Origin of the sequence: Paenibacillus sp. RC67 (assembly GCF_030020805.1) — a bacterium.
GTDB lineage: Bacteria > Bacillota > Bacilli > Paenibacillales > NBRC-103111 > Paenibacillus_S.
In genome coordinates this window covers 4,206,273-4,263,943 of sequence record NZ_CP125098.1, presented here as the reverse complement: position 1 = coordinate 4,263,943, position 57,671 = coordinate 4,206,273, and the positions used below count along the sequence as shown (strand labels likewise).

The following is a 57,671-nucleotide window of genomic DNA, read 5'->3' as shown; positions in this document are numbered from 1 at the left end:
ACCAGAATCATCCGGGACATCATGAGGGGTCTTTAACGGAACAAAGTACTGGTACCAATTCCACGGCAGCCAACGCTAATGAACCGGCGCCTGCTCCGAAGACGATCGATATCATCAACAGCAAAGGATCAAAAATTGGAACAGCAACGCTAACTCAGGTTCCTGAAGGTGTAAAGTTTCAAGTAGATGTTTCCGGGCTGACTCCTGGTAAGCATGGCATGCACGTTCATCAAACGGGAGTATGCACTCCGCCAGATTTCAAATCGGCTGGGGAGCATTTCAACCCTGAGCACAAGCAGCACGGCTTTGATAATCCGAAAGGCTACCATGCAGGAGATTTGCCGAACCTGGAGGTTGGCTCCGACGGTAGAGGCAGAGCAGAAGTAGTAGCTCCGAAATTAACGTTGGCGAAGGACAAAGCAAATTCTGTCATCAGAACTGGCGGCACTGCGCTTGTGATCCATGAAAAAGAAGACGATTATAAAACGGACCCTGCGGGCAATTCCGGTGATCGGATTGCTTGCGGAGTCATCATGTAATGACATTTTCTAGGCGGTAAAGCATTGCCGCTTCCTTGAACCTGTGTTACGATGTTTAAGCACCCACCTTAAAGGCTGATGAAACAGTCTATGGGGTGGGTTTTTACTTGTTATGGGGGAGCTTTCATACGATGAAATTTGAGGTAGAATATATTTCTTTCTTTGTTATTCAGGTAGATGGAGAGGACAATCAGTCAGGTAAGTACTGCAAGCATTACCAGACGCTGGACGGCGAGGATTATGCTGAGAGCGAACTGAGCTCTTTTCTAGGAAGTGAATTTACCAAGATTGCCAAGCGCAGCGCGGAACGTAATCCCAAAGCTGAACAGGTTCCGACGAAGATCGGGAGGTTTGCCGTCGAGCCTGGGTACGATTTGGAAAGTAATCCGAATTATAATCTGTTTGCACGCTTGCGAATGGCTGAAACGAAGGATGCCTATGTGGAGCACGCTGAGGCTCTGGTTCAAGCCTACATGGATACAAGTGCGATTCGGGGTGGTGCCGTATTCATTGTTCGGGCCAAGCATCATCAATTGTTCGATGAGCCGTTTATTTTTGTATTGAAGTGTGATTTTGAACAAAAAATCGCTCGTATTACGGATGAACGAAGTCTTTTGAATAAAGTTGAAATGGCGATCAATGCGAAAAATATGAAGTCCATCATGTATCCGCACATGCCGGAAGAGGGGATGCTGGAGCCGTGGGAGTTGAAAATACACCAGTCGTCTCACGCCCGGTACTTCGAAGATTTTCTTAAATACGTCGAGTATGAAAAATCGATGCCCGAAATGATGAACGAACAGGTCATGGGCTTTGTTCATCAATACATCGAGCAAGTATATGAAGATAATGAAGAGGCACGTGAGAAGGAAACACAAGAGATGGAGCTGTGGGCCAACAGCGAGAAGCGTGAGCTTCAGGAAAAATGGACACAAGAGCAGGTTGTAGAGGCGTCGTCCTTTCTGATTGAGCAGAAGCCGGATATCGAAATGAAGATGAAGGTTGGCAATATGACGGTTAGGGCGCTTCTGGCTGATTTTGGTGATCGTTTGCATATTGCCAAGCTGGGAAATCGGTATGTCGTCGTCATAGAAGGTGACGGCTTGGAGTTTGATAAAGGTATCTCGCCGGTTGAACTGCTACACCCGGAATCATTGGATCAAATTGTTGATCGCATACAGCGTAAAGCAGAGGAAGAAGTGGACTATTAAGGAGAAAGCACCAAGAGTTTGGAGAGCATTACAAGATCCTTACAGTGAGTCGACGCACGCTTGAGTTCAATTGAGGATATGGGAAAGAAACAATAATGTGGCATAGCAAGGAGAGGTGGGGAAGGTATGGAGCAAGGGAAGTCTGCGTTTAAACAAGTCATTTCCTCCGAACAGGAATTAAGAGATATTCTTGGTTATCCTGGTGAGGTTGTAGCTCGTAAGGTTGTATCAGCAATAGACAGTCACTGTCAGGATTATATATCGAGGTCACCTTTCGTGCTTGTAGCAACAGCAGATCAAGATGGAAAATGCGACGTATCTCCCAGAGGGGATGCCCCTGGCTTTGTCCTCGTTCTTGATGAGCAAAAGCTTGTCATTCCAGAGAGACCAGGAAATCGAAGAATGGACTCCTTGCGCAATATCGTATCCAACCCGAATATCGGCTTAATATTTTTGATCCCTGGTTTGGAGGAAACGCTTCGTGTGAACGGCAGGGCTTATGTGACCCAAGAAGCGAAGCTGCTCGAAAGAATGCAAGCGAACGGCAAAACTCCTCTTCTCGGTATTGGTGTTGAAGTAGAAGAATGTTATATGCACTGCGCAAAAGCATTCAAACGTTCGATGCTGTGGAACCCTGACACATGGCTTGAAAAAGATCAGCTTCCTGTACCTGCCCGCATTCTTGCAAAGCATACGGGGGCAACAGAAGATCATATCGCTAAGTCTCTGGAGGAAAGCTATCGGCTGCGAATGTATTGAAAAGCATCTAAAAACCCGCTAATCCTTAAGATTCGCGGGTTTTTAACTTTAGCGTTTGCGAAACACATCAAGAAGCAGTTCGTCCTTAGCAGGGTCTTGGGAATCCCATGTGGCCGCGAAGCGAACTTGATGGGATACGCCAAGAATATCGTAGGAGTTTGCTAAGTGCTGACGGGCATTGCCGATAATTAGCGTATGGAGGCGCACCTGCTTCTTTTTGCCCAGCTCGCTTAGCTGAGCTCGAACCTGAGCTCCTATGGTTCCGATCCCGTCAGTAACCATAACGAAATCGGCATCCTGAAACCGAGGATGATTCTCCACCAATTCGATGCCGCGCTTGATCGGCGCATCGAAATGCGTACCGCCGCCAAAGGCGAGCTGCGACATGGCATAAAATGCCTGCCAATCAGGCTTAAGCCAATACAGCGGCTTTTCTACAAGCTCGCCTCTAGTGCCGAACAAGAGCAAGATGAAGTCACGGCGTTCGAGAAGACTGAAAGCGGCGAAGGTTGCTGTGAATATTTGCGCGAGACGCAGCTTGCTGCCGCGCATGGAGTGCGATGTATCGAGCATACAAATGACGGGGCCTTTCTGAGGCTCGTCTGTTATGCCGGTTATGTTGTATGTTAGAAGCTTGCGGTCCAGCCACTTTAAGGTAAAATACATCTCAAAGTCCTCATCCGCTAATAAGCTGGCCTCGCTTGGCAGCATATGCGCGATGTTGCCGGATTGACGAAGGTCGTCATAAGCTTCCGGAATATGGGGCGAACGCATTTGTTTGCGGAGCACCTTAAGATGCTGCAGATTGCGGCCCACCTCCTGAAGAAAGGCGACTAGCTCCGGGTGACGCTTCAGTTTGTCCACCCATGACATGTAATTAGCGAACTCTTGTCGGTGAAGCCGACCCAGATCGCTTCCCCAGCGACGATTGGCAATCCGCTGGCTGGCTTGGAGCAAATCATGTACATTCAAGCTTTCTTGATCCTCAAGAGCAAGAGACTCTTTTAATGAACGGTTCAGCCACTGACCGAGCTGCTCCTCCAGCTGCTGAAACAGCTCTTTGTCCCGTTTGGTAAATCGCTCAAGCTGCTTTTCGCGCTGCTCTAATTCAGCTTCCGTTTTCTTCAGCCTTTGTCTTACTTTCTCCCGTTTGGTAAAGTCCGTCCGCATCTGCTCCTGAAGCTTTTCAATGCGATGCTTTAGCTGTATGATTTCAGCCTCTACCAAAGGGCGGGTATCGAGAGCAGCCTGCTTATCTTCAACATTCTTTTTGCCCTGCTGAAGTGTATAACCAACCAGCTTTAACTTCTCGATCTGTTTATCAGACAGACGTTCATTGATTCGGGTTTCGTCTTGGCCTTGCTGCTGCATTCGCTCGTTGAAGCCAATGGATAGCTGTTGTTCGTCTTTTTGTCGCCGTTTGACTTCCTCGGCATAGCTGTTTGTTAACCACATTAAGCTTTTTAATGCTGTTTTAAACGAAGCGTTAACCTCACCGATGGTTCTAGGATGGATCGTTCGGTAAAAAAACTGTCCACGAAGCTGCTGGACCAGCCAACGATGAAACGGAGCCTCGTCCTGTGTGGAGTCATAATGCGTCTTAGGTAAATAAAAGCACATGAAAAAGTCGGCAAATAATTCTATCGAAAACCATGCTGTTGTCGCCTGCGCTTCTCGGATCCATTCCTGGGCTGCTCTAGAGGAGTGGACGTAACCGTCAAAGACGAACCGGTCGATACGCGCACATTGAATGATCATAAGGGTTCACCGCCGGTAACTTGATGTTCGGTCTATAACGTGTAATCGTACTGAACGCCTGGAATTTCACGATCAAACAACGTCCGGTACAATCCTTGGAGCGTCTGCAATATACGTTCTCCTTGTATACGAAGATGGGTATATTTCACCGCGAAGCGGTCCGTTTGTGTTAGTAAAAAGTTCTGATTGCGGATATAGCCGGGCAAATCTTTCTCCCGCTGCTGCCATTGAACAAGCTTGCCGCGCAGAGTTCTGGCCGTTTCCTCTAGTTCAATCCGGCAGTTCTCCAGCTTTTCCCTCATTTGTTCTTGAGCTGCTTTATCCAAGCTGCCTCCTACCTCTTTTTTAAACTGAAAGGCGTGCAGCTCATCTTCCATGCTTAACCAATGCTTGGCAGTTTGATCATAAGTACGGAGCGGCAGTTCACGTTCGGATTCCTGCTTCAGCGCTTCTTGAAATTCTTTCTGAAACAGCTCTTGCAGCACAGCCAAGTCTTCTGGAAAATCCCATAGCATATGCGGCGTAAAGACGGTATCCCAAACGTTAACTGAGGCGCGGCCATTAAGGGCAGCGGAAGTTTTCCAGACTTGACCGATTTTTCTCCATCTGCGATCGGACAAGGCGAACTCTTTGGTTTCCATTTCTGTTTTCAACCGGTACAACATGTAAATGAGCGTTTCCGGAAGGGTTACTTGATCCGCTTTAGAACGCATGGTCTCCACATCCTGTAGAGACAGTAATGACGGGAGCGGCTCCGTAGGGAGCTGGAACATTTTTTCATAGCTGGACATTTGCTTTATAAACGCGACTTCATAACGAATAAGAAATCGGTCGTACAGCGCTGTTAATTGATCGTTGTCCTCAGGAAGCTCGTTTGATGCAGCCATAAGGAAAACGAGAGGCACCTTTTCTTTTTCACGGCCGTTGAAAAAAATACGTTCATTCAAAATAGATAGCAAAGCGTTAAGAATGGCGCTGTTGGCTTTAAAGATTTCATCAAGAAATGCAAAATGGGAAGAAGGCAAATAACCTTCCGTTTGACGTACATAAACATCCTGCTTCAGTTGCTGTAGAGATACCGGGCCGAACATCTCGTCAGGAGTTGTAAAACGGGTTAGTAAGTAATCGAACCAACGTTCGCCCCCGAATAACTGGGATATGGACCTAGCAAGCTGAGATTTCGCAGTCCCGGGCGGTCCAATAAGCAGCACGTTCTCATTACTCATTAATCCGAGAAGGAGCAGACGGATCAATTCTTCTCGCTCCAGGAATCTGCTTTCCAGCAGTTGGATGGCTTGCTCGAGCTTATTCTGGATGATTTGAGTGTCATTCATCAAAGGGTTCCTCCTAGAGCAGCTTGCGATTTTATAACCTTTTTATTGTATCAAAATAGGTCACTTTATACGAATGGCTAGAGGATTTTTATTCCAATCGCTTTCGTGATATGATGATAAAAGCTAAGACAAGGAGGAATGGACAATGGCATCCATCTATACGATATCGGTTCAAACGGCAGAAGGCAGTACGAAATCATTAAGTGACTACAAAGGAAAAGTATTGCTGATCGTCAATGTAGCTTCCAAATGCGGCTTCACGCCCCAATACGCTGGTCTTGAAAAGCTGAATCAGCAGTGGAAGGACAAGGGACTCGTTATACTTGGCTTTCCTTGCAACGATTTTGGTGGACAAGAGCCTGGGACCATGGAAGAAATCCAACAGTTCTGCAGCGTGAACTACGGTGTTAGCTTTGAAGTATTGGGTAAGGTAAATATCCTCGGAGAGGACAAGCATCCATTGTATCAGCTGCTGACAGAAGCAGCAGAGCCGAGTGGTGATGTCAAATGGAATTTTGAAAAATTCTTAATTGATAGAGAAGGCGAGATCCAAGGACGTTTTTCCAGCCGCGTAGCTCCTGAGGACCAAGAGCTGCAAGAAGCTATCGAGAAATTATTATAAATGAAAGTGAAGAATCGCGCGGGAAACCGGCGATTCTTTTTTTTTTTTTTGCAAACTTATAAAAGGCTGTAGTAGTTTAAACCAAGCAGCTTATTTATGTAACCGCAGCTCATTTGATCTAATTGCTTTGTTTTGAAGCAAAATGGCTTATTTTATGAACGAAATGTGTGATTGCATTCATTTATCAACATTTATCAACATTTTTCATCAAATTATTTAAATTCCACCTAGACCTTATGGTATAATAAACCAAAATATCGTACGGCAAGGTGGGAGTGAGTTCAGCATGAATGAATCGGAATCGATAAGCGTTATCACATCGCATCCTCTATTTGATTTGAGTGGGGATGCCATGCTGCTTCTGGATATGAACGGCTGCATTCATCAGGTGAACCCGGAGTACAACAAGCTAACCGGATATGACGATATGACAGTAATCAATCAGCATTTCGTTAATTTTATAGAACCGGATAGCGCAGCTTCTTTTATGACACACCTCACTCGGGCAGATCATGGTGAGGCCTCCCATATGGAGTGTGATTTTCGCCATCGATCCGGGCATGTGCTCACTATGAATTTAAGGTTCATTCCGATCCGAAGTGATGAACAAAGCTACATATTTCTGACAATGAAGGATATTACCGAGCAAAGACTCACTGTTCAATTGATTGAGCATATGGCTTATCACGACACACTGACTGGACTGCCTAACCGAACCTTGTTTCAAATTCAGCTGACGCAGACGATTGCCACAGCAGGGAGCGAACTTCCGCATTCCCCTTTTGCCATTATGTTGATCAATCTGGAACGGTTCCAGATCATCAATGAATCCTTAGGCTTGAATTGGGGCGATATGCTGCTAAAACAAGTCAGCGAACGGCTTCAGCGATGCATTAAAAATGCGGATTTGATCTCCCGTCTTAGCAATTATGAATTCGTTATTTTGTATAGAAGGCTGAATGATTCCATTGATTTAATCGAACAATCAAGAATTATTCATCAGCAGCTGATGGCGCCGTTCGTCGTATATGACCGTGAGTTTGTTATCCCAGGAACGATTGGCATTGCTCTTTATCCGCAAAACGGCACGGACATGAACGGATTGCTGCGTCATGCATCCAAAGTTCTGACGGAAGAGAAGGAAAAGGCTCATGGCTGGAATCGATCGCATCACGATGAGTTAACGTCGAATCCATTGCAGAGACTGGAGTTGGAATACGATCTGCGCAAAGCATTGGAACGTAACGAATTCGAGCTTTATTACCAGCCTCAGTACGACATTCGAGACAATTTGCTGATAGGCATGGAAGCATTGATCCGTTGGCGCCACCCTAAGCACGGAATGATTTCACCTGCCCAATTTATCCCTTTAGCCGAAGAAACGGGACTTATCATACCCATTGGAGATTGGGTCATTAGAACGGCATGTATACAAAATAAACGATGGCAGGATGCCGGCTTGCCGAAGGTTACGGTTTCCGTCAATCTATCGACACGCCAATTTCAGAAAGCCGAGCTCGTGGGTGATATTTTGCAAGCTATCCAAGAAAGTGGTCTCGATCCGCAATGCTTGGAACTGGAAATTACGGAGAGCATGGCGATGGATAATGTGGAACGAGTGATTCAAAAGCTGAATGACCTGAAAAAAGAAGGAATTCGTATTTCTATGGATGATTTCGGAACAGGCTTCAGCTCGCTGCATTACTTGAAAAAAATACCGATTCATAAATTAAAAATCGATCAATCGTTTATTCGTGACATCACTATGGACCCAGACAATGCTGCCATCGTATCCACGATCATAGCCATGGCGAATCATTTAAAACTGGATGTGGTAGCGGAGGGCGTTGAGACGCTAGAGGACCTGCAATTCTTGCTGGAACAAAACTGCGCTCATGCGCAGGGGTATTTTTTTAGCAAACCGTTAACGCCTGCGGAGTTCGAACAGCTTCTATATACAAAAAACGCGCCTAACTAATAAAATTGTATGCCATATCCCTCGAAACCTCTTTTTCTAATTGAGAAAAAAGACTATAATGAATAAATCCAGGTACTCATAATGACTTTTATGCACACGATTGCAAAACAATGAAAGATATACCGGGACTAATAAGAATCGGTTTCCTGATGGAAACCTTCAGGAGGAATAAATATGGAGAGCATGGAACAAAAATATGAAAAGCTTGGTCAAATATTGCGATCCATGGACAAAGTAGTCGTTGCTTTTTCTGGTGGAGTCGACAGCGCCTTCTTGTTGAAAGCGGCACTTGAGTTTCTAGGTCATGACAAAGTATTGGCTATTACGGCTGATTCCGAAACTTATCCTGTCAGGGAGAAGGAAGAAGCTATTGCTTTGGCTAAAGAGCTAGGGGCTGCACACGAAGTTATTCATACTAGTGAGCTGGATATACCAGGTTATGCGGAAAATCCGACGAACCGTTGTTATTTTTGCAAAAATTCGCTTTTCGAGCATTTGATTCCTATTGCAAAAGAACGCGGATATGAACATGTGATTTTTGGTGCAATTGCAGATGACTTGGGTGAGCATCGCCCTGGATTGCAGGCCGCACATGAGAAGGGTGTAATCGCTCCGCTGTTGGAAGCGGGAATCAAGAAAGCCGAGATTCGTCATATGTCTCGACAATTTGGATTGCGTACTTGGGATAAGCCTTCATTTGCTTGTCTATCTTCAAGAATTCCTTACGGGGAAGCTATTACAGCATTGAAGCTGTCTATGATAGACCAAGCGGAGGATTTCTTGATTCAGCTAGGCTTTCGTCAAGTTCGTGTCCGTCAGCATGATAATCTGGCAAGAATCGAAGTCCCGGCATCGGATTTGGCGGAAGTACTCGCCGTTGCCGATACGGTTCATGCAAAGTTGAAGGAAATTGGATATGCCTACATTACTTTGGATCTGAAAGGGTACCGTTCTGGAAGTCTGAACGAGGTACTGAGTCCGGAACAGCAGGCGGTTCATGCGGAATCGGCATCATAACTCAGACAGGTAAAGGAAGGAAGCGACTAGCAGTGTCCCATAAACCCAAAATACTCATAACCCGAAAAATTCCCGCTGAATGTCTATCCTATTTGAAGGAGCATTGCGAGTGTACCCTATGGGAAGAAGAGGGATCGATTCCCAGAAACCAGCTTCTTGAGCAAATTAAGGATTACGAGGGACTTCTATTGAGCGGTACCTCCATAGACGCAGAGCTGCTTGATCGTGCGCCGCGGCTTAAAGCGGTAAGCTCGATCAGTGTTGGCTATAATCATTTTGATATTGATGAAATGAAGGCTAGAGGAGTTATTGGAACTCATACACCATATGTGCTTGATGATACGGTAGCAGATCTGGTGCTTGCATTAATGCTTTCTTCGTCGAGAAGAATAGCTGAGCTGGATGCCTTCGTTAAGAAGGGGAATTGGAGAAGAGGTGCCGTACGCGAAGAGCACTTATTCGGGATGGATGTTCATCATGCTACTTTAGGTATTATCGGCATGGGAAGAATCGGTGAGGCTATCGCGAAGAGAGCAGTGCGTGGCTTCGACATGAACCTGTTGTATTATAACCGCAGCAGAAAACCAGACGTGGAGGAAAGATTTGGCGCTGAATATCGCTCCCTTGAGGATCTTCTCACGGAATCCGATTTTGTAGTACTAATGACTCCTTTAACACCGGAGACAGTGCGTTTTATCCGTAAAGAGCATTTTGAGATGATGAAGCCAAGTGCTTTCTTTATCAATGCTTCACGTGGGCAAACCGTAGATGAGCAGGCATTAATCGAAGCTCTGCGTAATGGAACAATCCGCGGTGCAGGCTTGGACGTGTTCGACAAAGAGCCAATCTCACCGGATAATCCACTGCTGCAGCTGGACAATGTCGTAACCGTTCCCCATATTGGATCAGCTACAGTTAAAACAAGAAACGATATGGCGATGGTGGCTTCGCAAAATTTGGTCGGAGCTTTAACGGGCGGAAAAGCCTATGTTGTTCCGGAACTACAATACTTAGTAAAGTAATTTAGTTAAAGAAAAGCAGGATGCCTTAAATATTGAGGCTCCTGCTTTTTTGTTGATGAAATATGGATAGTTCATTAGTCTCGAACGACGAAATCACCTTGTATGTCGGCAATAAGGGGCGACGGTGTGCCGCTGTACCATAGCTGCAATGCGTGTAATGCACGAGTGCAGCCGACGTAAAGCAGCTTGGCGTCTTGCGGCGTTGCTTGATAATGCTCTGAGTCCGTATCCAGTATAATAACAGCATCGAATTCCAAGCCCTTGGCCATAAAGGACGGTACGACTGATATGCCACCCTCATATCGTTGTTGGCCAGCGGAGATTAGATTCGCAGGAACGCCCTCAGCGTTAAGTTGTTGATGCAGCTTGATGCATCGAGCTTCCGTTCTTCCTAAAATGGCAACTGTCGAAACTTCGCCGGACTGAATTCGTTTGATTTCGCTAATCAGCTTGTGAACGAGCTCTGATTCACTGGTCTGCACTACACGGACCGCATCGCCGCTGCGAAATACAGGAACGGCTAAGGCAGGAGTCTGGTCCCAACCTCGGGTCAGAACTTCATTTGCAAAATAAATAATTTCCATCGTGGAACGATAGCTTCGGTTTAATTGAAAATACGAGGTTTTGTCCTCATCGAACAGAGAACTGAATTCATTCCAGTCATTTATTCCTTGATAGGCATGAATACCCTGCGATAAGTCTCCTAGTATTGTAAATGAATCATTTCGTGTGTGCATTTGAAGCAGAGCTATTTGGAAAGGAGAGAAATCTTGTGCCTCGTCTACAACCGTATGGTCAAAGGTGAGTTCTCCGTGAATGCCATGAAATTTGGAACGGATAAACAGCAAGGGAGCGAGATCTTCTGGCTGCACCCGTTTCTTTTTGACATAGGCTTCGGTATAAGCGAATAAAGCTTCAGGCAGCTCAGCTTGGAGCTCTTTTGACAAGAAAGCAGGTACTGCGGATGATTGGAAAAGCTCCTTATAAAAGGAGAAGGGAGTGTATGAAGTCCAACTCTTCGTATACTCACGAAGCCGTTGAGCGGCTTTCTTCTTATACTCCTTTTTAAGATGAACCTCCCAAACCTTATCCAGCTCCATTTCCATCCATCGCTTCATTCTCGCCAGCACGCGCTCGCGGCGCTTCATCAACGGTTCATGTTTATTTTCAACATCATACCATTGCCGAATGGTCGTTTTGGATAATTTAGCTCCATCCCACGGAATGAAATCCGCTTTGGGAACTGCGGAAGCTTCGTATTGCTGCAAAGCTCGATCCAGCCAGCTCCTGAATGTTAACGATCCTTTGATGCGACCAGGAGCCGTTTCATCCATGGAGGGCCGCTCAGGTCCAACTTGGAACCAGTATTTCAATCGTTCGGCTTGGTCTGCCAATTGCACTTCATGATCGAGTAGTTCCAGAGCCCAATCCGAGAAGGTCGTCTGTTGAATGTGCCCGACTCCAAGCTCGGGAAGTACTCCTGAGATATAGTCGAGAAACATTCGGTTCGGTGCCAGAATGATCATTCGTTCCGCACGAACCTGATCCCGATATTGATATAAGAGGAAAGCGAGGCGATGTAGGGCTACTGTCGTTTTACCACTTCCAGCAACACCTTGAATAATTAACGCGCTATTCTTCACTGCCCGGATTATGGCGTCTTGCTCTGCTTGAATAGTGGAGACGATATCCCGAAGCTTGTTATCTTTATTTTCGCCCAAGCGATAGAGCAAGAATTCGTCGGTTACGGCCATTGTATCGCCTGAACGGTCGTATGTATCGACAACGCGCTGAAGAATTTGCTTGCGGATGACCAAATTTCGCTTCAAATAGACAAGTCCTTCCACAAGCCCATCCGGTGAATCATAGTTGACGGCTTCGGTACCTCCTGTAAATGAGTAAAACAAGCTCGCTACAGGAGCCCGCCAATCAATTACCATTAATTCCAGTGTAGGATCTTTTTCGACCCCAACTTTACCTATATATAATGGCGAGGGCTCGAGGTGGCCACTCTCTTGAAAATCCAATCTGCCGAAGTACGGCTCTGTTTGCGCTACGGCCAGGTTCCGACGTCTGGAATCACGAATCGACTCTAATACTTGCTCCGTATGGTCATCTCCATTATAGGGCGGATATTTTTGCAGCTCCGTTAGTTGCCTATCAATCTCCGCAAAAGTTTCTTCCAATTTATTTAATTCTTCTTGATATGCAATCTGCACACTGGATTCCAAAACAATAAACCTCCATTCGGTCCCAACCATGGATTTTTTAAACAGGGAATATACTATAGCATAGTAGGATTGGGAATTGCAACCATATGAAATACGTAAAAACGTAAAAAAACACAACTCACTACAAAGGAGTCCATTGTAGGACAAGCGGTCCACAAGTACAATCAAAGTACAAAATCATTCAATAACTAGAGGAGGGGTGGCGAATGGCAAGTAAAATTCAATCATCTGACCGCGTTCAAGTCAAATTTGAATCTAAAAACCACAAAATGAATTTTATTAGAAAATATTTCGCTCTTTATCTGATTTCAATTCCTGGTATTTTGTTCTTTTTAGTATTTAAATATGTACCGTTACTCGGCTCGGTCATTGCCTTTCAAGACTACAACATTTTTAAAGGGATCAGCGGAAGTGAATGGGTAGGTCTTGCTCATTTTAAAAGAATGTTTGAATACACTGAATTTATTATTATTCTTAAAAACACTTTGTTAATTGGTTTATACGATCTGGTGTTTGCGTTCCCTGTTCCAATCATACTTGCATTGCTTCTTAACGAGCTGCGCATTCACACGTATAAACGAATTGTACAAACGGTTATCTACATGCCGCACTTTTTATCTTGGGTTATCGTCGGCGGTATCGTAGTAGGTTTGCTTTCTCCGACAACTGGGTTTGTGAATCAAATTCTTTCTACTTTTGGAATTGAGCCAATCTACTTCTTGGGAGACAATTCTTACATCCGTACGATCTTGATCGGATCAGGTATCTGGAAAGATAGTGGATGGGGAACGATTATTTATTTGGCCGCTATCGCTGGTATTAATCCTGACTTGTATGAAGCTGCACAAATTGACGGAGCCAGCAAATGGCGTCAAACTTTCTCTATCACGATTCCAACCATTTTGCCGACCATCACGATATTGCTGCTTCTGCACATGGGGAACTTCTTGGACTTCGGTTTCGAACGCGTGTACATCTTCCTGAACCCACTTAATAGTGAAAATGGGGAAATACTTGATACTTATGTGTACAGAGCCGGTTTGGTAGACCGTCAGTACAGTTATACAACGGCTATCGGATTGTTCAAATCATTGATTGGTCTATTGCTAATCATGATCGGTAATACATTTAGTAAAAAGGCTACCGGTGACGGTCTGTACTAATAAGGAAAAGTACTACGGAGGTGAAACGAAATGGTTATTAGTAAAGGTGTAAAAACGTTTAACGTTATCAATATTATATTTCTGACATTACTTGGTTTAACCATGGTGCTTCCTTTGTTGCACGTAATCGCTCAATCATTCAGTAACAGCGTAGCGATAAATAAAGGTCTCGTGTATTTCTGGCCGGTTAATTTTACAGGCGCCAACTATACCAGTATTTTGAAGGACCAAACGATTTGGCTCGCTTTCAGAAACAGTGTTATCATTACAGTGGGTGGTACGCTGATTAACTTGATGGCTACAGCATCTCTGGCTTATCCATTATCCAGACAAGAGTATTTGGGTCGTAAAATCATTTTGATCATGGTTCTTGTCACTTTAATCTTCCATGCTCCATTAATTCCGAACTATTTGCTTCTGAAAAACATCAAGCTGTTGAACACATTGTGGGTGCTTATGATCCCTACTGCGATCAGTGCGTATAACTTATTCGTTATGAGATCGTTCTTTATGAACTTGCCAAATGAGCTGTTCGACTCCGCTCGTATTGACGGTTGTGGTGAAATGGGCATGCTGTGGAGAATCGTTCTTCCATTGTCCAAACCAGCTATGGCAACCATGGGGATTATGTATGCAGTATCCAACTGGAACACATACTCAGCGGCTATTTACTACATCAACAGTCGTTCCTTAATTCCGCTACAAGTAAGACTTCGTGAAATGATAATTACGGACCAGTTCGGAGCATCCGATTCATCCGCTTTGGATTCCGCAATTAACTTATCTCCTGAAGGTTTGAAAATGGCCGTAATCGTAATCGCAACTATACCTATTATGCTAATTTATCCTTTCCTGCAAAAGCATTTTATTAAAGGAATGCTCGTAGGCTCGATCAAATCATAAAAAAACACAACCTCCCGTAATTTTAACAATATTGATTATTGCTTTAGCAAGTTATAATAGCAATGTAAACGCAACCACAAATCAATCAGATTGTTAGTAATCTAAAGGGAGAAGGGGTAATATGAAAAAAGCAGTAGGTCTAGTTATGGCATCCGTACTAGCAGTTGGCTCCATCGCCGGCTGCTCCAGCGGTGCTGGCACGAAGGAAACAGACAAAGGAAGCGCTCCAGCAGCTTCTAAAGGTCCGTTGAAGTTTTCGATTTCATTTCCTACGACAACTGGCGACGGCTACGGCCAAAAGCAGCCAGACTTGAGCAAAGAGAAATGGGTTCAACGATTGAACAAGTTAACCAACACGGAATTGGACGTTCGTTTAATCCAAAGGGAAAAAATGAGCGTTTTGTTCGCCGGTAATGACATTCCGGATGTACTCGGAAGCTTGGACTTGCCAACGGGTAAAGATATGGCTGGTTCGGTTGAAGCAGGCGTATTCCAACCATTGGATGACTTGATCAAGCAATACGCTCCAACCCTTTACAAAAATGTTCCAAAAGCTGCTTGGGATTCCGTCACTTACAACGGCAAAATTTACGGTATTCCGGATTACTTAACGAATCCATCCCGTCGTGCAACTTATATTCGTACCGATTTGTTGCAGAAGACTGGACTTCAAGCACCGAAGACCATCGATGATTTTTTGAATGTTATGCGTGCCTTTAAGAAACTTGGAGTTGAAAACCCTTACCAAATGCGTGAAAACTTCAAGTATGCGGATACGGTACTCGGAGCATTCGATGTACTTCCATACAAAGATCAATTTGAAAAACAAGGCGATCAAATCGTACCGAAGTTCTTCGATGTAGAGAACATGCAAAAAGCGCTTCAAACCATGAAAACGATGTATGATGAAGGCTTGATTCCTAAAGACTTCGCAACCATTTCTTCTACGGATTACAGCAAAAACATCAACGCAGGTAAAGCGGGTATGTGGTCTGCTAACTTGAGCGGTGGCTTATCCGGTTTCAGAACGAATATCACTGCAGTTGATCCTAATGCGAAGATTGATGCGATTCCTTCGCCTACAGGCCCTGAAGGTAAAGGCGGATACTTCATGTATTCCCCAATGGTTCGTACGTTCTACATTAATAAAAGCGTAGACAAAGAAAAAGCTATTGGCATTATGAAGTACTTCGAATGGATGCAAACCGATGATGCAGCTAAATTCTTCAGCCTTGGTGTTGAAGGTGAGAACTACACGGTAAAAGACGGCAAAATTTCTTACAAAGCTCCAGCGAACAAGGATGAAAAAGACGAAGAAGGCTGGCGCTCAACGTTGTGGGTTGGACAAGATTCGACTTACAACAAATTGCAATTGGAGCAAAGCAAAGACGGTCAAGATACTTTGAAAGCGTTTGAAACGATCTTGTCCAAAGAAGGTCTTGGCGGTATCGGTTACTACCCAGACTTGAAAGCATTCTCCAAATACCCAGACTTGACTCCGCAAGGTGACACAGGTCCTAAATTAATCATTGACCATATGGTAAAAATGGTTTATGGTAAAGAACCAATCACCGATTGGCCTAAAGTCATCGAAGAGTACAAGCAAAAAGGCGGAAACGACATCATCAAAGAAGCAACAGAAAGATATAATAAAAAAGACGGCGTTTCCATCTTCAGCAACCAAAAATAATTGCTAAGCATCTGCCCTAGTGATAGGGTGGATGCTTTTCCCGTTTTTACAAAGAGGGGGGTAACAGCATGCAGCTACTTATCGTGGACGATGAACCCATCAATCGCAAAGGTTTGGCGCGTATGGCGGAGCAATATCCATTGCCTGAATCCCATATTCATACAGCGGCGAACGGCGTGCAAGCACTTGAAATTGTTCGCTCGCAAGTACCTGATATTATATTTACAGATATACGTATGCCGAAGATGGATGGACTGGAGCTATGTAAGCACCTACATGAACATTTCAGCCATATCCCTATTGTGGTGATCTCAGGGTATTCGGACTTTGAATATGCGCAGAAATGTATGTCCTATGGAGTAAAGCATTATTTATTGAAGCCAGTGACAAAAACGGATGTAATAGAAGTATTGGATGCTTTAATAAAGTCGAAAGCGAAGAGCTTCGTGTCATTGACTAAATATGAAGAGTGGATTGAAGAGGTAGAAACAGCGATTTGGATGCTTAATCTGAATGAAGTTAAACAATTGACTGAACATTGGAAGCAGTACTGTCTGGAATCGGAATTAAATGTGATTCAACTGAAGGAATTATTGGAAGAGTGCATCAATATGATTTTGAAAAGAATGGCTCGCAAGTCTATGGTATTGAATATTGAAAAAAACGAAATGCGTCCGCTTACACGGGAGGATGCGCTCGAGTTGTTCGAGAATCAGCTTAAACAATTAACTTCTGATCTTATGATTAAACGAAGCGGTAACTTTAAGGATCCCATGAAGGAAGCTAAGGCTTATATTGATAGCCACTTATCTCAGGAAATCACCTTGGAGGAGGTGGCTGAGATGGTAGGGCTAACACCGACTTATTTTAGCTCATTATTTAAGAAAATGACGAATGAAACGTTCGTGCAATATCGAATTAAGAAGCGTATAGAGCTTGCTCAAAAGTTAATGGCGGTTCCTCATATGAAAATGAGTGACATAGCGGCAGAGGTGGGCTATGAAGACTATCCGCATTTTACAAAAATGTTTAAAAAAATGACGGGCTATTCCCCATCGGAATTCCGAAGTATTTTGGGTATCAAATAATGAAAGGGAATTTGTCTCGCAAGCTTTTCACTTATTTTCTTGTTGTTATTGTTGTATCACTAACCTCGGTAGGGATATTTACCTATACGCGCTCATCGAATGAATTGGATAAGCTTAGCAACAGGCATATGTCACAAATTGTGAATAACGCGATGTATCAGACGGATCTTTATTTGCAAAGTTATGATCGCTCTATGTCGTCATTGCTTTCTAATCAAGATGTTAAGCAGTTCTTGGACATGCCGCCGCTTAATGGATACGATTATTACAGCTTTTACTCATCCATAAAAGAATATGGAATAAAACCGATCTTTATTAGAAGCCCTGAGATGGTGAATATTTATATACTCAGCTATAACGGAAATTCTGTCTTCAGTTTTAACGGTGGCGGCTCCGATCAGCCTCTTAGTTCAACAGAAGCCGCGAAGCGATTGGCGATGTTAAAGGAAAAAACAAAAGACAACGGCCAATTAAGCGCTCTGAACACCACGATACAGCCTGAACGGAAGAATACTGTCATTACTCTTGCGCGCAAGATCAGGGGGTTAAGTTCTCCTGAATTTAGCGGTGTACTAGCTTTTGAGGTACAAATAAGAGACTTGGCAGCTCTCTGGGGAGGCATTGATCTAGGCGAAGATGGTTACTTCTTCATTATGGATCAATCCGGAGAGGTTGTGTACCATCCGCAAAAAGAGATCATAGGAACGCAAGTTTCGGATAAACTGAAGCAGCAGCTTGCTAAATCGGACGCTCAAATGTTCGAAAGCTCTGAAGGAAACAAGAAACGCATGTATGTTAGTCGCAACTCAGAATATTCAGGTTGGACATTAGTAGTATCCATGCCACTAGATGAGTTGAAAAAACCGATTGCCAGCATCCGTACAACAACGATTCTGGTTGGTTTGCTTACATTGGCGTTTGCAATATGGCTCTCCAATCGTTTTGGCCATTCCATTACACGTCCAATACGTGTGCTGAAAAACGGGATGAGGCAAACGGAAAAAGGAAACTGGATTACAATTCCTGTCAGGGCGAATGAACCTAAGGATGAAATAGATGAATTGACTTTCAGCTATAATCTGATGGTTAAACGGCTTTCCGATCTGGTCAAGCAAGTGTACGAAGCGGAGCTGCAAAATCGGGAAACACAACTGGAGCGCCAAAAGGCGGAATTCCAGTCTCTCCAAATGCAGATAAATCCTCACTTCCTGTATAACACTTTGGAGACAATAGCGTGTTATGCTGCGCTCAAGGACTCCGATGAAATATCGGAGATTGTTAAGGCAATGGCTTATATGTTGAGATACTCGGTGCAAACGAACCTGGAAGAAATTACGGTTGCTAATGAGCTGAAACATATTCTCACGTATATGACCATCCTTAAGCACCGGATTGATTATGAATTTGAAATCGATGCGGCTGTTCCTCCGAATTTGCTGCTTCATAAAATGGTACGTTTAACACTTCAGCCTCTAGTGGAAAACATATTCCAGCATGCTTTCCCAGATGGCGTCGAGCCTTATCATTTTATTCGAATTGATGCCGGAATTGATGAAGATATATTCTGGGTTAGTGTTGAAGATAATGGAGTAGGGATACCAGAAGAGAAGCTGGCTCAATTAAACGAAAAGCTCAGCACCTATCGTTTGACAGATACAGTAGGTAATAGTGAGAAGGTTACCAACGGAATTGGAATGATGAATGTACACCGGCGCATACAGATGGTATTCGGTGAAGAGTATGGTTTACGTATTGACAGCAAAGTAAATGAGGGTACCAAAATTGTCATGCTGATGCCAATTTCAAAGGCGAAATAATACAAAAAAAGCACTCGATCGTTCTGAATACTCTCAGTCCGATACGAGTGCTTTTTAATGATGCAGTTCTTGTGAGATAGGCGCGTATAACAGAAAGCATATAGGAACGGATAATGAAGTAAGTCTTGAGACGGTTTACAAAGCACTTTTTTTTCGTTACGATTACGAGGTGTGAAATCATTTTTTACTTTTGAGGAGCGATACAGGAATTGAAGACTCTTATCATTGCGGAGAAACCGGACATGGGCCGAAATATTGCTGCCGCAATAGATTCAAAAGCGAAAAATCACCGGACTTATATAGAGGGTGAGCAGTATATCATTACTTGGGCCATAGGCCATTTGATCGGGTTAGCAGAGCCGGACGCCTATGACGATAAGTATAAAAAATGGAATTTTAACGATTTGCCGATCATTCCGGATCGGTTTAAGCTTGTGCCCAATTATAAAACGAAAGATCAATTAAAGGTCATTGCGGAGCTGGCTAAGCGCAGCGGACAATTGGTGAATGCCTGTGACGCAGGGCGTGAGGGACAGCATATTTTTTCATTAATTCAACGTCATTTGAAGCTAAAGCATCCTGTAAAACGGCTTTGGATTTCGGATTTAACTCCTGAAACGATCCGAAGAGGCTTTGCGGAGCTTAAAGAAGGCTCGGAATATGAGAACTTGACGAGAGCAGCAAAAGCTCGGAGTGAAGCAGATTGGTTGATCGGTATGAACGGTTCGCGAGCTTTTACGACGAAGCATAATGAGCTTTTATCGGTAGGACGCGTGCAAACGCCGGTTCTTGCCATTTTGTACGATCGGCAAAAAGAAATCGAGGCTTTTCAATCGAACAAGTTTTATGATGTAGAGGCGCATTTTAAGCAGTTGGATACCGAGTATAAGGGATTATGGCAGGGAGAGCGATTAACAGACCCTGAGAAGGCCAATGCGTTAGTAGCGAAGGTTAAAGGCAAGCAGGGAAGGGTTGCAAGCTACGAGGTGAAGGATACGAAGGAGTATCCGTTCAAGCTCTATGACCTCACTCTGCTGCAGCGAGAAGCGAATGCGAAGTATGGCTATTCGGCCAAAAAAACACTCGATCTGGCTCAAGCGCTGTACGAAAAGCACAAGGTCATCAGCTATCCACGTACAAATTCTAACTATGTAACGGAGCAGAATATAACGGAGATGCACCGATCACTGGATCAGCTGCGAGGGACTGCCTATAGTCAATTGGCCGAGAATGCGGACAAAAGCAGGGTGCATAAAAACAATAAGGCAGTTTGCAATCCGACAAAGGTTGAAGATCACCATGCTATTCTGCCAACGCATAAGAAAGCAAATGGCTTATCAAGCGATGAACAGAATGTATATGATTTGATTGTACGGCGATTTTTGTCGCATTTCTACCCGCCTGCCGAATACAAAATTCATACGGTTATGACCGAAGTAGAGCAGGAGATGTTCAAAAGCACAATAAAGCAACTGCTCGCAGAGGGCTGGAAGGTCATTTACGCGGATCAGAAAAAAAGATAAGCCTAAAGCTAAAAGCAAAACAGATAAATCGGATGAGGAAGAGCCTGAGGAAGAGATCAATACTGCATTCACACTTCAGCCTGATGTGCCTGTGAAATGCTCCAAAATCGAAGCCAAAGAGAAAGAAACGCAGCCGCCCAAGGCCTATACGGAAGGAACATTGCTTAAAGCAATGGAAGGAGCGGGAAAGCAGGTAGAAGATGAGGAGCTTCGCGATGCTATGAAGGACTCCGGTCTAGGTACTCCTGCTACTAGAGCTTCAGTGATTGAGCGTTTGAAGCAAGTAGGCTATATCGTGATGCAGGGTAAACGAATTGTCATAACACAGAAGGGGCGAATGGCAATAGAGCTCGTCCGTGGAGCGGGAGTTGATCTCCTGACTTCACCGGAAATGACCGGACATTGGGAACGTCGGCTCAATGAAATTGCCCGCGGATTGGCCTCAGACGAAGCGTTCATGGCCAATGTTAAGAAATTCACGAACCTGATCGTGGATAAGGTTCGGGTACAGTCGAAGGCAGCGAAGCAAGCCTTCGAAGGCGATACCCCGTCCGCAGGCGCAGCCAAGCGGACGCGTAAGCGCGGCGCCGCCGAAGAAGCTGCCGGCGGCGGCGACACCGCAGCGCCGGCGGCGAAGCGCACCCGCGCTGCGCGCAGTGGCGACGCCGCCGGCAAAGCGCCCGCCAGCGGCTCTCGCACGCGCCGCAGCGCAGGGCCAGCCGCGGCGGAGCCGGTGCTTGCCGCCGCAAGCGCGCCTGTGCCCGCCGGCGGCAGGGCGGCAGCACCAGCTGCCACGGCGCTGCCGGGCATAGCGGCTTGCCCTAGACCTGGCTGCCGCGGGCGCATCATCATGGGCAAGCGCGGCTATGGCTGCACCGAATACAAATCCGGCTGCGGATTTGTGATCTGGAAGGACAGCTTCGGGGCCGTATTGACCGATACAGCCATACGGTTCCTCGTTGAAAAGGGCCGCACTGCATTGATGACTTTAAATGACGAGAATGGCAGGCCGTTCAAAGGGAGAATCATACTTACGGACACAACTACGGGGAAGCTGGCGGTTGAGGCTGTAACCAACTAAATAGACTATTTTGGGATTCATAAAATGGACGCTCCTTATCGGACAAGCAAGCCGATGGGAGCGTCCATTTTATCTAGGCTAAGCAGCCAACAAAGGCAGCACATATTCGTAGATGGCAATAAAATGACACAAACTGCCAGCTGTAACAAATAGATGCCAGATGGCGTGATGGTAGCGTATTCCCCTCCAAAAGTAAAATATACTTCCGAAGCTGTAAAGAAAGACCCCCATGAGAAGCCATATCATACCTTCCTGCGGAAGCACAAGCTGTAAGGGCTTGATGATGAGTACGATGAGCCAGGCCATCAATAAATACTGACCAATGGAGAAAGTCATGTATCTCCCTGGGAATAGAAACTTCAATGTGACGCCGACACATGCAAGGCCCCAAATCACAAACAGCATCCAAGAGCCTATGGCTCCGTGGCGCAAGACTAAAAGCAATGGGGTGTATGTCCCTGCAATAAGCAAATATATCGCTGCATGATCTAGCATCTCATATCGTGCGACAGCCTGCTCTTGCGTTGCGCTGTGTAGGAGAGTGGAACATACATACAAGATGACAAGCGATACTCCAAAGACCGTACTTCCCAATAAATGCATCATACTTCCGCTTTTCACTGATTCCAGGACCAGCACGACCAGCGCAGCGGCGCTTAAAACGGCTGCAAAGCCATGGCTGAGAGCATTTGCTCTCTCTTCCTTCCAAGAGGTTGCATCCATAGTCATCCCACCCCTGTAACTAATAAGAATAAGCTGCTGCCAGCCTATCCTATCCTTCCCAGGAGAGGATGTTTTTAAGCTATAGTTGTAAGCTTAATTCAATATGAATTCGATCGAATGTCGTTATTGATTCATAGACGCTTCTACTGTGACCAGGCAGGGTGTAGAGGTTTGATTAGCCTTATTGGAAGGAAACAGCCACAGTCCAGGTGTGTCTTTAACGTTTGTAATGGAAATCTGAAATCGCATGCTTGGGAAATTCGTACTATATAACAAAATACGATTTCCGTCGACCTCCTTCGCCGAAATCTGAATATCGTGTTCGGGCTTACCGTCTATGAGGACAGTAAAATGGCTCGACAATACGGACTCAGAATCGATTCTTTTTTGAAAATGGATACGTACCTTGTCATTGGCGATCCTTTCTGCACGGACGGCTCTTGGCGCTTCATCATACATGTATTTGCCAAGATGGTACTCGTAAGCGGTCCATGTCGCGTAACCAAGCTGGTTTGCTGTATTGGCAAATTCCTTCAGCCATTCCCGATCACGCCTCATGTTCTTCAGCGAACCTATATCCGCCTGAATTCCTAATGGGAGTGCGGGATGAAGTGCGCGAATTCGAGCGGCAAAAGGCTCGTATCGTGCGATGTAGTTAGCAGGCAGCCTCCAACGCATCCAATCCGGCCAATGTGTTTGTATGAAATGAACATCCGGTCTTACATAAGAAACCATAGCCGCGGCATCAATACCCTGGTATTCCCGCAGCTTCTGTACTGAATCAGGCCCGGCATCGACACCAAGAGACCATGTGGCAATCCTGATGTCGGGTCGTACCTCTCTAACACCCTCTCTACCATTAATCAATTCGAACAAGAAACGGTTTACTGCCGATACTCTAAACTCGACCCACTGCCGGTAAAGAATAGGATTATTTTTATAATACATGGGTGAGGAGGTGTATTTGAATTCCGGGATGTCCGAACCGTACTGCTGCTTGAAAGCTGCGCGAGCATAGGGCCCTATATCGCCGTATACCCCGCTGGACAAACCATTCCACTCAGGAAAGTAAGGCTCTGCAATCTCCAGTCCGTCAAAAGGGTAAGCCTTCACCAATTCAGCTAATGCTTGTTTTTTCCAAGCTACATAACGGTAGCTAAACGGCGACAGACGGTAGTAACCATCGTTAACAGGCTTCAATAGTGTCATTTGCCAATCCGGCCAGTCATCAGGCAGATGTGCTGTCGTATAAGTACCGTTGCCAAGGACAGTCGCCCAAACGGCAAAGCCTTGCCGATGCAGCTCCTTCAACAGCTGCTCATTCACTTTCGTTTCATCGGTTACAAAATATCGGACAACCCTGTAGCCTGCAATCCAAAGTTCATCGGCAATGCTTTGAGGCGAGCGATTCAAATAATAAGGAAAAGCAGGATCGACTTGAATGGAAGGTCCTAGCATGTTTTTCATTATGTAACCACCTCTCTTGGAGCCACTGTCGATTAATTGCAAATCACAAAAAAGATCTTACAGCTACTTATGTTCAAGGCTTACAAAATAGTCGAATGAAACAAAGCTTACCTACTTAATGACAATTACTTGTCGGTACAAATAATTTATTTAATTTATTAAACACTTGAAGGATAGTGTAGAAATTTGTCGAATGAAATAGGAAAATATACTTATGTAATGGGGGAGGTGGCTTGGAGCGATGAAGCCAAATAAACAGCAAATCTTTTCTCGTTTGTTCGGGAAACCTTCACCGGACGGCGCCGAGCATCAGGTTAGTTGGCTGACCAACCGAGACTCAGAGAATGTATCGATCCGTATCGATACTCAGACAGAAATATTTGCGCAGATGAAGATGATCGGGCTATGTGAAGAGGATTTGACAGTGCTTAAAGCATTGCAGCCATTAATAGAACAGCATATTGATGAAATCACAGATCAATTTTATCAGTCCGTTATTGATGTGGACAAGCTGCGCAGTATCATTGTTGAACATAGCACGGTAGAGCGATTGAAGCAAACGCTGAAAATGCATCTGATTGAAATGTTCAGCGGAACGATTGATGAAGAATTTATCCAGAAACGGCTGAAAATCGCAAGTGTTCACCAGCGAATCGGCCTGGAGCCCAAATGGTATATGGGGGCATTTCAAAACCTGCAAAATTCGCTGCTTACGATGATTCATAAACATAATTCAAGTAATGAAGAGACAGTAGAAATTGGCAGTGTGATTGCGAAGCTCCTCAGCTTCGAGCAGCAAATCGTGCTGGAAGCCTACGAGAAAGAAAATTCGAAGCGTAAGGAGCTTCAATACCAGGAAGTCAAAGAGGAATTGAAGAGCAAGATAGCCGCGTTCAGCCAAGAGCTGGCTTCAATGACGGAGCAGACGAGTACATCCGTTCAAGACCTTGTAACAGGGAGCACACAGCTAAATACTACATTCCTCGAAAGTGTCGCCAAATCGAAAGAGTCGCAGACATTTTCTCAGCAAGGGTTGGAAAAGATAAAACAATTAGAGCAGCGAATTCATCATATCCATGAAAGCACTTTACACATGGAGCAAATGGTCAAAATGTTGAATCAATCATCTGGAAATATTATACATATTATTGGGATTGTACAAGACATTGCGGATCAAACCAAACTGCTTTCTTTAAATGCTTCGATTGAAGCGGCACGTGCTGGCGAGTATGGGAGAGGATTTGCGGTTGTTGCTAGTGAGGTTCAGAAGCTATCTGAGGATACCAAGAAAGCGGTAGGAGAAATATCACAGTTCATCACTCAAACGGGGGAGTATTCCAATAATGTGGTCCTCTCGATTTCAGAAGTTCAGCAGCTAGTGGAAAAAGGACAGCAAGAGTCGACGGATGCTCGAGACGTGTTTAATCATATCACAGATACGATGCAGCGAAGTATTCAAGAGGTTGCCAAGGTTGAACGGGAGCTGGAGCTTCTGGTGTCTGTAATTGAGGACATAGGGGCAGCTACAATAAAAGTGGCGGAATCTGCTGAGTCTTTAAATCAAGCTACAATCAGCTTATAAGCGAACTAAATATAAAGAATTGAAACACACCTTGGATCTGGGATAGATGCAGCAATGCTTCTAAAACGTTTACGAGGTGTTTTTTTGTTTGTTTATAAATAGATAAAATAACGAATGTCTAAAATAATATAGACAAAACATAATAATGTTTGTTAATATTGAGTTGAAAGGAGAGGTTGTCATGGACCGAAGAAAAGAACTTCAGATGCAGTATAAAGAAATAAAAACGGTTGCCGGGGTATATCAAATAAAAAATACGAAAAATCAAAAGGTGTTTATTGCTAGCACACGTAACATGAACTCTTTGAACGGCAAAAGGTTCACCCTTCAGATGGGATCTCATGAGAACAAGCAGCTTCAAGAGGAATGGAAGCAATACGGGGAAGCCGCTTTTGTCTTTGAGCTGTTAGAGCCGTTGAAAATAGAAAAGGATGACCCTTATTTCAATGAGAAAGAAGCTTTAGGGAAGCTTGAGGAGAAATGGCTGGAGGAGCTGCAGCCCTATGGAGAACGAGGATATAATCGACAGCCGTCCAGATAAATTGTATTGATCTTCCATTAGAACCGGGGTATGATTAATTAATCATTGACTATGTGTAACTGGCGGAGCATGGGGAACCATGAGGGAGCACATAGATAATTCAGCCGTACGCCTGGGCAAAGTGCTTGATCTTACTGAGATCAAGTGCTTTTTTGTATATGGAGGAGTTAGCTGATGAATGCATGGGAAAGCTATGAGGCTGCAGTAGAATGGGTGGAGGGAATAGTCCCTTTCGGGATTAAACCAGGCCTCAACAGAATGGAAATGCTCCTGGAGTTATTGGGACATCCGGAGAAAAATCTGCGGATCATTCATGTTGCTGGCACAAATGGCAAAGGCTCTACTTGTGCTTATCTGACTAAGGTTCTGCAGCAAAGCGGTTATCGTGTTGGCACGTTCACCTCACCCTGCTTGGAACGGTTCACCAATCGTATTCATTATAATGGGAGCGACATACCGGAACTAGAAGTGCTGGAGCTGGCTAACCGGTTAAAGCCTATAGTGGACATGGTTGCTGAGAGTGAATGGGGCTCTCCGACGATGTTTGATGTAACAACTTGTATGGCATTGCTCTATTTTGCCAAGGTATGTCCTGATTTCGTCGTGCTGGAGGTTGGTCTTGGGGGGAGGCTGGATTCAACGAATGTTGTAACCCCGCTGGTTTCGGTTATTACTAACATTGGTCATGATCATATGGCATTGCTTGGCAACACCTTGGAGGAAATCGCTGCGGAGAAGGCCGGTATCATTAAGCCTGGTGTTCCAGTCGTCAGTGCTGTGGAGCAAAAGGAAGTCATAGACGTCATAGAGAATCACTGCGAACTGAATAAATCGAAGTTATATCTGTTGAATAGAGAGTATGGTTACGAGGCTGTGAGCTTTGAGTGGAATCTACAGCAGTTTCATTTTACAAGTGACTTGGCTTTTCATGAGAATCTGCAAATAAAGCTTAATGGATTGCATCAACTCAAAAATGCAGCGGCAGCCATTATGACCTTGGAATTATTAAGGGATCAATATGGAGTCTGCTTAAATGGGTTACAGGAGGGGCTAGCAGCAGCGGAATGGCCAGGGAGATTGGAAATGATCGGGGAGAATCCCCGCATTGTGCTTGATGGGGCACATAATCCGGAAGGCGCAGAAGTGTTGGTGCAGGCTCTTAAGGCTGCGTACCCGGCTTCCCCAATCCGACTTCTCATGGGAATGCTGAATACTAAGGAGCATTCGGACTATCTGCTGCATGTACTGCCAATCGTAGATACGTTGATTTTTACAGAACCGGATTTTCGCAGCGCTATGCCTGCTTACGAACTTGCAGAATTGGCTAAGAGGATCATTGTAGAGAAAGGTTTGAAAGTTCAGGTCCTGGTGGAGCCTAATTGGAAAAAGGCGCTTGATACACTGGTTGGAGTGACTTCTGAAGGTGATTTGCCTGTCGTTTCCGGTACGTTGTATCTAATTTCCGATGTCCGAGCATGGATTTTAAATAAGAAGGACTCGTACAAAGGTTGGTAATGAATAGGTACTTAATAGTAATAATTACTTATAATTGACATTGGCTCCCGTACGAGCTACAATTTTCTTATATACTATTTATTTGCTGATGGATGAGGAGAGAGAATCATCATGACAAAAGCCGTACCCGTACACATATTATCCGGATTTTTGGGCAGCGGTAAAACGACTCTGCTATCGCAGGCCATCGAATACTATAAGCAAAGCGGTAAGAAGCCAGCAGTGCTCATGAATGAGCTTGGTGATGTCAATTTGGATGGTATGCTGGTTGAGGACGACGTTCCAATGACAGAGATGCTGAGCGGCTGTATTTGCTGTACGATCCGTGGAGATCTTGGACTAGAGCTGAGGGATTTGATTCGGGATAATAATCCGGATGTCATTTTCGTTGAATGTACGGGCGCAGCGAACCCGATTGAGATTTTGGATGGAGTGACAGATGCTTCACTATTAACGGAGCTTGAGTTGAAATCAGTCATTACGGTTGTTGATGCAGCCCAGTTCCAGAAAAAGCTCGAAGGCGGACAAAGTAAAACCTTTCGTCTTATGCAGGATCAGATCCGCTGTGCAACCCAGCTTATTTTAAATAAAGTGGATTTGGTGCATCCAGATGCGATAGCTTCAATTGAGCAGGGAATTCGTGAGTTGAATCCTGTGGCTCCTATGACAGCTACGGTTCGGTGCCAGGTGGATATGTCTCTGTTCGACAGGCTTACAGAAGCTGCAGGAACTGTAAGCGCCTCAGAGCATGCCCATAGAGAATCAAGTCAAATGGACTGCCATGTACATGAAGAAGGCGGTGTTTGCAGTAATCCGTCACATCATCACGATCATGACGGAGACCATCACGGACATGCGCACCATTCTCACGACCATGTTATGGTCTATACCCATTATTTCACCAATCCTATAGACAGCGAGCAGTTTGAGGAGCTGGTCGGCAGATTGCCGCAGGAAGTGTATCGGGCTAAGGGTATTCTTCGTTTTTCAGATACGGCCAGCTTGTTTTTGTTCCAGTATGCTTATCGTGAGATGGATTTTGTGAAAATTACGCCAAAAGAGGATTTGCCTAACGTTGCTGTTTTTATCGGAGAACACTTCTCCAAAGAGCGATTGGCGGCAGAATTGGCTGCATTGGAGCAAAAGGATTGACTCTATTGCCAAAATCGGGCATTATTAACCTAAGTATGCGTAAATTGAGGGATAAATATGTCAAATCATGAGCATGAACAACATACGCAAGAAACCATTCAGGAAATGGTCCGTGCCATGGCCAATAAAGGCTGGAGAATAACGGATCAGCGTAAAAGCTTGGCTGCCTTATTTGCAGAAGCCGACGGATATTTGTCGCCGAAGGATGTATATGAATCCATGAGGCAAAAATATCCAGGTGTCAGCTTTGATACGGTATACCGGAACCTTCGACTGTTGAGCGAGATGGGCGTACTGGAGCAGTTTTATTTGAATGAAGGCGTTAAATTTCGTGCCCGTTGCCAATCTCACCATCACCATCATATGATCTGTCTTCAATGTGAAAAGACGATTACTTTCGAATTCTGTCCTATGAAGGATGTCCCTAGTCTTCCTGAGGGTTTTCAAATTATGAACCATCGCTTTGAAATTTTCGGTTACTGTAACGAATGTGCAGCTAAAGCTACGAACCAATGATGCATAAGTTATGTCAAAAGAACCTTTGGACTCACGAGTCTGAAGGTTCTTTTATTTTTCATCAAATAAAAAACGATTGACACATTTCACCAGCGGTGCTAATATACTGACTATAAATCATAGTAATCAGATCGGAATAAAAGTTGATCAACCGGACCACCGGAGATTCGTACCGAGATAAGGAATTTACATCCTTATTTAGACAGCAGATTACATATGGTTCGACTTTGTCCTATATGAATGAGGGGAGAAATATAATATGTCGAATATAAGCCTGTTGAATTGGAAAAAGTGGTCCGTTGTTAGCTTGGTCAGTTTATCATTGCTAGGTCTTACCGCATGCGGAGGAGGCTCGGGAACGCCTGCAGCGGGTTCGGCCCCATCAGGAAGTCCTGATAATAAAGCAGCAGCAGCAAAGCCTGTAGAGCTGCTCAATGTATCTTACGATCCGACGCGTGAATTGTATCAGGATTATAACAAAGCGTTTTCTACCTATTGGAAAAATAAAACAGGTCAAACCGTTACATTCAAGCAATCCCATGGGGGGTCCGGTAAACAAGGACGCTCGGTCATAGACGGTCTGGAAGCTGATGTGGTCACTCTGGCTCTAGCTTATGACATCGATGCCATACAAGAAGCGGGATTAATTCAGAAGGATTGGCAGAAGAAGCTCGCGAGCAACAGCTCTCCATACACTTCAACCATCGTGTTCTTAGTTAAGAAGGGAAATCCGAAAGGGATTAAGGACTGGGATGATTTGATCAAGCCAGGCGTTCAAGTCATTACTCCTAATCCGAAAACTTCCGGTGGTGCCCGTTGGAACTATGTAGCCGCTTGGGGCTATGCTTATCAGAAATATGGCAAGGATGAAGCAAAAGCTAAGGACTTCGTGCAAAAGCTGTTCAAAAACGTGCCTGTATTGGATTCCGGAGCTCGTGATTCAACAACAACCTTCGTACAACGCGGCATTGGTGACGTACTGATTGCTTGGGAGAATGAAGCCTACTTGTCTATTAACGAATTCGGTAAAGATAAATACGAGATTATCACTCCATCCATTAGCGTATTGGCAGAACCTCCGGTTGCTGTTGTCGATAAGATCGCTGATAAAAAAGGAACACGTGAAGTAGCGCAAGCGTATCTGGAGTACTTGTACTCCGAAGAAGGTCAGACTATTGCGGCGAAAAACTACTACCGTCCTCGTTTGGAATCGGTAGCCAAGAAATATGAATCTCAGTTCAGCAAAGTCAACCTGTTCACAATTGATGACGAGCCGTTTGGCGGATGGACGAAAACACAGAAGACGCATTTTAACGATGGCGGCGTATTCGATCAAATCTATAAACCTTAAATGATAGATAGAGACGAGTTAAGAGAATGAAAGTCAGAGGAGAGAAATCCATGGCAAAAGGTTGGAAAGAGCGAAGTATTTTACCTGGTTTCGGATTGTCGATGGGCTTCACGGTGTTGTATCTCAGTTTAATCGTCCTCTTTCCGTTATCTGCTATCTTCATTAAAACGTCAGGATTGTCTTGGGTGCAGTTTTGGCACGTGGTTACGGATCCGCGTGTCATTGCATCCTACAAAATCAGCTTTGGTACGGCGATCGGTGCTGCGTTGGTTAACACGGTATTTGGCTTTATCGTAGCTTGGGTGCTGGTGCGCTATTCCTTTCCTGGCAAACGGTTTATAGATGCGTTGGTTGATTTGCCTTTCGCACTGCCCACAGCTGTAGCGGGGATTGCGTTGACAACGATCTATTCGCAGAACGGCTGGATAGGAAGCATACTGGAGCCGCTCGGGATCAAAGTAGCTTTTTCACCCATCGGAATTACCCTGGCTCTTACCTTCATTGGAATCCCGTTTGTAGTTCGAACGCTGCAGCCGGTCATTGAGGAGCTGGAGAAAGAGATCGAAGAAGCGGCAGTTAGCTTGGGAGCTCGCAGATGGAGAACATTCAGGAAAGTGATTTTTCCAGAGCTGCTGCCGGCATTGTTGACGGGATTTACGCTAGCCTTTGCTAGAGCGGTCGGAGAGTACGGTTCCGTCGTCTTCATCTCCGGTAACATGCCAATGAAGACCGAGATTGCACCGCTGCTTATTATGACGAAGCTGGAGCAATACGACTACGCAGGGGCAACTGCTATAGCACTGGTCATGCTGGTTATCTCATTCCTTATGCTGCTAATCATTAACTTTATCCAATGGCGGGCGAACCGCTTAAATGTTTCGAATTAACGAAGTCAGTTTTGCCTAGAAAACTCAGTATCGCTTACGAAGTCAGTTTTTGCTACGCAAAAACTCTTAGGAGGGTCCCCCATGGCCGGATATGTGGCAACCGTGAAATTAGGTTCGGGAGCAACGGATAGACCAAAACACATTACCGAACCGGCGGTCGTTAAATGGATTTTAATTACAATTGCAATATTGTTTCTAGGCTTGCTGCTGGTGCTTCCTCTTATCTCCGTGTTTGTGGAGGCGTTCAGGAAGGGCAGTGAGGTGTACTTTAAAGCTTTCTCTGATCCGGATGCCGCGTCAGCTATACGGTTAACCTTAACGACGGCGGCAGTAGCCGTACCGCTCAATTTGGTATTCGGCTTAACGGCAGCCTGGGCCATCACGAAATTCAAATTTAAAGGAAAAAATCTCCTTATCACACTGATTGATCTTCCTTTTGCGGTGTCGCCTGTTATCTCTGGTCTTATTTATGTATTAATATTTGGAGCTAAAGGCTGGTTTGGTCCATGGCTCGGGGAACATGATATCAAAGTTATTTTCGCACTACCAGGCATTGTTCTGGCTACCGTATTCGTTACATTCCCATTCGTAGCTCGCGAGCTGATTCCATTGATGCAGGCGCAGGGGGTTCAAGAAGAGGAAGCGGCGGTTACGCTTGGTGCTAGAGGCTGGCGCATCTTTTGGAAAGTGACACTGCCGAATATCAAATGGGGGCTGTTATACGGCATCATATTATGTAATGCGCGGGCAATGGGCGAGTTTGGTGCTGTCTCTGTCGTCTCCGGTCACATTCGAGGCTCAACGAACACGGTTCCGCTTCATATCCAAATTTTGTATAACGAATATAATTTTGCTGGTGCATTCGCCATGGCATCCTTACTGGTCATGCTGGCTGTTGTTACGCTTATAGTGAAGTCGGTCATCGAATGGAAATTTAACGGCTCGAGGCAGCTGGAAGGGGAGTAAGGGACCATGCATATTATTGCCAAACACTTGATGAAAAGCTTTGGCCGCTTTCAAGCTACCAAAGACGTTAGTTTCGAGATTGAAAAGGGAAAGCTGATCGGGCTGCTCGGACCGAGCGGCGGCGGCAAAACGACGATTTTGCGTATGCTGGCAGGACTAGAGGAGCCGGATTCCGGGGATATTTTGTTCCATGGAAAAAAGGTTAACCATCTTCCTCCGCAAGAACGTGGCATCGGTTTTGTATTCCAGAACTATGCGCTGTTTCGGCATATGAGTGTGTTTGATAATATCGCTTTTGGCCTGTCGGTGCAAAAGCGTTCAAAGCAAGAAATCAAAGCCCGTGTTAGCGAGCTGGTGGAGCTTACAGGACTGAAGGGCTTAGAGAAACGATTGCCTCACCAGCTGTCAGGCGGTCAACGTCAACGGGTTGCTTTTGCAAGGGCGATCGCCCCTGAGCCTCAGCTGCTGCTTCTAGATGAGCCATTTGCCGCTATTGACGCCAAGGTTCGCAAAGAACTGCGCACATGGTTGAAGGATATGATCAATCGGGTTGGGATTACGACCATCTTCGTGACACATGACCAAGAGGAAGCTGTCGAGGTAGCCGACCAAATCATGATCATTAATCAAGGAACCTTGGAGCAAAAGGGTTCCCCAATTGAAATTTATCAGAATCCTGAGACGCCTTTCGTTGCCGGTTTTATTGGAGAATCGAACAGTCTATCAAACATAAGCACCTTCAAAGGATTTGAAAAAGCTGATTTACAGAATGCTAAAGCCATCATTCGGCCCGAATTTGTGGAGATCGGATTTCCTAATGAAATTTCATTTCCATCCGCCTCTGAGATTGGCACTGTGAGAAATATTTATTTCCGCGGCACCAATTGGCAGGTAGAAGTAGAAGTACACAACCAAATCTTGTACGCCTACAGATCCTTAGAGCAGGAGACGCTCAAGCCGGGCGATCCCGTACATGTTTTAATTCATAGAGTTTATTTGTTTAACGAACAGGAAAATCTAACGGTTGAGAACGGTTTGAAAATCGATCCACTGCCGGTACACATCTAATCGAGAGGAAGAGTTGTCAATGGAACATCACATCACAATACAAAGCGAATATGCGGAGCTGGCGGCAACTCTTCATTATCCGGCATCGACCGGTTCCAAGAATCCCATTATTATTATTGCACACGGATTTATAGGCAATCGGATCGGTGTGGATCGCCTGTTCATCAAAGCGGCGCGCGAATTCAGCGAACAAGGCTATATGGTTCTGCGGTTTGATTATGCCGGATGCGGAGAGAGCACAGGAGACTATGGCTCTGGCGGGCTTGATTCTATGATCGATCAAACTCGATCGGTTATCGATTATGCTTTGAAAATTGATTGCGTAGATCCGACCCGGGTCATTTTGTTAGGCCATAGCTTGGGTGGAGCCGTATCTGTACTGACAGCTGCGAGAGATAAAAGAATAAAATCTTTAGTGCTGTGGTCAGCCGTCGCACATCCTTTTAATGATATCATTAAAATCATCGGTAAAAAAACATATGAAGAAGCGGTACAGCTAGGCTCCTCCGATTACTTAGGGTATTCGTTTAAATCGGGCTATTTTGATTCGCTGGCGGGACATCAGCCTTTAGAACAAACAAGGAAGTTCTCTGGTGATGTTCTCGTGGTGCATGGAACGAACGATGATGTCATTCCTGTTGACTATTGCTTCTTATATCAGAAGCTGTTTTGGTTAAGATCGCAAGGACAGTGTGATAAAGAGGTTATTTTTCAAGCGGATCACACGTATTCTACGGGCCAAGCCTATATTCAGTTGATTACAACTACGAAAAATTGGCTCTTGTCTCTCGATAAACGAAGAAACGATTGGTATGACTGGACGATCTGACCTTTTTTTAGTCTAAAATCCGATAAAAAACATAGGAATAATATTAATGGAGGGATTGCAAATGGCAAAACCGTTGGAAATTGATGAGGTTTGGAGCAGCAGGATTGTGAACTCTGTCAATGGCTTAGAGTATGGAACGGTACAAATCGTTGTACATGACGGCAGAATAGTTCAAATTGAGCGGACAGAGCGCAAAAGATTTGAATCTGAAGTAGCTTTGCGGGAGCAGCAAGTGGTAGAAGCCAGGCATCAAGGGAACCGCCGCAAAGGATAAAATGCTAGTTGTCTACCGGTACACCGGAGGCTGTTCGAGGTACAGGGTTTCGCAGCAATGCTTGCGGAGTCGTGGACAGACTCGAGCGGTCTCTTTGTTTCATTAACAGCAAGACAGCAGCAAGACCCCATTAAAGAGGAGTTGAATTCGATGATAGCCAATGTGGAGCCATGGGCGGAATTGAGTGAATCGGATGTGTTGAATTTGCCGGATATTCAGTTTGTCACGTACTGCTTTCAGACGTTTGGTTTAAATCGAGGGATTTATAATACAATCGACCAGTGGTTGTACAATTTCGGTTACCGGGATGTGCTTCAGCGGCGGAGTGCAACTGTATCATTTTTGAACCTAATTCGAGAAAAAAGCGAGAAGGAACGATTGCCCGGAAGCATCCTGCGTTTCGGCAAAGGCGGGGTAACGAAGCAGCTGTATGATTTTATTCATCTCCCTGTTCCGGTGTTTCTTAATCAAAGCTAATGACCGGAATAAGAGTTTGGAGTGCAATAGAATCGATGAGGAATTAAGAAGACGAAGCTAAATGCTTTGTCTTTTTTTATGAGGAAGCATTACGGTAGATAGCTTAGAGATAGCAGAAGCCGAGTTTAGACCTATCCATGATGCTCTTCATGACCCGGCTGTTGTAGGCTTATCTCAAGAAATTATACGTTCTTATATAAGTGCTTTTCCAAGTTCTGGGCTGAGAAAGGTAGAAAGGAGTATTCCAACCAATCATTCGTTTAGCAGCTATGATGTTTTTACCATGTTCAATACGATTGCTCCGTGACGCCGTAAGGCGTTTTTTTGCCTGTTATTCGATAAATTAATGAGCTTTTTGCGGCTCGTAGCGAACGTGATTGTTTCTCAAAAACACCCACACGCCTAGAATGAGAAGAAGTCCGGCTGCAATCTGAACCCAATTAATGCCTTCCCCAAGCATGATCCACGCCAGAATCGTTGCCCCAATAGGCTCGCCCAATACAGCACTGGATACGGAAGCGGCGTTAACGTACTTTAAAGCCCAGTTAAACAAGATATGTCCGAATACAGTAGGCACCAAAGCTAACAGAATAAATAAACCCCACTCATCGATCGAATAAGAAACGAAGGAATACCCGTTGAACCCGTTGTATAAGGCGAAGCAAACGCCGGCAACGAAAAAAACTACAAAGCTGTACAACAGAGAAGAGATATGTTGACTAAGCTTTTGTCCTAATAACATATGAACGGCTACAGCCGCTGTACCCAAAAGGGAGAGCAAATCTCCCTGTAGAGCGCTTCCTGAAATGGAAAAATCTTTTGCCCCAATCATCATCGCGGCAAGCACAGCCAGACAAATGCCGGCAACAGCCGCTGTGGTTGTTCTTTCTCTATACACAATAAATGCACCGGCGAGCACGAATATAGGCTCCAAAGTTAACAGTACGGTTGAGCTTGCTACGGAAGTATATCTAAGCGATGCCATCCACAGTAGGAAATGCAGACCCAGAGCAATGCCTGAACCGACCATATACATCCAATCCTTACTCGATAACTTCTTTATTTCTGGGATATACTTCCACATAATAGGTAGCATTAGAAGGTTCGTAAAAAAGAGCCTGTACATCCCTGACACGGATATGGGTGCAGCAGAAAGCTTGACGAAGATGGATGAGAACGAGATGGCTATAATTCCTGCCGTAAAAATTATCCATAAAGGGACAGGACTTCTTTTGTTGGTATTCATTGCTATTCCCCCGATAGTAGCTGTTTCAAAACCTTTTCATTATACTAAACTATGAGGGATTAATGCTAGAGCAAATCAGAGATTAGGACTAAATTTATTGTAAATATAACGTTGTTGTCAAACAGAGACATGTGGGATATAATGTTGAAGTTATTTAGAAAGGAGAATTGACCAATGTTTAAATCTAAAGCTCTTATTCTTATGTTATTAAGTCTAGTTCTGGTTCTTTCGGCGTGCGGCCAGAAGCCTGCTGCTGATTCTAGCAAGTCGGGCGCTGCTCAACCGGATGCGGCGAAAGCAACGAAGCTCGAGCAAATTAAAAAGGCGGGCAAAATTGTTGTAGGTACTAGTGCCGATTATCCTCCTTACGAGTTTCATAAAGAAGTGAACGGTAAGGATACGATCGTTGGTTTCGATATTGAAATCGCTAAAACCCTTGCTAAGGATCTGGGTGTGACGCTAGAAATTAAAGATTTGAAGTATGAAGGCCTGCTTGCTGCTTTGGAAGCTGGGAACATCGATTTCATCATCTCCGGGATGACACCGACACCTGAACGTCAGCAAAGCGTAGATTTCACCAAAATTTACTACACTGCGGTTCAAACGGCTGTCATTCGTGCCGAGGACAAGGATAAATTCAAAACGATCGACGATTTAAAAGGCAAGAGAGTCGGAGCGCAAAAAGGCGCAACGCAAGAACAAATCGTAACCAAGCAAATGCCAGGCTCTGAAATGAAGTCTTTAGGCAAAATTTCCGATTTGATGCTGGATTTGAAGAATAAGAAAACGGACGCGCTTGTAGTCGAACTGCCAGTAGCAACCGCTTATTTGTCTAAAAACCCGGACTTGATCATCTCGGATATCAAATTGTCGACAGAAGATAGTGGTTCTGCGATTGCAGTGAAGAAAGGTAACTCCGATTTAGTGGATGCCATGAACACTTCCTTGGACAAGCTGATGAATGATAAAACTGTGGATAAATTTGTAATGGAAGCCAACGATTTGGTGGAATAATAATATCAAGCACGCCAACAAAAACCTGTGCGGATACCCGACGGGTTTTTGTTTGGTTTATCACATTATGGAGAAGGAGCCGATCAGGTGGATTTTTCTTTTTTGCCTAAGTATTATATGTTCTTCTTGAATGGGGCCAAGGTAACCTTGCTGTTATCCTTGTTTACCGTCATCCTCGGTGTTATTCTCGGTGTTATTTTGGCTTTAATGCGCCAATCCCGAATAGCTCCCTTGAAAATGATCGCTACCGCTTACATCGAGTTCATCAGAGGGACTCCGTTGTTGGTCCAGTTATTTTTGTTTTACTATGGTTTACCGAAGCTTGGAATCGAATTTCCGGATTTCCCTGCACTGGGAACGGCTTTTCCTGAATTTATGGCAGGAGTCGTTGCACTTTCGGTGAACAGCGCGGCATATGTTGCCGAAACATTCCGTGCCGGAATTCAAGCTATTGATAAAGGTCAAATGGAAGCCGCTAGATCACTTGGGATGCCACACAGTATGGCCATGCGGTTTATTATTTTGCCTCAAGCGATTCGCAACGTGCTTCCTGCGCTGGGGAATGAGTTTATCGTCATTATTAAGGAATCGTCCATTGTATCTGTCATCGGAATTAGTGAACTGATGTACAATGCAGATACGGTCCGCGGGAATTCATTCCGTCCGTTCGAGCCGCTTATCATTGTTGCGATCATTTACTTCGTCATCACCTTCACGTTATCCAAAATTCTCGGAATTGCCGAAAGGAGGATGAGGACTTCTGATTAAGGTTACGGATTTGCGCAAATCATTTGGGGATAATGTTGTTCTGAACGGAATCGATATTGACATTGCCAAAGGGGAAGTCGTTGTTGTCATTGGTCCGAGCGGCTCCGGTAAAAGTACGTTTCTGCGCTGCTTGAACCTGTTGGAGCAGCCGACAGGGGGCGACGTCGTATTTGAAGGGACCTCGTTGCTGAAAGGAAAAGCGAATATTAATCAGCTTCGTCAAAAGATGGGGATGGTATTTCAACAGTTCAATCTTTTTCCTCATATGACTGTTCTGGAAAATATTACATTAGCTCCTCGTAAGCTTAAAAAAATGAGTGTGGACGAAGCGAACAAAATTGCTCATGGCCTTCTCCGCAGAATCGGACTGACGGACAAAGCAGACCGGTATCCCGGACAGCTGTCCGGTGGTCAGAAACAGAGAATCGCTATCGCCCGTGCGTTAGCCATGTCTCCAGACATGCTGCTGTTCGACGAGCCTACTAGTGCACTGGATCCGGAAATGGTCGGGGAAGTACTCGATGTGATGAAGCAGCTTGCTAAAGACGGAATGACGATGATAGTTGTCACGCATGAGATGGGCTTTGCACGTGAAGTGGGCAGTCGTCTCGTCTTCATGGATGGGGGCAAAATTATCGAGCAGGGGAATCCGACAGAAGTATTCTCGAATCCCCAGCAAGCAAGAACGAAAGAGTTTCTTGGCAAGGTTCTTTAGTCTTAGTGCCAGAACATACTTAATTTCTATAAGCGACAGGAGCGCCGTGATAAATCGCGGTTCCAACCGGCTCTCCTTCGCATATTGCTTTCATGGAACCTGCCTGATCGAAGTTGAAGACGAATACTGGAAGCTTGTAATCTCTAGCCAAGATAAAGGCAGATTGATCCATGACCGTTAGATTTTGATTCAATACTTCATCATAGGACAAGGTAGCATAAGGCTTGGCAGAGGCATTTTTCCTCGGATCGCCGTCCAGCACACCGTCAACCCCTTGCTTAGCGACCAGAATGGCGTCACAGTTCACTTCCAATGCACGCTGTACCGATGGATAGTCTGTAGTAACATAAGGCTGGCCATTGCCCCCGGCAAAAATAACGATATACCCTTTCTCTAAATGGTGGATAGCTCGTAATCGAATGTAGGGCTCAGCAACGGAGTTTACAGGGAAAGACGACATAACACGGACTTCTTTGCCCGTTTTATGCTTCAGAACTCCCCGCAGCATTAAGCTGTTAATTACCGTGGCCAATGTACCGATATTATCCGCTTCTACACGTTCAATGCCCCAATATTCAGCCATATTCCCTCTGAAGATATTTCCGCCTCCAATTACGATGGAAACCTCAATCCCCATTTCGACAACCGCCATAATTTCTTTAGCAATATGCTCCAATCGTTCCGGGTCAAATCCAAATTCGTTACCACCCGCAACAGCTCCGCCACTTAGCTTGATCAAAATGCGTTTGTACTTGGACATAGATAGCACCTCCACAATGAATGAGATCACTTGGGTCTAACGTTGGGCAAAAAAAAGAACTAAAGCACAAGGCCTTAGTTCTTATATTCGAAACCATATGAAATAGAAAAGAGCAGCTTAGATAACCTGAACGACTCAAGAATCGGGTTCATGTCATCGGCTCCTTCCTAATTTAACCATTAAAAGTAGCATAGCAGATGAGGAACTGCTTTTCAATTATTATTTTAAATCGGACTGTAAGCTTTTTTGGAATTCATCGCGGATAGCCTTCAATATATCCGGGTTGGACAACGCATCATAAGCTGTATGGGCCAACACCTTGGCTCCAAGCAGCATTCCATCGAAAGCCCGATCCTTCATAGCGAGGTCGCGAAATTCCTTGGTATGGAGCAGATGCACTTCATCCACAACCTTAATATAAGGGTGAATGGTAGGACAATGTCTTGATACGTTACCGAGGTCAACGGAACCGTGATCCTTGCCATACTGGATTTCTTCCTCATTCACTCCCATTGCAAGCAAATTCTTGGTAAATAGCTCGGATAACGTTTGGTTGGTAATCAGCTCGTCATAGGAGAATTCGTAATTCGAGGTTTTCAGCGCACATCCTGTTTGGAGAGCTGCCCCTTCGGCACAAAGCAATACTTTTTTCACTACTTCGTCTGTATAAGGTCGGTTGGACGAACGTACATAAAACTGGGCGGAAGCATAGTCAGGGATGATATTCGCTGCTTTCCCGCCTTCAGGAATGATTCCGTGGATACGGACGTGGCTTTGGAGCTGCTGTCTTAAAGCATTGATGGATTGAAAAAGAAGCAGCACTGCATCCAACGCATTGACGCCTTCATAAGGACTTGCAGCCGCGTGAGCCGCTTTGCCGAAATATTCGAATTGAATGGCGTCCATAGCCAACGATTCTCCAGATTTCTCATACGTATAATAAGGATGAGCCATTAAAGCAAAATCGACATCATCGAAGAGACCTTCAGCTGACATGGGAACCTTGGCTCCTTTTGTTTCCTCGGCAGGTGTGCCATATACACGAATGGTGCCGCCCAATTCGTCGATTACCGATTTTAACCCAATAGCTGCCGCGATGCCCATCGTTCCTATAATATGATGACCGCAGGCGTGTCCAAGGTCAGCCAGCGCATCGTATTCACATAGAAAAGCGACAATAGGGCCAGGCTTTCCGCTCGAATATGTACCGATAAACGCAGTCGGTAAATCCAAAACCGGATTTTGGATCTCAAAGCCATGCACCTTTAGTTCATCCATCAACCGACGAGAAGCCAGCCATTCTTCATGCCCTAGTTCAGGGTTTTCACCGATAAACCGTGAGATTTGGATGAAGCTGTCTGCATGTTGATCGATAGTTGCTGCGATTGTAGTTTTCATAGTTACTCATACTCCTTTGGTGTACCATCTGGATAGTATAATTATATACAAAAAAGACCTCCTCTGCCCAATATGGATAGGAGAGGAGATCTTTATTCTTATACTAAAAATATTTTATTGAACTGTTCTCCGTTTGGGGTCAAGCAAAATTTGATCTTCCAATGAACGTTTGATTTTACTCATGGCATCTACTTCCAATTGATGATTCTGAGGAAAACGCACACCGGTTAAAGCTAAAGCCTCGTTTAATGTTAATTCAACTGAAATGGTTTGTTTTCCCTGCTGGTTTTGAGCTTCGTAAGCCATATTGTATCGCTCCTTTACATGATCGTTATGCTGCATCAAGATAGGGGATTCCAGCTGCAATGAGAGTGCCATGTCAGCAAAAAACCTTGAGTTTGCTTGATTTCAATATAACACATCATGTAATGTTTATCAAGGGCGACTTCTAAAAAGAGGCACTGTTTTTACGAGTGCTTGTCCTGTGATATTTCATCCTTCTTTGCTGTAAAGTGACAACCAAATAATCAATTTGCTGACTTAATTCGACCACCCGGGGATCAACCAAGCTTCCGGTTTTCTCCACCAACTGATATAATCGGCTTTGCATTTGCTCCATGTTTCGCTTCAGCAATATATCATCCATTTTCCCCTATATCCCCATTCGATAACATTTTTTTCCTCACATCGAGCTATTATAATACGAACCGCATGTAAAATATGTAAAACGCTGTCGAGCGTTATGTTAAAGTTTGATTACAAAAAACATACAAAATACGGAAATGGAAATACTAAATGCGATGTGTAGAGGGGGTGAATTGTCGATGGATAATGCTAAGGCAAATACTAAAAATAATCCGAACTTTAAAGAAAACAAATTTACGGAGGATGAAGCAATCGTCCACGCAGAAAATGCTGCTGATGTTCCTCCGAGTTTAAACGAAATACCTAAAGAGACGAATCCTCAGTAAAAAATACAAAACCGCCGCAGCCTCAATGAGGTTACGGCGGTTTTGGTCTTGAGAAAGAGTTGACATAATCGAAGAATTTAGTAGGGGAGAAGGAACTAGATTACACTTACGAATTCGTACTGCCCTGATAACAGACGAACAACAGAATAACCTGCTTCATGATACAAGAACTCGATATCCTTGGAGTCTCCTAAAGGAATACCTCTTTCCTTAATTGAGGCACCCATTACAGTGGGAATAAACACATCCGCGTTGCAATTTACGGGAATGGTCACTTTTAAAGTGAGTGGAGTCAGCTCATTTGGAACTGGTTCACGCCGCTGCCATTCGACACGAATGCTCCCAACAGGGAGAAGATGTTCGGCTTTAGCTTTATCCAAGCTATAAGGTAAAAATGGTTTGATCGTTATTTGAAAGGAATCGGTCAAGGCTTCATACTGGTAATGAATTCCTGTTAGCCCTTGATAGAGCCATTCTTCCAAATGCCCCAGCATAAAATGGTTTTGTGATTTGCCGACGGTTGGGCCGTCCCACGCTTCGGTTAAGGATGTTGCCCCATGTGCGATCTGATAACCATAGCTTGGGTGATCGGTTGTTCTCGTCATTTCGTATATCACGTCTGACCGACCGTTCATAGCTAGTGCAAGCAGTACATACCGGTGACCTACATCTCCCGCAGTAGTATGATTGCCGTGTAGACGGATGTCCTCTAATAAATGAGTAAGAACAGTTTTCTTATGCTTATCATCGACAAGCCCGATTACAAGCGGCAGCGCGTTGGAAGCTTGGCTCCCTGTAGCGTAACTGGTTGTTTCAGGGTGGAAGAACGCATCATTGAACGCTGTTTTTATGTTCCCCCGTAAAGCCTCGTATTGTTCGGAATCGGTCTGATAATTTAATAAGCCCGCCATTTGTGCAAAAATATCAACCATGTGATAATAAATCGCTGTTTCCGTATGAGAGACAGGCGTGTTCTTAGCAAAACCAGGATCACCCACGCCAACATCGTACCAATCTCCAAGGCCACCTTGAACGATAAAAGAACCCGAGCCTTGAGTCACGTATTCGATATAGGCTTTCATTCCAGGATAATGCTCCTTCATGGTTCGAGTGTTTCCATATATGCGGTAAAGGTTCCAAGCTGTAAGTACATAAGCAGCACCCCAGGATACGGAATCGCGGAAGCAATGCCACGGCTCAGAAAATACGACATATTCCGGTGCTGTTGTCGGTACCATGCCGTTAGGGAGCTGAGCATCACGGATGTCCTCCATTGATTTGACCAGCAAGGATTCGATCTGATAATTATAGGCTACGGATGGACCCATCAGATGAATTTGCTCGAGCCAACAAAGCTTTTCACGGTGAGGGCAATCGGTGAAAATACTTTTCATATTGCTTAAAATGGACCAATTAATCAATTCATGAGTTCGGTTAAGCAGCATGTCCGAGCATGAGAAGCTTCCGGTTACCGGCGTATCTGGATAAATCATTTGGCCTTCGAGTCGGAGCAACATTGCACTGTCGGTGGGCACTCGTTCTGCTGCTAGAGCGGACGGGACTGCACCTTCGATCTGTACATAACGGAAACCGGTATAGGTGAATCGAGGCTGCCACACTTCCTCTCCTGAACCATCGAGGGTATAGTTCAGCTTGGTAGGGGAGCCGGTCCACTTCTGATTGACGGTTCCATCTTCCTTCAACAATTCTGCAGGTGTCAAAGTAACTTTGGTTCCAGCAGGACCTTGTACGGACAGTTCTACCCAGCCGGAGAAGTTTTGTCCTAGATCGGCAACGTACAAGCCAGAAGAAGGCTGACTGAAGCTTACTGGCTGGAAGGTCTTCATCACCTTCAAGGGAGATGTCCCTTGCGATTTCAACCTTCCTGCAGGAGCCTCAACAAGTGCTGCATTCTTCCAAGAAGCATGTCCCTGAAACCCGGGCTGATCCCAACCCCTCTGCATCAGACGGGCATCGAAGTCCTCACCTCCATATATACATGAAAAGGTGATAGGCCCCGAGGAGGTCCGCCATCCCGGGTGGCTAGGAACCGTTAAGGTAGTGCCGTCCGCATAGGTGATTTCCAGCTGAACCAAGCATTTGGGCTTGCCAAACGAGCCTTTGTATTTGCGATATCTGCCTCCTGTCACATTGTAGAAGCCATTGCCAAGCATAACTCCTACTGCATTGGAGCCCTCGTGAACATCGTCAGTCACATCATATACACAATATAGGCAGGTCTTATGATAATTTGTCCAACCAGGCTCCAATACGTTGTCGCTAATCTTGCTTCCATTCAAACGGAGTTCGAAATGTCCTAGGCCGCACACATAAGCACGGGCTCTTGCAACAGGCCTGTCGAGGGTAAATTCATGCCTGAACAAGGGAAGTGAAGTAGGAGCGTCATGCTCTTGATCAGGCTCACCGATCCAGCTTGCAGACCAATCATGAGTGTCCAAAAGACCCATTTCCCACCAAGATACCGGGCTTTCGATCATTTTATCGTTCTGATCCCACACCTGCATCTTCCAATAATAACGCTGGCGAGATAACAGCAGTGTACCTTTGTACTCAATATGAACGTTTTTTCGGCTCTCTATTTTTCCGCTATCCCATATGTCGCTAGATTCACCTTGCAAGCCTTTCGCAGAAGTGGACACAAGGATACGGTATGCGGTCTGAAGCTGAGCACGAATAGGCTCTTTCTTATAGCTCCAGCTGAAGGAGGGAGTAACTGCATCGATTCCGATCGGGCAAATTTTGCTTTCTACCAACATTTCACCAAACTGCATCGTTATCAAGTCTCCTTAATGGAAAAAGTTGTCATTCATTAAAAATAGGATGCGATGCAGCGACCGTAATCGATCGGAATTCCTTGCCATAATTACGGGTGGGATCTCCTTCTGTAAAAGGCCTGCAGGAGCAGTAGAAATGATACAATACCCCGTTATGCGTTATAACGGATGGCTTGTGGGCGAAGATGGAGTCGATGCTTCCTGGCTCACCTATGGTGATGATCGGATCTGGATATTTGTCCCAGTGGATGAGATCCTGCGATAAGGCAATGCCTTCTTGAGCTTGCTTATAATTGTAGCCAAAATAATACATCGCCCACTGATTGCCGTGAAGCAGAACGCAAGGATCACTGGCAAAACCGGAGTCCCAACGTTCAGGAGAGACATGCAGGACAGGATTATGCTCATATCTGTCCCACTGCTTAAGGTCGGAGGAGAAGGCTACTCCTGTTTGTTCGATCCATCTGCCTTTGTTTTTGTTTTTAGCATTATAAAATAAATAGAACTTGTTTTCGTGCTCTACAAGACATTCCTTATAAAGGCCGCCTTTTTCCCAATCTGCGCCTTCCTCAGGAGTGAGGATAGGGTCCGGACACCTGTGCCAGGTCAACAGATCCTCATCATCCGTCCAGGCAATTCCGATTTTGGCGGAGCCTTCCTCATACCCTGTCTCAGGATAGGCGTGATAAACTAGCCAATATTTATCGTTCCATTTTTTGAGCACAGGCGGGGCCTCGATTCGGTTCTCCTTCATTATCCAGGTGCCTGCAATATTGACGGAGTCCCATCCGGAACCTTCATTTCTACGTAAAATGACGCTAAGATGCTGCCAGTTCAGCAGATCTTCGCTTGTCGCCAAAGCCGTTTGATAGCCGGTTCCATCGAAACCGACATACATCATGTAAAACTTATCATTATGCTGAAATACAAAGGGACAATCGACGGCATTTTCATCAAAATGGCCAGAAATACCTGATCCTACCAGGACCGGTTTGCCGTATTTGTAAGGAGTTAAATAGGCTTGAATATCCATAAGAACACACCTTTTTTAGTTTTTTAACTGCTGACCCTATTTGTACGTGACCTCTATCTGAAAGAGTACTACAGGTGATTAACTCGCCAAGAGGGTTATAGTATCTGATCTATAGGTTGATTGGACTTTTCGGTTATTCATCTCCAAGTTAATGGTTTGAATCCCCCATTTGCGGAACGTTCAATTGAGCTTATAGTAGGAGAAAAGGATATTAATAACCTCAACAAGGAGCTGAAGCCGTTGATACATAATATTCCAACCGGAGTCTGGCCGACGATGATTACTCCATTCACGAATTCCAATGAGGTGGATTATATAGCATTGGAACAGCTGATTGAGTGGTACATTAACCAAGGAGTTCATGGATTATTTGCGGTATGTCAATCGAGCGAAATGTTTTACCTTTCCCTGGAGGAACGGGTGCGGATCGCAAGGTACGTTAAGGAAAAGTCTGATGGTCGAGTGCCGGTTATTGCTTCGGGTCATATATCGGATGGATTTGATGATCAGGTGGATGAGCTGCAGCGGATGGCGGACACGGGAGTCGATGCGGTCGTGCTGGTCAGCAACAGACTGGTGTCTTCAGAGGAATCAGACGAAATTTGGCTTCATCGCACCCAGAAGCTGCTTGATCGGATACCGGATGTGTCGTTCGGTATTTATGAATGCCCTTACCCTTACAAAAGATTGCTGACCCCGGCTATGCTCGAATGGTGTGCAGATTCGGGGCGGTTCTTATTTCTTAAGGACACCTCCTGCGATATAAAAAGTATTGCCGACAAACTGGATGCAGTTAGGGGAAGTCAGTTGCAAATATTTAATGCCAACTCAGCGACTTTACTGGAATCCTTGAAGCTGGGAGCGGCTGGGTTTAGCGGTGTGATGGCTAATTTTCACCCTGATTTGTATGTGCGTCTAACGGAGCTGTGGAATGTTGAGCCGGATGCTGCGGAGACGATTCAGTCATTTACAGGAGCGGCCTCCTTAGTGGAGCTGCAGATGTATCCCACTAATGCAAAGTATCACTTGCAGCAAAGGGGACTCCCGATCACATTACATTGCCGTTCCAAAGACACCAGTTCATTTAGAGAAAATCACCGACGAGAAGTGCAACAACTAGATTCATTATACAAGTTAGTAAAGGGAGGGTTTCTTAATGCCGTTTCAAGCAAATGATAGAATTGTATTTATAGGTGACAGTATTACGGACAAGGGAAGGAAAAAAGACCCCTTGAAGCTGGGGTCAGGCTACGTACGGATGCTGAATGATTCTCTCATAGCGCTATATCCAGAGCTTTCCTTGAAAATAATCAACGAAGGCGTGTCTGGTAATCGTGTGATCGATTTGGCCAAACGGTGGACGCTGGATGTCATGGATCACAGGCCGCAATGGATTTCCATTTCGATTGGAATCAACGATGTGTGGAGACAGCTGGATTCGCCGGATGCTGAACAGGTGTACCCTGATCGATTCGAATCGGTATTCCGAGGTTTGTTAGATCAGACCCAATCGCTTCCTAATTGCCGTCTTGTTCTTATGCAGCCAACCATAATAAAGGAATATCCGGATACGACAGGAAATATGCTGTTAAAGCCATATGTCGATATCGTCAATCGGTTAGCAGAAGAATTTCAAGCCGTTCTCGTACCGACACATCAAGCCTTCCTTCATTTTTTACAATGTAATACCGGACTGGATTTAACCACAGACGGAGTTCATATGAACAGTCTCGGAGATACGCTGATGGCCACAACGTGGCTTGAAGCGGTGCGAAGCTTTAAGAATTAGGTCTTGTAGAAGTAAATTGTTGATTACATCAACAAACCGGGAGCTAACGTAGTTCCCGGTTTTCTAATGTTTACCTTCAAAAAGATCACGAATTTCATTTACTAATTCTTCATTATGAATATAATAATTCCCGGCAACATTATTATTAGTAAACCCCAATTTCAATTCTTTGTTCTCGAACAAAGATACCCCGTATAGGAATCCACTTCTGCCTTCTTGATTTGGGTCTGGAACCCAGATTAAATTACGAACTCCATTTATCCAATCCTGTATCTGCTTTTGGTCCGTATACGATTTGAGTTGACCAGTTGATCCACTTCGAATCTCGATATAATCAACTTTCTGAATATCTCCAGGGTATAGCTCAGAAAGTGTTTTTGGGGTTAAACCAGGCCCAGGTACCGTCTTACTACACCCGACAATAATAATCATAAAAACTACTAATAGATGAACTAAAGGTGGAACTGGTGATTTCATACGGCTGCCTCCATTTTCAGATTACGTTCCTTTGTTTTAGCTAACGTAATCTAGCAGGGTAATGTTGCATGCGCAAGATCCTTCGATGGTACATTCTGTGAGGATGGCATTACATCTACTTGAATGAAAAAAGAGTCTGGCCAATAATCAAGGGTCAAAAAACTCATGAATGGTGCAAGCCGTCGCCTATAAATAGGATGAATTCGCCCTATAATGGGTCATCATCATTCCTGTAAACTTTAAATCAAGTTACTTTATCAAAAGAGTCCTCGGGGCTTCTGAGTGAATTGCCGAGAATCTGACAATGGGGGAGAAGAGGATGAGAGTTAGCGATTTAAAGACGGAATACATCGAAAATCCGTTAGGTCTCGATACGTCCGAGCCGAGATTAAGCTGGATTATTGAATCCGAAATCAACGGTCAGTTCCAGACTGCTTATCAAGTGATAGTTGCTAGTTGTCCACAAATGTTGCATGACAATAAAGGCGATGTTTGGGACAGCGGTAAGGTGCTATCCGACCAATCGTTGAACGTGGTTTACAAAGGGAAAATGCTCGAATCAAGACAGGTTTATTATTGGAAAGTCAGAATTTGGGATAAACACAATACCTCTTCTCCATGGAGCAGCGTTGCGCGATGGTCTATGGGAATGCTTAACGGCAATGAATGGCAGGCCAGTTGGATCGGACGGACTAAGCCTGAAACGGCTGACCTTCTGCCGTCTCCGTATTTCAGGAAAACATGGCGCGTGGAGAAGCCAGTCAAGCAAGCCCTTTTATACGCAAGCGCTTTAGGATTGTATGAACTATATGTAAATGGCGAAAGAGTCAGTGATGATTATTTTGCACCGGGGTGGACCGATTATAACATTAGAGTACAGTATCAAACCTATGATGTGACAGCGCATCTTCAATCAGGGGAAACAGCGTTGGCGGCGATTGTTGGAACCGGTTGGTATTGCGGTTATGTAGGAATGTTCGGCCCGAACCGATACGGAGATAACCCTCATTTACTTATCGAGCTGCACATTGAATATGAGGATGGGACTACTCAGGTGGTGGTGACGGATGAATCTTGGAAGACGTTCTCAGGGCCTATTCTCTATTCCGATTTGCTCAAAGGTGAAACGTATGATGCCCGTTTGGAGCCTACAGGATGGAAGCTTCCCGGATTTGATGATTCATCTTGGGATAGACCAGTTGTACTTAGCTCTTATGATGGAGTGATGACCACGCAGGTGGACCCCCCCGTACAAGTAATGAAGGAACTGCTTCCGGTTAGCATGAAAAAAACGGACCGAGGCACCTACATGTTTGACATGGGGCAGAATATGGTCGGTTGGGTTCGACTTCAGATCGAAAGTAGTCAATCAGGTCAAGAAGTAACCGTTTCTTGCGCAGAAATGCTAAATAGCGATAATACTTTGTACAGCATTAATCTTCGGGAAGCGATACAGCAGGAGAAATATATCCTGGATGGGCAAAAGGAAGTAACGCTGGAGCCGCACTTTACTTTTCATGGGTTCCGTTATGTTGAAGTGACGGGGCTAATTCATGCACCAACACTGAATTCGGTTATCGGAAGGGTCATTCATTCGGCAACGCCGCAAACGGGCTGGATAGAAACCTCGAATGTGATGCTCAATAAGCTGCTGAGTAATATCGAGTGGGGGCAACGTGGTAACTTTATTAGCGTTCCGACCGATTGCCCGCAGCGTGATGAGAGGCTGGGATGGACGGGGGATGCGCAGATTTTTGCTCGGACGGCTAGTTATAATATGGATGTAGCACGATTTTTTAATAAATATATGACGGATGTTATCGATGCGCAGCAGCCTTCAGGAGCTTTTCCAGATGTAGCGCCGGACTCAGGCTGGGAGCATTTCAAGCACAACCATAAAGAGCTTAACTGGCATGCGCCGGATAACGGCGGCTGGGGAGATGCTGGCGTTATTATTCCTTGGACGGTCTATCAAGTGTATGGCGATCTGAGAATATTGGAAAATAGCTATCCGGCTATGCTCAAATGGGTGGAATATTTAAAAGAAAACAGCAGCGGTCTAATCCGACCTGGCTACTCGAACTATGGAGACTGGCTCTCCATCAATGCTGAAACACCGAAGGATGTTCTGGATACCGCTTATTTTGCTTACAGTACCGTATTGCTCTCCAAAGCAGCCAAAGCTCTTGGAAAGGATGAAGACGTACGTAAGTATACAGAGCTGTTCGAGGCGATTAAACAAGCTTTCGGTACTGCGTTCGTGGATGTTGATGGTCGCATCAAAGGGGATACGCAGACGGTTTACGTGCTTGCGTTGAAAATGAACTTGCTGACAGAGACCCAGCGTACACTTGCCATAAAATATTTGGTGGATAACATTCAGGAGCATGGCAATCACTTGACGACCGGGTTTCTTGGAGTAGGATATTTGCTTCCTGCGCTAACCGAGATGGGGAGAGAAGATGTTGCCTATTCCTTGTTAATTCAGGATACGTTCCCTTCTTGGTTGTATTCAGTCAAGCACGGAGCGACAACGATTTGGGAACGGTGGGATGCCTGGACGGAAACGGATGGCTTCCAAAATCCAGGCATGAACTCCTTCAATCATTATTCATTAGGTTCTGTCGGAGAGTGGATGTACCAGACAATCCTTGGTATCAATACCGTGGAAGATCAGCCGGGATATAAGCACATAGTGATACATCCCCGTCCGGGAGGCGGGCTGCATTTTGCAAAAGGAGAATTCAAGTCCGTGTACGGTACTATCAACGTGGAATGGAAGCACGAGAAGTCTTATTTCATTATGAAGGTTCGCATTCCTGTGAACACAACAGCTACTATCCATGTTCCAGGTAGGGTTGTGAATGACGATCAACAAGATAGCCAACCGGCTCTTCGTCTTATGAGCTCAGAACAAAATCAGACGGTATACGAAGCAGGCTCTGGGAGCTACACTTTCATATCCAAATTGGCGAAAAGCAGCACAGGCTCAGGAATGGAACCTGGCTTGAGCTTGTCGTATGAAAAGAGTTCTTAATTAAATGCAAGGAGGAAAAACACGTGGCTTTTGAAGTTGAACAAACTACAGGCAATAGCGAATGGTTCACTCATGACCGTTTCGGCTTATTTATCCATTGGGGTTTATATTCATTGGGGGCGAGACATGAATGGCTGCAATCAAGGGAAAGAATGAGTTCGGAAAAATACAGTAAATACTTTAAACGGTTTGATCCGGATTTGTACGATCCTGACCTGTGGGCCAAGCTAGCATCTGATGCTGGGATGAAATATTTCGTTGTAACGACCAAGCATCATGAAGGATTCTGCTTATGGGATAGCAAGCTTACGGATTATAAAGCGACGAACACTCCGGCGGGACGCGATGTGCTTAGGCCAATGGTCGATGCATTCCGCCAGCGCGATATGAAGGTCGGCTTCTATCATTCTTTGATAGACTGGCATCATTCACACTATACCGTTGATCCTAAGCATCCGCTCCGTTTTGATCCGAAATTTATTGCAGAGAGCACAGGACGTGATTTCTCCATTTACCGGGATTACTTGTTTGGACAAACGAAGGAACTACTAACAGAATTCGGCAAAGTGGATTTGATGTTTTATGACTTTTCTTTCCCGGAAGAAAACGGATTGGCTGGCAAAGGCAAAGCTGACTGGGGCAGTGAAGAGCTGGTTCGGATGATTCGAGAACTGCAGCCGCAGATTATGCTGAACGATCGTCTTCAAATTGGAGGCGACATTACGACACCGGAGCAATACATACCGACAAAGTGGGTTCAAGTCGGGGGCAAACGGGTTGTATGGGAGACGTGCCATACGTTCAGCGGTTCGTGGGGATATCACCGTGAAGAAGAAACGTGGAAGAGCGTTGATGTCTTGGTCAAAATGTTAATTGATGTAGTGAGCAAAGGGGGAAACCTGCTGCTTAACGTAGGCCCAACGGGACGAGGAGAGTTTGATGAACGCGCCATAGACCGATTGAAGGGAATGGGAGAGTGGATGAAGCGGCACAGCAGATCGATCTATGGCTGCACACAAGCTCCGGAGACATTCGAATGTCCTCAGGATTGCCGTTTGACCTACAACCCGCAAACGAACCGGATGTACCTGCATGTGTACAGCTGGCCATTTAAAAATATACATCTACGCGGCTTCGCGGGTCGAGTTGAATATGCTCAGCTGCTGAATGACGCTTCGGAAATTCGATTTAAAGAAGGCTTCGTTCAAAGCGGCATTGAAGAAGGGGCTTTCCGAGAAGGAAGAGATGAAAGCACGCTCACTTTATCGCTTCCCGTTAAGCAGCCTAACGTGGCTGTGCCGGTGATTGAATTGTTTTTGAAATAAGGCTTTTGGCCGTTTTGGTGGGATTGGAGGTAAGCATAACGATGAAAACCGTTACTTTAGGATACGAACGTAATTCCGCGCCGCGAGTAGAATATGGAATCCGCCTGTTGAAGGAGGCCTTGCAGCAAAACGGATATGAAGTACGGCAAGAAGAGATGAACTGGAATTGGGATCAGTATCGTTTGATTGAGGGGACAAAGCTTTATGTAGGGAACCGCTCAGAGTCGGGTTTTCTTCAACAGTTGGAAGAACGGGATGTGCTGCTGTATCATACGCAAGCTCCTGAAAGAGAAGGCTTCTACCTGTCTTCCTGCCCGGGAAGTCTTGTGACGGTTGCTGGTGGGAATGATTCGGGGGTGCTGTACGGCTGCTTAGAGCTTGCACGACGCATTCGACAAGAAGGTAAAGTACCACAAGATATCGCTTATGGCGATTCTCCAAGCTTCTCTCTCCGGGGACCGGCTATCGGCCTGCAGAAAACAACGGTCGAGCCGCCACGGCAAACCTATGAATACCCGATAACTCCAAATCGGTTTCCCTGGTTCTACGACCGGGCTCTATGGCTCGACTTTCTAAATATGCTGCTGGAACAGCGATGTAATATTGTTTATTTGTGGAGCGGCCACCCATTCTCGTCTCTGGTCAAACTGGACGATTATCCAGAAGCGTTAGAGGTAACAGAGGAAGAGTATGCTTGTAATGTGGATACCTTTCTTTGGTTAGCGGAGGAAGCAGATCGCAGAGGCATTTGGCTTGTTCTGAAATTTTATAATATCCATATTCCGCTGCCTTTTGCGGAAAAGCACGGGTTAAAGCTTCATCAGCCTAAACCGCTGCCTATTACGAGTGATTATTATAAGAAATCGATTGCCGCTTTTGTTAAGTCGTTTCCTAATGTAGGGTTGATGGTGTGCCTCGGTGAAGCTCTACAGGGACAAATATACGGTGTGGAATGGTTTACCGAGACCATCCTTGCCGGTCTGCTAGAGGGATTGAAAGACTCCAACGTAAAGGAGAAGCCTCCGATCATTTTACGATCCCATGCGATCGAACCGCAAAAGGTTATTGAGGCGGCACTACCCTTGTATCCGAATTTATATACGGAGGCCAAGTACAACGGAGAATCCTTGACTACTTATACACCGAGAGGCAAGTGGCAAGAGATTCATAATCGACTTGGCTCTCTTCAAACGATACATATTGTGAACGTGCACATATTAGCGAATCTGGAGCCTTTCCGTTATGGGGCGCCTTCCTTCATTCAAAAGTGTATGCAAGCGGCAAAGTATAGGTTGAAATCGAACGGACTTCATTTGTATCCGTTATTTTTCTGGGATTGGCCTTATTCGCCGGATGCTCCAGAGAAAGGACAGCCGCGTCTGAGACAAATCGACCGTGATTGGATTTGGTTTGCCGCGTGGTTCCGCTATGCATGGAATCCGGATCGAGATCCCGAAGCAGAAAGGCATTACTGGGCTGAGCTGCTAGGGGAGCGATATGGCAGCAGGGAAGCGGGCGAAGCAATCCTGGATGCGTACGAGTCATCGGGCGAATGTGCGCCGAAGCTGCTGCGGCGGTTCGGTATCACCGAGGGTAACCGCCAAACGATGAGCCTCGGGATGACGATGAGCCAGCTTACGAATCCGGAACGGCATATGCCATGGCCGGATTTATGGGAGTCCCAGTCGCCGCAAGGCGAGAGGCTGGAGGATTACATCGGTAAGGAGCTTCAGGGTGTACCGCATGTTGGGGAGACACCGCCAGATATTATTGCAGATGCGGAACGTCATGCGGAAGATGCTCTGCAAGCGATCGAGCGGGCTTGTGATTTGGTTACATGTAACGAGAGCGAGTTTGAACGACTGCGTTGTGATATGCAAGCTATCCATTATATGGTGGGAGTTTATGCTAATAAAGTGCGTGCGGCCATGAAGATTTTAACCTATAAGCATCTCGTTGGTGGGGATTATTTTCAAAGGCTGGATTTATTGGACGAAGCGGCCTCATTACTTGAGAAAAGCTTGGAAAATTATCGGAAGCTAGCGGATTTGACCGAGAAGACTTACTTGTTCGCAAACAGCATGCAAACCCCACAGAGAAAAGTTCCGATCCGCAACGGACTTGAGTTCAAGCATTGGAAAGATTGTTTGCCGATTTATGAACAGGAGCTGGAGCACTTCCAATTTCATTTGAAGGAATTAAAATCAGGCACGACTCCAGAAGCTGTGAGGAATATGAAACAGCCCATAGCCCCCTGCAGGGAAGCTCCATTCACACTTCACTCCAAGAATGTAGAAATATTTCGAGTGGAGAAGGGGGCGGAGGTGTTCACCGACGGAGACATTCATATCGTTGGATGCGCGGAGGAGCTGAACGGGTTGACGGGAGTCCGATTCAGTCAAATGGAAGCGGGCTTGCGTGGAGTGACATTAGATATCGAGCTGCATCAGCCGTCTAAAGTGCTAATCGGATATTTCAACTCGAAGGATCAACAATGGCTGCAAGCGCCAAGTCTTGAAGAGAATACCCATGCCGACGATATGGGAGGCTATGCACCGTTATTGAGAAAAGGGCTACGACTGTATGCTTACCCTTCCGTAAATGTCCACGCATTTCAATTCGAGGCGGGCAGGCATACACTTGATTTCGGAAAAGGAGCTTACTTGATATTAGCTGTTGTTCCGGCTGATCAAGAAATCCAGCAGCGGGATGTTGAACATAAGAATGACGGTGTGGATACTTTGGATTGGTTGTACGAATAAGGAATGTAAGGGAGCGGGCGAGTCGTCCGGTGGTATTCGTACTGGGAGGGCTTTCCAGCTCTCTTTTTTAATAAGGACGGCTAAAGCAAAGCTCTGTGGGTGCTTACAAAGAAGAGTATTGAAAAGCAAAGTTCCAGTTAGACGAGAAACCCATAAAACTTGAAATATTGCTAGTATGCTCCGGTGGGGTATGCTTCTCCAGCCGCTGTTGTTCTTGGGAAATTTTCAATTTATTCGCTTTCCGGCGGGGATTTCCCAAGAACAAAGGCGGACGCTTTCGCTCCTCCGAGGCATACCCCACCTACCCATATAGCAAATTTCTCGAAGAAATAGGTTTCTTGACATTCTAAGAGCTTTGCTCTGCAAAGCTTAGTTAATGCTTACGAAAAAGAGCATTGCTCCGCAAAGCTCTGCTAATGCTTACGAAGTGAGCTTTGCTCCGCAAAGCTCTTAGGAGGGAAATCATGAACGGAGCTAGTTCCATACTTTGGTATAAACAGGAAGCGGCCAATTGGTTCGAGGCACTCCCAATCGGGAACGGCCGGTTCGGAGGCATGGTGTACGGTAGGGCGGGGCGTGAACGAATTGCATTGAACGAGGATACACTCTGGTCGGGAGAACCGAAGGATACGATTCGTTATGATGCTCAGCGTTATTTAAGCTCTGTGAGGGAAATGATTTTTTCGAAGCGGTATGAAGAGGCGGAAGAGACCATTGAACAGCACATGGAGGGACAGGAGATCGCATCGTATTTACCGTTAGCCGATTTGGAGCTGATATTTGATGATCAGAGTGATATTTCAGAATATCGGCGTGAATTGGATCTAGATAATGGAGTTGTACGAGTGCAATATCTGAGCAAGGGAGCACGCTGCACGCGAGAAATTTTCGTATCCGCGGTTGATCAAGTTATGGCGATTCGCCTGCATAACGATAATAAAACCTCCTTCACTGCCGTTTTGAACAGTGCACTGCAATATTCCGTTAGTAAAGCGGATTCCAACAGGATCAGGCTTTCTGGGCGTTGCCCATATCACGTACTACCGAATACAGTAAGATCAGCCGACCCTCTAACATACGCTGATGGCAAAGGAATTGGTTTTGAGCTGCAGCTTCAAGCTGCCATAGAGAAGGGCAAGGTAGAAGTGAGTGGAGGTCGGATTCGTGTTAGCGGATCGGGAACGATAGTGCTGCTGCTATCGGCGGCGACAAGCTACAATGGCTTCGAGCACGATCCAGCTGTGCGGGGGAACGATTCGGGACGCTTGTGCGAAGCATGGCTAGCCCACGCTGAAAGGCTAGGGTATGACCGTCTAAAGGAGCGGCATCTGCATGATTACAAAGGACTCTTCGGGAGAACGACATTAGAGCTCGGAGGCTCCGAGGATATGAGTGCTACACCCACGGACGAACGTATCCTGGCAGTAAAGGACGGCGCGGATGATCCAGGTCTTGCAGCACTCTTATTCCAGTTTGGCAAATATTTGTTAATGTCCAGCTCACGTCCCGGCACTCAACCAGCCAATTTGCAGGGCATCTGGAACGATAAGACGCAGCCGCCTTGGTGCAGTAGTTGGACGGCGAACATCAACGTGCAGATGAATTATTGGCCCGCAGAAGTAAGCAATCTGGCTGAATGTCATCAACCTCTATTCGATTTGATCGAAGGACTGAGGATTACAGGCCGCAAGGTGGCCAGCATCCATTATGGATGCAGGGGTTGGACCGCTCACCATAACATTGATCTGTGGCGTACGGCAACACCGGTCGATGGCTCACCCAGCTGGGCATTTTGGCCAATGGCAGGGGCATGGTTATGCCAGCATTTGTGGGAGCATTACGCTTACAATCAAGACATAGAGTTTCTACGGCAGGCATACCCCGCGATGAAAGAAGCGGCGCTATTTTGTCTGGATTGGCTAGTCGAAGCTTCGGATGGCTCATGGGTCACTTGTCCGTCTACCTCTCCGGAGAACGTGTTTGTGACGGATGATGGACAGCAGAGCAGCGTCACTTATGCAGCAACGATGGATATGGTTCTCATTCGTAACTTGTTCGGTCAATGTATCGAAGCGAGCCGCTTATTGCAGCGGGATAGGGCATTCCACGATCAATTGGAAGAGACCCTGAAGCGGCTGCCGCCATTTCGTATAGGAAAATACGGGCAGCTTCAAGAGTGGAACGAAGATTACGAAGAGCTGGAGCCAGGGCATCGACATATTGCCCATCTGGTTGCTCTACACCCATTGGATCTTATTACGCTTGACGATCATCCCGAGCTTGCCGAAGCGTGCCGGACAACACTTGAACGTCGGCTTGACCACGGCGGCGCGCATACAGGTTGGAGCTGCGCTTGGACGGTCAGCTTCTGGGCAAGGCTCGGCGAAGCGGGGAAGGCTTATCGTTTCCTAAATGATTTGCTCTCAGGTTTACACTCTAATATGATGAATGCTCATAGGCATCCGAAGGTCAAAATGGATATTTTTCAAATCGACGG

Annotated in this window: 47 protein-coding genes, 1 pseudogene and 1 riboswitch (2 of these 49 cut by a window edge); of the genes and pseudogenes, 35 read left to right on the top strand and 13 right to left on the bottom strand. The window is 45.4% G+C overall.

The features are described 5' to 3' along the window. From QMA13_RS19350 to QMA13_RS19340, 3 genes are all read left to right on the top strand, one after another. Positions 1-539 carry the 3' portion of a superoxide dismutase family protein gene (locus QMA13_RS19350; protein WP_282935395.1) on the top strand. It extends 100 nt beyond the left edge of the window, so only the last 539 of its 639 coding nucleotides appear in the window; the start codon falls outside the window, past its left edge; the stop codon is at positions 537-539. Positions 540-670: 131 nt separating this feature from the next. Further along, positions 671-1,750: a DUF3900 domain-containing protein gene (locus tag QMA13_RS19345; RefSeq protein WP_282935394.1), complete on the top strand. Its 1,080-nt coding sequence runs from the start codon at positions 671-673 to the stop codon at positions 1,748-1,750. A 126-nt stretch (positions 1,751-1,876) separates the two neighbouring features. Next, positions 1,877-2,509, top strand: coding sequence for a pyridoxamine 5'-phosphate oxidase family protein (locus tag QMA13_RS19340; protein WP_282935393.1), 633 nt, complete (start codon positions 1,877-1,879; stop codon positions 2,507-2,509). A gap of 48 nt (positions 2,510-2,557) precedes the next feature. On the opposite strand, the gene QMA13_RS19335 is transcribed toward QMA13_RS19340, so the two are convergent. Then, on the bottom strand, positions 2,558-4,267 hold the full coding sequence (locus QMA13_RS19335) for a vWA domain-containing protein (protein WP_282935392.1): 1,710 nt from the start codon (positions 4,265-4,267) through the stop codon (positions 2,558-2,560). Positions 4,268-4,299: 32 nt separating this feature from the next. Further along, positions 4,300-5,601: an AAA family ATPase gene (locus QMA13_RS19330; RefSeq protein ID WP_282935391.1), complete on the bottom strand. Its 1,302-nt coding sequence runs from the start codon at positions 5,599-5,601 to the stop codon at positions 4,300-4,302. A 145-nt stretch (positions 5,602-5,746) separates the two neighbouring features. Between QMA13_RS19330 and QMA13_RS19325 the strand changes: the two genes are divergently transcribed. The 4 genes from QMA13_RS19325 to QMA13_RS19310 all read left to right on the top strand — a co-directional run bounded on the left by QMA13_RS19325 (position 5,747) and on the right by QMA13_RS19310 (position 10,240). Continuing rightward, complete coding sequence (locus QMA13_RS19325) at positions 5,747-6,223, top strand: glutathione peroxidase (protein WP_282935390.1); 477 nt, start codon at positions 5,747-5,749, stop codon at positions 6,221-6,223. Between the two features lie 286 nt (positions 6,224-6,509). Further along, positions 6,510-8,201: a GGDEF domain-containing phosphodiesterase gene (locus QMA13_RS19320; protein ID WP_282935389.1), complete on the top strand. Its 1,692-nt coding sequence runs from the start codon at positions 6,510-6,512 to the stop codon at positions 8,199-8,201. A gap of 174 nt (positions 8,202-8,375) precedes the next feature. Continuing rightward, on the top strand, positions 8,376-9,218 hold the full coding sequence (gene larE, locus QMA13_RS19315; RefSeq protein ID WP_028548275.1) for an ATP-dependent sacrificial sulfur transferase LarE: 843 nt from the start codon (positions 8,376-8,378) through the stop codon (positions 9,216-9,218). A gap of 32 nt (positions 9,219-9,250) precedes the next feature. Then, a complete protein-coding gene (locus QMA13_RS19310; RefSeq protein ID WP_282935388.1) occupies positions 9,251-10,240 on the top strand; it encodes a 2-hydroxyacid dehydrogenase in 990 nt (329 codons plus the stop codon). Positions 10,241-10,314: 74 nt separating this feature from the next. Here QMA13_RS19310 and QMA13_RS19305 read toward each other — a convergent pair whose 3' ends face one another. Next, a complete protein-coding gene (locus QMA13_RS19305) occupies positions 10,315-12,471 on the bottom strand; it encodes a HelD family protein (protein ID WP_282935387.1) in 2,157 nt (718 codons plus the stop codon). 206 nt (positions 12,472-12,677) lie between these two features. Here QMA13_RS19305 and QMA13_RS19300 point away from each other — a divergent pair, with 206 nt between their 5' ends. The 6 genes and pseudogenes from QMA13_RS19300 to QMA13_RS19275 all read left to right on the top strand — a co-directional run bounded on the left by QMA13_RS19300 (position 12,678) and on the right by QMA13_RS19275 (position 21,736). Beyond that, positions 12,678-13,634 carry an ABC transporter permease gene (locus tag QMA13_RS19300; protein ID WP_282935386.1) on the top strand — a complete coding sequence of 319 codons (957 nt, stop codon included), beginning with the start codon at positions 12,678-12,680 and terminating at the stop codon, positions 13,632-13,634. 30 nt (positions 13,635-13,664) lie between these two features. Then, positions 13,665-14,537, top strand: a complete 873-nt coding sequence (locus tag QMA13_RS19295) for a carbohydrate ABC transporter permease (protein ID WP_282935385.1) — start codon at positions 13,665-13,667, stop codon at positions 14,535-14,537. Positions 14,538-14,658: 121 nt separating this feature from the next. Next, a complete protein-coding gene (locus QMA13_RS19290) occupies positions 14,659-16,227 on the top strand; it encodes a type 2 periplasmic-binding domain-containing protein (RefSeq protein ID WP_282935384.1) in 1,569 nt (522 codons plus the stop codon). A gap of 68 nt (positions 16,228-16,295) precedes the next feature. Then, the gene (locus QMA13_RS19285) at positions 16,296-17,315 is read left to right on the top strand and encodes a response regulator transcription factor (protein ID WP_282935383.1); all 1,020 of its coding nucleotides are present in this window, start codon (positions 16,296-16,298) and stop codon (positions 17,313-17,315) included. After that, positions 17,315-19,132, top strand: coding sequence for a cache domain-containing sensor histidine kinase (locus QMA13_RS19280; RefSeq protein WP_282935382.1), 1,818 nt, complete (start codon positions 17,315-17,317; stop codon positions 19,130-19,132). The genes QMA13_RS19285 and QMA13_RS19280 overlap by 1 nt, the downstream gene beginning before the upstream one ends. A gap of 209 nt (positions 19,133-19,341) precedes the next feature. After that, a pseudogene (locus QMA13_RS19275) lies at positions 19,342-21,736 on the top strand (type IA DNA topoisomerase). Positions 21,737-21,814: 78 nt separating this feature from the next. Here QMA13_RS19275 and trhA read toward each other — a convergent pair. After that, a complete protein-coding gene (gene trhA / locus QMA13_RS19270) occupies positions 21,815-22,465 on the bottom strand; it encodes a PAQR family membrane homeostasis protein TrhA (RefSeq protein ID WP_282935381.1) in 651 nt (216 codons plus the stop codon). Positions 22,466-22,582: 117 nt separating this feature from the next. Continuing rightward, the gene (locus tag QMA13_RS19265) at positions 22,583-23,926 is read right to left on the bottom strand and encodes an N-acyl-D-glucosamine 2-epimerase (RefSeq protein ID WP_282935380.1); all 1,344 of its coding nucleotides are present in this window, start codon (positions 23,924-23,926) and stop codon (positions 22,583-22,585) included. 241 nt (positions 23,927-24,167) lie between these two features. Here QMA13_RS19265 and QMA13_RS19260 point away from each other — a divergent pair, with 241 nt between their 5' ends. From QMA13_RS19260 to QMA13_RS19205, 12 genes are all read left to right on the top strand, one after another. Continuing rightward, positions 24,168-25,508, top strand: a complete 1,341-nt coding sequence (locus tag QMA13_RS19260) for a globin-coupled sensor protein (protein ID WP_282935379.1) — start codon at positions 24,168-24,170, stop codon at positions 25,506-25,508. Between the two features lie 181 nt (positions 25,509-25,689). Further along, the gene (locus QMA13_RS19255; protein ID WP_282935378.1) at positions 25,690-26,049 is read left to right on the top strand and encodes a GIY-YIG nuclease family protein; all 360 of its coding nucleotides are present in this window, start codon (positions 25,690-25,692) and stop codon (positions 26,047-26,049) included. A gap of 45 nt (positions 26,050-26,094) precedes the next feature. Continuing rightward, a riboswitch (ZMP/ZTP riboswitch) is annotated at positions 26,095-26,174 on the top strand. 49 nt (positions 26,175-26,223) lie between these two features. Further along, complete coding sequence (locus QMA13_RS19250; protein WP_282935377.1) at positions 26,224-27,564, top strand: bifunctional folylpolyglutamate synthase/dihydrofolate synthase; 1,341 nt, start codon at positions 26,224-26,226, stop codon at positions 27,562-27,564. A gap of 111 nt (positions 27,565-27,675) precedes the next feature. Continuing rightward, positions 27,676-28,716, top strand: a complete 1,041-nt coding sequence (locus tag QMA13_RS19245; protein WP_282935376.1) for a CobW family GTP-binding protein — start codon at positions 27,676-27,678, stop codon at positions 28,714-28,716. Positions 28,717-28,773: 57 nt separating this feature from the next. Then, the gene (locus QMA13_RS19240; RefSeq protein WP_282935375.1) at positions 28,774-29,232 is read left to right on the top strand and encodes a Fur family transcriptional regulator; all 459 of its coding nucleotides are present in this window, start codon (positions 28,774-28,776) and stop codon (positions 29,230-29,232) included. Positions 29,233-29,491: 259 nt separating this feature from the next. After that, the gene (locus tag QMA13_RS19235; RefSeq protein WP_282935374.1) at positions 29,492-30,583 is read left to right on the top strand and encodes a sulfate ABC transporter substrate-binding protein; all 1,092 of its coding nucleotides are present in this window, start codon (positions 29,492-29,494) and stop codon (positions 30,581-30,583) included. A gap of 50 nt (positions 30,584-30,633) precedes the next feature. After that, positions 30,634-31,470 (top strand): sulfate ABC transporter permease subunit CysT, encoded by an 837-nt coding sequence (gene cysT / locus QMA13_RS19230; RefSeq protein ID WP_282935373.1) that lies wholly within the window; start codon positions 30,634-30,636, stop codon positions 31,468-31,470. An 81-nt stretch (positions 31,471-31,551) separates the two neighbouring features. Then, positions 31,552-32,436 carry a sulfate ABC transporter permease subunit CysW gene (cysW, locus tag QMA13_RS19225; RefSeq protein ID WP_282935372.1) on the top strand — a complete coding sequence of 295 codons (885 nt, stop codon included), beginning with the start codon at positions 31,552-31,554 and terminating at the stop codon, positions 32,434-32,436. A gap of 6 nt (positions 32,437-32,442) precedes the next feature. Then, on the top strand, positions 32,443-33,504 hold the full coding sequence (locus QMA13_RS19220) for a sulfate/molybdate ABC transporter ATP-binding protein (protein ID WP_282935371.1): 1,062 nt from the start codon (positions 32,443-32,445) through the stop codon (positions 33,502-33,504). Between the two features lie 19 nt (positions 33,505-33,523). Further along, positions 33,524-34,333, top strand: a complete 810-nt coding sequence (locus tag QMA13_RS19215) for an alpha/beta hydrolase (protein ID WP_282935370.1) — start codon at positions 33,524-33,526, stop codon at positions 34,331-34,333. 61 nt (positions 34,334-34,394) lie between these two features. After that, a complete protein-coding gene (locus QMA13_RS19210) occupies positions 34,395-34,607 on the top strand; it encodes a YezD family protein (RefSeq protein WP_282935369.1) in 213 nt (70 codons plus the stop codon). Positions 34,608-34,664: 57 nt separating this feature from the next. Continuing rightward, positions 34,665-35,084 (top strand): hypothetical protein, encoded by a 420-nt coding sequence (locus QMA13_RS19205; RefSeq protein WP_282935368.1) that lies wholly within the window; start codon positions 34,665-34,667, stop codon positions 35,082-35,084. Positions 35,085-35,427: 343 nt separating this feature from the next. On the opposite strand, the gene QMA13_RS19200 is transcribed toward QMA13_RS19205, so the two are convergent. Next, positions 35,428-36,330, bottom strand: coding sequence for a DMT family transporter (locus tag QMA13_RS19200; protein ID WP_282935367.1), 903 nt, complete (start codon positions 36,328-36,330; stop codon positions 35,428-35,430). A 174-nt stretch (positions 36,331-36,504) separates the two neighbouring features. Here QMA13_RS19200 and QMA13_RS19195 point away from each other — a divergent pair, with 174 nt between their 5' ends. The 3 genes from QMA13_RS19195 to QMA13_RS19185 all read left to right on the top strand — a co-directional run bounded on the left by QMA13_RS19195 (position 36,505) and on the right by QMA13_RS19185 (position 38,827). Further along, the gene (locus QMA13_RS19195; protein ID WP_282935366.1) at positions 36,505-37,344 is read left to right on the top strand and encodes a transporter substrate-binding domain-containing protein; all 840 of its coding nucleotides are present in this window, start codon (positions 36,505-36,507) and stop codon (positions 37,342-37,344) included. An 87-nt stretch (positions 37,345-37,431) separates the two neighbouring features. Then, the gene (locus QMA13_RS19190; protein ID WP_282935365.1) at positions 37,432-38,112 is read left to right on the top strand and encodes an amino acid ABC transporter permease; all 681 of its coding nucleotides are present in this window, start codon (positions 37,432-37,434) and stop codon (positions 38,110-38,112) included. After that, entirely contained in the window at positions 38,105-38,827 is a 723-nt protein-coding gene (locus QMA13_RS19185) for an amino acid ABC transporter ATP-binding protein (protein WP_282943444.1), read from the top strand. The genes QMA13_RS19190 and QMA13_RS19185 overlap by 8 nt, the downstream gene beginning before the upstream one ends. A gap of 19 nt (positions 38,828-38,846) precedes the next feature. Here QMA13_RS19185 and pyrH read toward each other — a convergent pair whose 3' ends face one another. The 4 genes from pyrH to QMA13_RS19165 form a co-directional block, all read right to left on the bottom strand. Next, positions 38,847-39,587, bottom strand: coding sequence for a UMP kinase (gene pyrH / locus QMA13_RS19180; RefSeq protein WP_282935364.1), 741 nt, complete (start codon positions 39,585-39,587; stop codon positions 38,847-38,849). Between the two features lie 219 nt (positions 39,588-39,806). Beyond that, positions 39,807-40,985, bottom strand: coding sequence for a M20 family metallopeptidase (locus QMA13_RS19175; RefSeq protein ID WP_282935363.1), 1,179 nt, complete (start codon positions 40,983-40,985; stop codon positions 39,807-39,809). Between the two features lie 114 nt (positions 40,986-41,099). After that, positions 41,100-41,291 carry a hypothetical protein gene (locus tag QMA13_RS19170; protein WP_028548300.1) on the bottom strand — a complete coding sequence of 64 codons (192 nt, stop codon included), beginning with the start codon at positions 41,289-41,291 and terminating at the stop codon, positions 41,100-41,102. 142 nt (positions 41,292-41,433) lie between these two features. Then, entirely contained in the window at positions 41,434-41,631 is a 198-nt protein-coding gene (locus QMA13_RS19165) for an aspartyl-phosphate phosphatase Spo0E family protein (protein WP_282935362.1), read from the bottom strand. Between the two features lie 178 nt (positions 41,632-41,809). On the opposite strand from QMA13_RS19165, the gene QMA13_RS19160 reads away from it, so the two are divergent. Further along, complete coding sequence (locus tag QMA13_RS19160; protein WP_282935361.1) at positions 41,810-41,956, top strand: hypothetical protein; 147 nt, start codon at positions 41,810-41,812, stop codon at positions 41,954-41,956. Positions 41,957-42,051: 95 nt separating this feature from the next. Here QMA13_RS19160 and QMA13_RS19155 read toward each other — a convergent pair whose 3' ends face one another. Next, positions 42,052-44,748, bottom strand: coding sequence for an alpha-L-rhamnosidase (locus QMA13_RS19155; RefSeq protein WP_282935360.1), 2,697 nt, complete (start codon positions 44,746-44,748; stop codon positions 42,052-42,054). Between the two features lie 31 nt (positions 44,749-44,779). Continuing rightward, complete coding sequence (locus QMA13_RS19150; protein ID WP_282935359.1) at positions 44,780-45,784, bottom strand: glycoside hydrolase family protein; 1,005 nt, start codon at positions 45,782-45,784, stop codon at positions 44,780-44,782. A 240-nt stretch (positions 45,785-46,024) separates the two neighbouring features. On the opposite strand from QMA13_RS19150, the gene QMA13_RS19145 reads away from it, so the two are divergent. Together QMA13_RS19145 and QMA13_RS19140 are read left to right on the top strand one after the other, a co-directional pair. Further along, positions 46,025-46,960 (top strand): dihydrodipicolinate synthase family protein, encoded by a 936-nt coding sequence (locus QMA13_RS19145; RefSeq protein ID WP_282935358.1) that lies wholly within the window; start codon positions 46,025-46,027, stop codon positions 46,958-46,960. Next, positions 46,941-47,573 (top strand): SGNH/GDSL hydrolase family protein, encoded by a 633-nt coding sequence (locus QMA13_RS19140; RefSeq protein WP_282935357.1) that lies wholly within the window; start codon positions 46,941-46,943, stop codon positions 47,571-47,573. The genes QMA13_RS19145 and QMA13_RS19140 overlap by 20 nt, the downstream gene beginning before the upstream one ends. Before the next feature lie 63 nt (positions 47,574-47,636). Here QMA13_RS19140 and QMA13_RS19135 read toward each other — a convergent pair whose 3' ends face one another. Continuing rightward, complete coding sequence (locus QMA13_RS19135) at positions 47,637-48,050, bottom strand: hypothetical protein (protein WP_282935356.1); 414 nt, start codon at positions 48,048-48,050, stop codon at positions 47,637-47,639. A 319-nt stretch (positions 48,051-48,369) separates the two neighbouring features. Here QMA13_RS19135 and QMA13_RS19130 point away from each other — a divergent pair, with 319 nt between their 5' ends. The 4 genes from QMA13_RS19130 to QMA13_RS19115 form a co-directional block, all read left to right on the top strand. After that, the gene (locus QMA13_RS19130) at positions 48,370-51,087 is read left to right on the top strand and encodes a glycoside hydrolase family 78 protein (RefSeq protein WP_282935355.1); all 2,718 of its coding nucleotides are present in this window, start codon (positions 48,370-48,372) and stop codon (positions 51,085-51,087) included. A gap of 23 nt (positions 51,088-51,110) precedes the next feature. Beyond that, complete coding sequence (locus tag QMA13_RS19125) at positions 51,111-52,412, top strand: alpha-L-fucosidase (RefSeq protein WP_282935354.1); 1,302 nt, start codon at positions 51,111-51,113, stop codon at positions 52,410-52,412. Positions 52,413-52,453: 41 nt separating this feature from the next. Continuing rightward, complete coding sequence (locus tag QMA13_RS19120) at positions 52,454-55,174, top strand: hypothetical protein (RefSeq protein ID WP_282935353.1); 2,721 nt, start codon at positions 52,454-52,456, stop codon at positions 55,172-55,174. Between the two features lie 464 nt (positions 55,175-55,638). Continuing rightward, positions 55,639-57,671, top strand: the 5' portion of a protein-coding gene (locus QMA13_RS19115; protein ID WP_282935352.1) for a glycosyl hydrolase family 95 catalytic domain-containing protein. It continues 385 nt past the right edge of the window; only the first 2,033 of its 2,418 coding nucleotides appear in the window; its start codon is at positions 55,639-55,641; the stop codon falls past the right edge of the window.

Excerpts from the sequence above, each read along its gene's own strand:
- QMA13_RS19255 (WP_282935378.1), top strand. The coding sequence starts at position 25,690 with ATGGACCGAAGAAAAGAACTTCAGATGCAGTATAAAGAAATAAAAACG.
- QMA13_RS19130 (WP_282935355.1), top strand. The coding sequence starts at position 48,370 with ATGAGAGTTAGCGATTTAAAGACGGAATACATCGAAAATCCGTTAGGT.
- QMA13_RS19285 (WP_282935383.1), top strand. The coding sequence starts at position 16,296 with ATGCAGCTACTTATCGTGGACGATGAACCCATCAATCGCAAAGGTTTG.
- QMA13_RS19150 (WP_282935359.1), bottom strand. The coding sequence starts at position 45,784 with ATGGATATTCAAGCCTATTTAACTCCTTACAAATACGGCAAACCGGTC.
- QMA13_RS19200 (WP_282935367.1), bottom strand. The coding sequence starts at position 36,330 with ATGAATACCAACAAAAGAAGTCCTGTCCCTTTATGGATAATTTTTACG.
- QMA13_RS19205 (WP_282935368.1), top strand. The coding sequence starts at position 34,665 with ATGCTTGCGGAGTCGTGGACAGACTCGAGCGGTCTCTTTGTTTCATTA.
- QMA13_RS19210 (WP_282935369.1), top strand. The coding sequence starts at position 34,395 with ATGGCAAAACCGTTGGAAATTGATGAGGTTTGGAGCAGCAGGATTGTG.
- QMA13_RS19195 (WP_282935366.1), top strand. The coding sequence starts at position 36,505 with ATGTTTAAATCTAAAGCTCTTATTCTTATGTTATTAAGTCTAGTTCTG.
- QMA13_RS19340 (WP_282935393.1), top strand. The coding sequence starts at position 1,877 with ATGGAGCAAGGGAAGTCTGCGTTTAAACAAGTCATTTCCTCCGAACAG.
- QMA13_RS19290 (WP_282935384.1), top strand. The coding sequence starts at position 14,659 with ATGAAAAAAGCAGTAGGTCTAGTTATGGCATCCGTACTAGCAGTTGGC.
- QMA13_RS19120 (WP_282935353.1), top strand. The coding sequence starts at position 52,454 with ATGAAAACCGTTACTTTAGGATACGAACGTAATTCCGCGCCGCGAGTA.
- QMA13_RS19165 (WP_282935362.1), bottom strand. The coding sequence starts at position 41,631 with ATGGATGATATATTGCTGAAGCGAAACATGGAGCAAATGCAAAGCCGA.
- QMA13_RS19215 (WP_282935370.1), top strand. The coding sequence starts at position 33,524 with ATGGAACATCACATCACAATACAAAGCGAATATGCGGAGCTGGCGGCA.
- cysT (WP_282935373.1), top strand. The coding sequence starts at position 30,634 with ATGGCAAAAGGTTGGAAAGAGCGAAGTATTTTACCTGGTTTCGGATTG.
- QMA13_RS19240 (WP_282935375.1), top strand. The coding sequence starts at position 28,774 with ATGTCAAATCATGAGCATGAACAACATACGCAAGAAACCATTCAGGAA.
- QMA13_RS19260 (WP_282935379.1), top strand. The coding sequence starts at position 24,168 with ATGAAGCCAAATAAACAGCAAATCTTTTCTCGTTTGTTCGGGAAACCT.
- QMA13_RS19140 (WP_282935357.1), top strand. The coding sequence starts at position 46,941 with ATGCCGTTTCAAGCAAATGATAGAATTGTATTTATAGGTGACAGTATT.
- QMA13_RS19295 (WP_282935385.1), top strand. The coding sequence starts at position 13,665 with ATGGTTATTAGTAAAGGTGTAAAAACGTTTAACGTTATCAATATTATA.
- QMA13_RS19345 (WP_282935394.1), top strand. The coding sequence starts at position 671 with ATGAAATTTGAGGTAGAATATATTTCTTTCTTTGTTATTCAGGTAGAT.
- QMA13_RS19280 (WP_282935382.1), top strand. The coding sequence starts at position 17,315 with ATGAAAGGGAATTTGTCTCGCAAGCTTTTCACTTATTTTCTTGTTGTT.
- QMA13_RS19155 (WP_282935360.1), bottom strand. The coding sequence starts at position 44,748 with ATGCAGTTTGGTGAAATGTTGGTAGAAAGCAAAATTTGCCCGATCGGA.
- QMA13_RS19320 (WP_282935389.1), top strand. The coding sequence starts at position 6,510 with ATGAATGAATCGGAATCGATAAGCGTTATCACATCGCATCCTCTATTT.
- QMA13_RS19135 (WP_282935356.1), bottom strand. The coding sequence starts at position 48,050 with ATGAAATCACCAGTTCCACCTTTAGTTCATCTATTAGTAGTTTTTATG.
- QMA13_RS19265 (WP_282935380.1), bottom strand. The coding sequence starts at position 23,926 with ATGAAAAACATGCTAGGACCTTCCATTCAAGTCGATCCTGCTTTTCCT.
- QMA13_RS19170 (WP_028548300.1), bottom strand. The coding sequence starts at position 41,291 with ATGGCTTACGAAGCTCAAAACCAGCAGGGAAAACAAACCATTTCAGTT.
- QMA13_RS19235 (WP_282935374.1), top strand. The coding sequence starts at position 29,492 with ATGTCGAATATAAGCCTGTTGAATTGGAAAAAGTGGTCCGTTGTTAGC.
- QMA13_RS19335 (WP_282935392.1), bottom strand. The coding sequence starts at position 4,267 with ATGATCATTCAATGTGCGCGTATCGACCGGTTCGTCTTTGACGGTTAC.
- pyrH (WP_282935364.1), bottom strand. The coding sequence starts at position 39,587 with ATGTCCAAGTACAAACGCATTTTGATCAAGCTAAGTGGCGGAGCTGTT.
- QMA13_RS19330 (WP_282935391.1), bottom strand. The coding sequence starts at position 5,601 with ATGAATGACACTCAAATCATCCAGAATAAGCTCGAGCAAGCCATCCAA.
- QMA13_RS19220 (WP_282935371.1), top strand. The coding sequence starts at position 32,443 with ATGCATATTATTGCCAAACACTTGATGAAAAGCTTTGGCCGCTTTCAA.
- QMA13_RS19175 (WP_282935363.1), bottom strand. The coding sequence starts at position 40,985 with ATGAAAACTACAATCGCAGCAACTATCGATCAACATGCAGACAGCTTC.
- QMA13_RS19300 (WP_282935386.1), top strand. The coding sequence starts at position 12,678 with ATGGCAAGTAAAATTCAATCATCTGACCGCGTTCAAGTCAAATTTGAA.
- trhA (WP_282935381.1), bottom strand. The coding sequence starts at position 22,465 with ATGACTATGGATGCAACCTCTTGGAAGGAAGAGAGAGCAAATGCTCTC.
- larE (WP_028548275.1), top strand. The coding sequence starts at position 8,376 with ATGGAGAGCATGGAACAAAAATATGAAAAGCTTGGTCAAATATTGCGA.
- QMA13_RS19325 (WP_282935390.1), top strand. The coding sequence starts at position 5,747 with ATGGCATCCATCTATACGATATCGGTTCAAACGGCAGAAGGCAGTACG.
- QMA13_RS19245 (WP_282935376.1), top strand. The coding sequence starts at position 27,676 with ATGACAAAAGCCGTACCCGTACACATATTATCCGGATTTTTGGGCAGC.
- QMA13_RS19160 (WP_282935361.1), top strand. The coding sequence starts at position 41,810 with ATGGATAATGCTAAGGCAAATACTAAAAATAATCCGAACTTTAAAGAA.
- QMA13_RS19250 (WP_282935377.1), top strand. The coding sequence starts at position 26,224 with ATGAATGCATGGGAAAGCTATGAGGCTGCAGTAGAATGGGTGGAGGGA.
- cysW (WP_282935372.1), top strand. The coding sequence starts at position 31,552 with ATGGCCGGATATGTGGCAACCGTGAAATTAGGTTCGGGAGCAACGGAT.